The organism is Mesorhizobium sp. B2-4-14, assembly GCF_006442155.1.
GTDB lineage: Bacteria > Pseudomonadota > Alphaproteobacteria > Rhizobiales > Rhizobiaceae > Mesorhizobium.
This window is the reverse complement of the sequence record NZ_VFVA01000038.1, coordinates 1-52,847: the sequence shown is the minus strand read 5'-3', so window position 1 is coordinate 52,847 and position 52,847 is coordinate 1. Positions and strand designations below refer to the sequence as shown.

The 52,847-nt window shown below is 61.4% G+C and carries 53 protein-coding genes, 2 tRNA genes and 4 pseudogenes; 25 read left to right on the top strand and 34 right to left on the bottom strand.

The window, feature by feature from the left end; translation table 11 throughout:
• From FJ938_RS25005 to moaA, 9 genes and pseudogenes are all read right to left on the bottom strand, one after another.
• Positions 1-263: pseudogene (locus FJ938_RS25005) on the bottom strand (amino acid ABC transporter permease); the annotation flags it as partial.
• Entirely contained in the window at positions 260-976 is a 717-nt protein-coding gene (locus FJ938_RS25000; protein ID WP_140606938.1) for an ABC transporter permease, read from the bottom strand. The gene FJ938_RS25000 and the pseudogene FJ938_RS25005, both read right to left, overlap by 4 nt.
• Positions 977-1,054: 78 nt before the next feature.
• Entirely contained in the window at positions 1,055-1,840 is a 786-nt protein-coding gene (locus FJ938_RS24995; RefSeq protein ID WP_140606937.1) for an ABC transporter substrate-binding protein, read from the bottom strand.
• Positions 1,841-1,986: 146 nt separating this feature from the next.
• Complete coding sequence (mobB, locus tag FJ938_RS24990; RefSeq protein WP_140698477.1) at positions 1,987-2,508, bottom strand: molybdopterin-guanine dinucleotide biosynthesis protein B; 522 nt, start codon at positions 2,506-2,508, stop codon at positions 1,987-1,989.
• Entirely contained in the window at positions 2,505-3,137 is a 633-nt protein-coding gene (gene mobA / locus FJ938_RS24985; RefSeq protein ID WP_140698474.1) for a molybdenum cofactor guanylyltransferase MobA, read from the bottom strand. Before mobA ends, mobB begins: the two co-directional genes overlap by 4 nt.
• A gap of 50 nt (positions 3,138-3,187) precedes the next feature.
• Entirely contained in the window at positions 3,188-4,108 is a 921-nt protein-coding gene (locus tag FJ938_RS24980) for a DMT family transporter (protein WP_140698471.1), read from the bottom strand.
• 174 nt (positions 4,109-4,282) lie between these two features.
• The gene (locus tag FJ938_RS24975) at positions 4,283-4,645 is read right to left on the bottom strand and encodes a hypothetical protein (protein ID WP_140606933.1); all 363 of its coding nucleotides are present in this window, start codon (positions 4,643-4,645) and stop codon (positions 4,283-4,285) included.
• A 132-nt stretch (positions 4,646-4,777) separates the two neighbouring features.
• A complete protein-coding gene (locus FJ938_RS24970; RefSeq protein ID WP_140698469.1) occupies positions 4,778-5,251 on the bottom strand; it encodes a hypothetical protein in 474 nt (157 codons plus the stop codon).
• Between the two features lie 54 nt (positions 5,252-5,305).
• A complete protein-coding gene (gene moaA / locus FJ938_RS24965) occupies positions 5,306-6,301 on the bottom strand; it encodes a GTP 3',8-cyclase MoaA (protein WP_140606931.1) in 996 nt (331 codons plus the stop codon).
• A gap of 192 nt (positions 6,302-6,493) precedes the next feature.
• On the opposite strand from moaA, the gene FJ938_RS24960 reads away from it, so the two are divergent.
• Both FJ938_RS24960 and FJ938_RS24955 read left to right on the top strand, forming a co-directional pair.
• Positions 6,494-6,847, top strand: coding sequence for a DUF971 domain-containing protein (locus tag FJ938_RS24960; protein ID WP_140698466.1), 354 nt, complete (start codon positions 6,494-6,496; stop codon positions 6,845-6,847).
• Between the two features lie 94 nt (positions 6,848-6,941).
• Complete coding sequence (locus FJ938_RS24955) at positions 6,942-7,553, top strand: pyridoxamine 5'-phosphate oxidase family protein (RefSeq protein ID WP_140698464.1); 612 nt, start codon at positions 6,942-6,944, stop codon at positions 7,551-7,553.
• Positions 7,554-7,576: 23 nt separating this feature from the next.
• On the opposite strand, the gene FJ938_RS24950 is transcribed toward FJ938_RS24955, so the two are convergent.
• Entirely contained in the window at positions 7,577-8,029 is a 453-nt protein-coding gene (locus FJ938_RS24950; protein ID WP_140606928.1) for a MarR family transcriptional regulator, read from the bottom strand.
• 47 nt (positions 8,030-8,076) lie between these two features.
• Between FJ938_RS24950 and FJ938_RS24945 the strand changes: the two are divergent.
• Positions 8,077-8,977, top strand: a pseudogene (locus tag FJ938_RS24945) (alpha/beta hydrolase).
• Positions 8,978-8,988: 11 nt separating this feature from the next.
• On the opposite strand, the gene FJ938_RS24940 reads toward FJ938_RS24945, so the two are convergent.
• Positions 8,989-9,384, bottom strand: coding sequence for a rhodanese-like domain-containing protein (locus FJ938_RS24940; RefSeq protein ID WP_140606926.1), 396 nt, complete (start codon positions 9,382-9,384; stop codon positions 8,989-8,991).
• 351 nt (positions 9,385-9,735) lie between these two features.
• Between FJ938_RS24940 and FJ938_RS24935 the strand changes: the two genes are divergently transcribed.
• Positions 9,736-11,619, top strand: coding sequence for a murein L,D-transpeptidase (locus tag FJ938_RS24935; RefSeq protein ID WP_140698462.1), 1,884 nt, complete (start codon positions 9,736-9,738; stop codon positions 11,617-11,619).
• Positions 11,620-11,859: 240 nt separating this feature from the next.
• Here FJ938_RS24935 and FJ938_RS24930 read toward each other — a convergent pair whose 3' ends face one another.
• From FJ938_RS24930 to FJ938_RS24920, 3 genes are all read right to left on the bottom strand, one after another.
• Entirely contained in the window at positions 11,860-12,117 is a 258-nt protein-coding gene (locus FJ938_RS24930; protein ID WP_140606924.1) for a PepSY domain-containing protein, read from the bottom strand.
• A gap of 148 nt (positions 12,118-12,265) precedes the next feature.
• A tRNA-Val gene (locus FJ938_RS24925) sits at positions 12,266-12,340 on the bottom strand.
• A gap of 139 nt (positions 12,341-12,479) precedes the next feature.
• Positions 12,480-13,163 (bottom strand): phosphoglycolate phosphatase, encoded by a 684-nt coding sequence (locus FJ938_RS24920; RefSeq protein ID WP_140698460.1) that lies wholly within the window; start codon positions 13,161-13,163, stop codon positions 12,480-12,482.
• Positions 13,164-13,413: 250 nt separating this feature from the next.
• Here FJ938_RS24920 and rpiA point away from each other — a divergent pair, with 250 nt between their 5' ends.
• The 3 genes from rpiA (at position 13,414) to gor (ending at position 16,261) form a co-directional block, all read left to right on the top strand.
• Positions 13,414-14,145 carry a ribose-5-phosphate isomerase RpiA gene (gene rpiA, locus FJ938_RS24915; RefSeq protein ID WP_140606922.1) on the top strand — a complete coding sequence of 244 codons (732 nt, stop codon included), beginning with the start codon at positions 13,414-13,416 and terminating at the stop codon, positions 14,143-14,145.
• Positions 14,132-14,752, top strand: a complete 621-nt coding sequence (locus tag FJ938_RS24910) for a DUF2059 domain-containing protein (protein ID WP_140606921.1) — start codon at positions 14,132-14,134, stop codon at positions 14,750-14,752. The genes rpiA and FJ938_RS24910 overlap by 14 nt, the downstream gene beginning before the upstream one ends.
• A 120-nt stretch (positions 14,753-14,872) precedes the next feature.
• On the top strand, positions 14,873-16,261 hold the full coding sequence (gor, locus tag FJ938_RS24905; RefSeq protein WP_140698457.1) for a glutathione-disulfide reductase: 1,389 nt from the start codon (positions 14,873-14,875) through the stop codon (positions 16,259-16,261).
• Positions 16,262-16,462: 201 nt separating this feature from the next.
• Here gor and mgtE read toward each other — a convergent pair whose 3' ends face one another.
• The 4 genes from mgtE to FJ938_RS24885 all read right to left on the bottom strand — a co-directional run bounded on the left by mgtE (position 16,463) and on the right by FJ938_RS24885 (position 23,205).
• Positions 16,463-17,827 carry a magnesium transporter gene (mgtE, locus tag FJ938_RS24900; protein WP_140698454.1) on the bottom strand — a complete coding sequence of 455 codons (1,365 nt, stop codon included), beginning with the start codon at positions 17,825-17,827 and terminating at the stop codon, positions 16,463-16,465.
• 271 nt (positions 17,828-18,098) lie between these two features.
• Positions 18,099-19,991 (bottom strand): ABC transporter ATP-binding protein/permease, encoded by a 1,893-nt coding sequence (locus FJ938_RS24895; protein WP_181169177.1) that lies wholly within the window; start codon positions 19,989-19,991, stop codon positions 18,099-18,101.
• Between the two features lie 696 nt (positions 19,992-20,687).
• A complete protein-coding gene (locus tag FJ938_RS24890) occupies positions 20,688-21,368 on the bottom strand; it encodes a DsbA family protein (protein ID WP_140698450.1) in 681 nt (226 codons plus the stop codon).
• A 16-nt stretch (positions 21,369-21,384) separates the two neighbouring features.
• Entirely contained in the window at positions 21,385-23,205 is a 1,821-nt protein-coding gene (locus FJ938_RS24885; protein WP_140607080.1) for an extracellular solute-binding protein, read from the bottom strand.
• 233 nt (positions 23,206-23,438) lie between these two features.
• Here FJ938_RS24885 and FJ938_RS24880 point away from each other — a divergent pair, with 233 nt between their 5' ends.
• Positions 23,439-24,068 (top strand): invasion associated locus B family protein, encoded by a 630-nt coding sequence (locus tag FJ938_RS24880; protein WP_140606916.1) that lies wholly within the window; start codon positions 23,439-23,441, stop codon positions 24,066-24,068.
• Between the two features lie 87 nt (positions 24,069-24,155).
• Here the strand turns inward: FJ938_RS24880 and hspQ are convergent, their stop codons facing one another.
• Together hspQ and FJ938_RS24870 are read right to left on the bottom strand one after the other, a co-directional pair.
• Positions 24,156-24,479 (bottom strand): heat shock protein HspQ, encoded by a 324-nt coding sequence (gene hspQ / locus FJ938_RS24875; protein ID WP_140607079.1) that lies wholly within the window; start codon positions 24,477-24,479, stop codon positions 24,156-24,158.
• A 172-nt stretch (positions 24,480-24,651) separates the two neighbouring features.
• On the bottom strand, positions 24,652-25,863 hold the full coding sequence (locus FJ938_RS24870; RefSeq protein ID WP_140607078.1) for a UbiH/UbiF family hydroxylase: 1,212 nt from the start codon (positions 25,861-25,863) through the stop codon (positions 24,652-24,654).
• A gap of 72 nt (positions 25,864-25,935) precedes the next feature.
• On the opposite strand from FJ938_RS24870, the gene FJ938_RS24865 reads away from it, so the two are divergent.
• From FJ938_RS24865 to FJ938_RS24830, 8 genes are all read left to right on the top strand, one after another.
• Complete coding sequence (locus FJ938_RS24865) at positions 25,936-26,865, top strand: DUF2182 domain-containing protein (protein WP_140606915.1); 930 nt, start codon at positions 25,936-25,938, stop codon at positions 26,863-26,865.
• A 14-nt stretch (positions 26,866-26,879) separates the two neighbouring features.
• Positions 26,880-27,494 carry a DUF1326 domain-containing protein gene (locus FJ938_RS24860; RefSeq protein ID WP_140606914.1) on the top strand — a complete coding sequence of 205 codons (615 nt, stop codon included), beginning with the start codon at positions 26,880-26,882 and terminating at the stop codon, positions 27,492-27,494.
• Positions 27,491-28,309: a phosphatidylcholine synthase gene (gene pcsA, locus FJ938_RS24855; RefSeq protein WP_140606913.1), complete on the top strand. Its 819-nt coding sequence runs from the start codon at positions 27,491-27,493 to the stop codon at positions 28,307-28,309. Before FJ938_RS24860 ends, pcsA begins: the two co-directional genes overlap by 4 nt.
• A 28-nt stretch (positions 28,310-28,337) precedes the next feature.
• Positions 28,338-29,315 carry a quinone oxidoreductase gene (locus tag FJ938_RS24850; protein WP_140606912.1) on the top strand — a complete coding sequence of 326 codons (978 nt, stop codon included), beginning with the start codon at positions 28,338-28,340 and terminating at the stop codon, positions 29,313-29,315.
• A gap of 228 nt (positions 29,316-29,543) precedes the next feature.
• On the top strand, positions 29,544-31,109 hold the full coding sequence (locus tag FJ938_RS24845; protein WP_140606911.1) for an ABC transporter ATP-binding protein: 1,566 nt from the start codon (positions 29,544-29,546) through the stop codon (positions 31,107-31,109).
• Positions 31,106-32,236, top strand: a complete 1,131-nt coding sequence (locus FJ938_RS24840) for an ABC transporter permease (RefSeq protein ID WP_140698448.1) — start codon at positions 31,106-31,108, stop codon at positions 32,234-32,236. Before FJ938_RS24845 ends, FJ938_RS24840 begins: the two co-directional genes overlap by 4 nt.
• Positions 32,236-33,156 carry an ABC transporter permease gene (locus FJ938_RS24835; protein ID WP_140698446.1) on the top strand — a complete coding sequence of 307 codons (921 nt, stop codon included), beginning with the start codon at positions 32,236-32,238 and terminating at the stop codon, positions 33,154-33,156. The genes FJ938_RS24840 and FJ938_RS24835 overlap by 1 nt, the downstream gene beginning before the upstream one ends.
• Positions 33,157-33,208: 52 nt before the next feature.
• Complete coding sequence (locus FJ938_RS24830; protein ID WP_140698443.1) at positions 33,209-34,276, top strand: BMP family ABC transporter substrate-binding protein; 1,068 nt, start codon at positions 33,209-33,211, stop codon at positions 34,274-34,276.
• 515 nt (positions 34,277-34,791) lie between these two features.
• Here the strand turns inward: FJ938_RS24830 and FJ938_RS24825 are convergent.
• A complete protein-coding gene (locus FJ938_RS24825; RefSeq protein WP_140698441.1) occupies positions 34,792-35,745 on the bottom strand; it encodes a LysR family transcriptional regulator in 954 nt (317 codons plus the stop codon).
• A 217-nt stretch (positions 35,746-35,962) separates the two neighbouring features.
• On the opposite strand from FJ938_RS24825, the gene FJ938_RS24820 reads away from it, so the two are divergent.
• Together FJ938_RS24820 and FJ938_RS24815 are read left to right on the top strand one after the other, a co-directional pair.
• Positions 35,963-36,283 (top strand): YdhR family protein, encoded by a 321-nt coding sequence (locus tag FJ938_RS24820; protein ID WP_226890620.1) that lies wholly within the window; start codon positions 35,963-35,965, stop codon positions 36,281-36,283.
• Positions 36,284-36,414: 131 nt separating this feature from the next.
• Positions 36,415-36,534: pseudogene (locus FJ938_RS24815) on the top strand (IS5/IS1182 family transposase); the annotation flags it as partial.
• On the opposite strand, the gene rimO reads toward FJ938_RS24815, so the two are convergent.
• The 5 genes from rimO to FJ938_RS24790 form a co-directional block, all read right to left on the bottom strand.
• On the bottom strand, positions 36,531-37,844 hold the full coding sequence (gene rimO, locus FJ938_RS24810) for a 30S ribosomal protein S12 methylthiotransferase RimO (RefSeq protein ID WP_140698439.1): 1,314 nt from the start codon (positions 37,842-37,844) through the stop codon (positions 36,531-36,533). The pseudogene FJ938_RS24815 and the gene rimO overlap by 4 nt on opposite strands.
• 157 nt (positions 37,845-38,001) lie before the next feature.
• Positions 38,002-38,682, bottom strand: coding sequence for a TerC family protein (locus FJ938_RS24805; RefSeq protein WP_140606905.1), 681 nt, complete (start codon positions 38,680-38,682; stop codon positions 38,002-38,004).
• 184 nt (positions 38,683-38,866) lie between these two features.
• Entirely contained in the window at positions 38,867-39,274 is a 408-nt protein-coding gene (locus FJ938_RS24800) for a DUF930 domain-containing protein (protein ID WP_181169176.1), read from the bottom strand.
• A gap of 56 nt (positions 39,275-39,330) precedes the next feature.
• Positions 39,331-40,029 carry a DUF2161 family putative PD-(D/E)XK-type phosphodiesterase gene (locus tag FJ938_RS24795; RefSeq protein WP_140698433.1) on the bottom strand — a complete coding sequence of 233 codons (699 nt, stop codon included), beginning with the start codon at positions 40,027-40,029 and terminating at the stop codon, positions 39,331-39,333.
• Positions 40,030-40,191: 162 nt separating this feature from the next.
• Entirely contained in the window at positions 40,192-40,989 is a 798-nt protein-coding gene (locus FJ938_RS24790; protein ID WP_140698430.1) for a sterol desaturase family protein, read from the bottom strand.
• 349 nt (positions 40,990-41,338) lie between these two features.
• Here FJ938_RS24790 and FJ938_RS24785 point away from each other — a divergent pair, with 349 nt between their 5' ends.
• Positions 41,339-41,572 (top strand): hypothetical protein, encoded by a 234-nt coding sequence (locus FJ938_RS24785; RefSeq protein ID WP_140606901.1) that lies wholly within the window; start codon positions 41,339-41,341, stop codon positions 41,570-41,572.
• Between the two features lie 275 nt (positions 41,573-41,847).
• On the opposite strand, the gene FJ938_RS24780 is transcribed toward FJ938_RS24785, so the two are convergent.
• The 3 genes from FJ938_RS24780 to FJ938_RS24770 form a co-directional block, all read right to left on the bottom strand.
• On the bottom strand, positions 41,848-42,483 hold the full coding sequence (locus FJ938_RS24780) for an SDR family oxidoreductase (protein ID WP_140698427.1): 636 nt from the start codon (positions 42,481-42,483) through the stop codon (positions 41,848-41,850).
• Between the two features lie 154 nt (positions 42,484-42,637).
• Positions 42,638-43,606, bottom strand: coding sequence for an alpha/beta hydrolase (locus FJ938_RS24775; RefSeq protein WP_140698425.1), 969 nt, complete (start codon positions 43,604-43,606; stop codon positions 42,638-42,640).
• Positions 43,607-43,702: 96 nt separating this feature from the next.
• Positions 43,703-44,650 carry an alpha/beta hydrolase gene (locus tag FJ938_RS24770; protein WP_210243427.1) on the bottom strand — a complete coding sequence of 316 codons (948 nt, stop codon included), beginning with the start codon at positions 44,648-44,650 and terminating at the stop codon, positions 43,703-43,705.
• 155 nt (positions 44,651-44,805) lie between these two features.
• On the opposite strand from FJ938_RS24770, the gene FJ938_RS24765 reads away from it, so the two are divergent.
• Complete coding sequence (locus tag FJ938_RS24765) at positions 44,806-45,699, top strand: LysR family transcriptional regulator (RefSeq protein ID WP_140606897.1); 894 nt, start codon at positions 44,806-44,808, stop codon at positions 45,697-45,699.
• Positions 45,700-45,795: 96 nt separating this feature from the next.
• Here the strand turns inward: FJ938_RS24765 and FJ938_RS24760 are convergent.
• From FJ938_RS24760 to FJ938_RS24750, 3 genes are all read right to left on the bottom strand, one after another.
• Positions 45,796-45,885 (bottom strand) — tRNA-Ser (locus tag FJ938_RS24760).
• Positions 45,886-45,964: 79 nt separating this feature from the next.
• Positions 45,965-47,119: a site-specific integrase gene (locus tag FJ938_RS24755; RefSeq protein WP_140698421.1), complete on the bottom strand. Its 1,155-nt coding sequence runs from the start codon at positions 47,117-47,119 to the stop codon at positions 45,965-45,967.
• Complete coding sequence (locus FJ938_RS24750; protein ID WP_140698418.1) at positions 47,116-47,571, bottom strand: hypothetical protein; 456 nt, start codon at positions 47,569-47,571, stop codon at positions 47,116-47,118. The genes FJ938_RS24755 and FJ938_RS24750 overlap by 4 nt, the downstream gene beginning before the upstream one ends.
• Before the next feature lie 123 nt (positions 47,572-47,694).
• Between FJ938_RS24750 and FJ938_RS24745 the strand changes: the two genes are divergently transcribed.
• From FJ938_RS24745 to FJ938_RS24725, 4 genes are all read left to right on the top strand, one after another.
• Entirely contained in the window at positions 47,695-47,901 is a 207-nt protein-coding gene (locus FJ938_RS24745; protein WP_140698415.1) for a helix-turn-helix domain-containing protein, read from the top strand.
• Between the two features lie 214 nt (positions 47,902-48,115).
• Positions 48,116-48,472: a hypothetical protein gene (locus FJ938_RS24735; RefSeq protein WP_140698409.1), complete on the top strand. Its 357-nt coding sequence runs from the start codon at positions 48,116-48,118 to the stop codon at positions 48,470-48,472.
• Entirely contained in the window at positions 48,472-49,239 is a 768-nt protein-coding gene (locus tag FJ938_RS24730) for a helix-turn-helix domain-containing protein (RefSeq protein ID WP_140698406.1), read from the top strand. Before FJ938_RS24735 ends, FJ938_RS24730 begins: the two co-directional genes overlap by 1 nt.
• A complete protein-coding gene (locus tag FJ938_RS24725; RefSeq protein ID WP_140698403.1) occupies positions 49,236-49,529 on the top strand; it encodes a DUF6074 family protein in 294 nt (97 codons plus the stop codon). Before FJ938_RS24730 ends, FJ938_RS24725 begins: the two co-directional genes overlap by 4 nt.
• 184 nt (positions 49,530-49,713) lie before the next feature.
• Here FJ938_RS24725 and FJ938_RS24720 read toward each other — a convergent pair whose 3' ends face one another.
• On the bottom strand, positions 49,714-50,373 hold the full coding sequence (locus FJ938_RS24720) for a recombinase family protein (protein ID WP_140698400.1): 660 nt from the start codon (positions 50,371-50,373) through the stop codon (positions 49,714-49,716).
• A gap of 120 nt (positions 50,374-50,493) precedes the next feature.
• Positions 50,494-50,855, bottom strand: a pseudogene (locus FJ938_RS30135) (IS3 family transposase); the annotation flags it as partial.
• A gap of 535 nt (positions 50,856-51,390) precedes the next feature.
• Here FJ938_RS30135 and FJ938_RS30340 point away from each other — a divergent pair.
• Positions 51,391-52,847: VCBS domain-containing protein (locus FJ938_RS30340; protein ID WP_210243426.1), on the top strand; the 1,457-nt coding region annotated here is incomplete at its 3' end.

The window sequence follows — 52,847 nt, the reverse complement described above, 5'->3', positions numbered from 1 at the left end:
CCAAAGGTGACGGGCAATGATAGGATCGCGCCGAGCACCATCGATATCGACACGAGCGCCAGCGTGGTTCCCAGCCCTTGCAGATAGGCCGGCGCATACTTGGCGAAGAATTCGCCGTTCCAGGAATAGAAAAGATAGGCAACGATACCGAGGCCGAAGAGAATCCACAGGCCGACAAGCGCATATCCCACGATGCGGGTGCGCGGCCAGCCGCGAGCCGGCGGTGGAGGCCGTTCGACCGCGATCGCTTCCGTGATGCTCATCGCGCCTCCCTCCGCCCCAGCGAGCGCAAGATAAACCCGGTGGCGATCGACGACAGGATCGCCAGGACGAGGAAGACCAGCGCGGCGAAGCTATAGAAGAGGAACGAATGCTTGGTGACGCGCGCCGCCACGCCGGCGTTGCGCAAGGTCTCGGCGAGGTTGACCACAGAAACCAGGGCGGTGTCCTTGAGCAGGCTCAGCCAGCAATTCTCGAGACCGGGGAAGGCGATGCGTAGCAACTGGGGCAAGATCACCTTGCGCATGGTCAGCCACTTCGACAGCCCGATCGCATAGCCACCCTCATACTGGCCCTTTGGAATGGCGCGAAAGGCCGAAAGGAATACCTCGCTGGCATAGGACGAAAAGATCAACGAAAGCACGATCATGCCGGCGACGAAGCTGTCCACATCGATCGTCGCCTCGGGCTTGAAGAAGCGGATGATGTATTGCAGCAAGATGGGCATGCCGAAGAAGAACAGGAACAGCGTCACCAATTCCGGCAGGCCGCGAAACACGGTGGTGTATATGTTGGCCGCCAGCCGCAGCGACGGTTCTTCGGACTGCTTGGCCCAGGCGACGAAAAAGCCGATCGTCAGGCCGATCGGCAGTGTTGCAAGGGCGAGCGCGATGGTGACCATCGCGCCATAGGCAATATCGTCACTCCAGCCATCGGGGCCCCAACTGAGAAGTGTCCAAATGCTTTGGGCCGGCATTTACGAGTCTTGTCTCCGTGGCGATCCCGGGATGATTGAAGGGTGGCGAGGAATTCCTCACCGCCCTCCGCGCAATTATCAGGACTCGGCGCCGTAGACGTCGAACTTGAAATACTTGTCGTTGATTTCCTTGTATTTTCCATTGGCGCGGATGGCGTCGATGGCGGCATTGAGCTTGTTGACCAGGTCGGTCTCGCCCTTGCGTACCGCAATGCCGGCGCCCGGTCCAAAAATCTCGACCGGCTGCGGCTTCGGTTGACCGAGGATCTTGCAGCAGGCGCCGTCAGGCGAATCCAGCCATTGCTGCAGGACCACGATGTCGTCCTCGATGGCGTCAAGGCGTCCATTGGCGAGATCGGCCTGCTCCTCGGGGCTGCTCGGATAGCCCTTGACGGTGCTGTCGGTGTAGGTCTTCGAGGCATAGTTGAAGTGCGTGGTCGTGGTGGCGACGCCGATCGTCTTGCCGGCGAGGTCTTCCTTGGTCACGCCTTTCAACGTGCTGTCCTTCGGCACTGCGAGCGCCGATGGCGTGTTGTAGTATTTGTGCGAGAAGTCGACCTTCTGCTGGCGCTCCGGGGTGATCGACATCGAGGCGACGATGGCATCGAACTTGCCGGCCTGAAGCGCCGGGATGATACCGTCCCAATCCTGGGCGACGAAGGTGCACTTGACCTTCATTTCATCGCAAAGCGCTTTGGCGATGTCGATGTCGAAGCCGACGAGTTGGCCATCAGCGGTGAGATTGTTGAATGGAGGGTAGGCGCCTTCGGTGCCGATCCTCAGGGTCTTTTCCTGGGCCTGGGCTACGCCGAGCGTCAGCAGCGCAGCCGATGCGGCGAGCGCGATACGCAGTGCAATACGCATGATAGTCCTCTCTTTATGGTCCCGGCCGTCGTTCCGAAACGGCTCTGTGGGGCGGTGCTTTTGACCGCCCGCTGAAGCGATACTCCCATTCTTTCCAAGAAAAAAGCAACTGCAAAACCACCCAAATCGGTCATGAGGTTCTGCCGTTACGTTACATCTGAAGCAACGAGACCGGTCGTGCGTTCGATGAAGTCGACTATCGATTTTACGTCATCGAGGTCGAATACCGGCAGGCTCTTGTCCGCAACGACGAAATCCGCGGCGACCGCGATAACATTGGGATCACCCGCCGAAAGCGGGGTCCGGTCCTTCGCTTCCAGTCGCCTGGTTTCGATCTTGCAGTGGGATTCGCGCTTGTAGCCTTCGACCAGCACGATGTCGCATGGGGCAAGCCGTGCCAGAATATCGGTCAAGGAAGGTTCATTCTCGCCACGCAATTCGTGCATCAGCGCCCAGCGATTGCCGGACACGATCGCCACCTCGGAGGCGCCGGCCTGCCGATGACGGAAGCTGTCCGCGCCGGGCTTGTCGATGTCGAAATCATGATGGGCATGCTTGACCGTCGAGACCTTCCAGCCGCGCCGCACAAGCTCCGCGACCAGCTTTTCGGTCAGTGTGGTCTTGCCGGAGTTTTTCCAGCCGGTGATGCCGAAGATGCGCCTATTCATGACGTTATGCTCTGCAACAGACGCACAGCGTCGGCAAGGTCGTCCGGTACATTGATGTTGAAAAAAGGATCGAGCGGCTGGCCGGCGGATTGGAGGACCGGAAAGTCCACCTCGACATGGCCGTGCCGCTCGACAAAAGCCGAAACCCGCCTGTTGTCCTCATCGACCAGGAAATGCCGCAAGGCGTCGCGGCATCCGGTCGGCCACAGCGCGAAGGTCGGGTGTCGCCGGCCGGCCGAAGAGGCGACGGCGATCTTCCCGGGATACTTACCGGCTGCCGCGGCCAGGCGATCGACGAGATCGAGCGGCAGGAAAGGTGTATCGCCGGCAGCGGTGACGATCGCCTTGCAGGGCGTGCTGGCAACCGCCCATTCAAGGCCAGCCAGGATTCCGGCAAGCGGTCCGGCAAAGCCTTCGACCGTGTCGGCAAGCACCGGCAGTCCGAACCGGGCAAAGCGCGCCGGGTCGCCATTGGCGCTCAGCGCCAGGCTTTCCATCTGCGGACCAAAGCGCGACAGGACCTGATCAAGCACGCGGCCACTGCCAAGCGGCAACAGGCTCTTGTCGCCGCCTCCCATCCGCCTCGATTGGCCGCCAGCCAGAATGATCCCCGCGACATCTCGCTTCATGCCACCCAGCCTGTACGCCAGCCGCCGGAAATCGCAAGCAACTTCGAGGGCTAGATTCCATCCGGCGCCATGGCCGGTCCCGTGCTTTCAGCGACGATCCTTCGCCGGCCGACCACCCGCTCACGATAAAGCGCATAGAGGCCCGAGCCGACGACGATTGTAGCGCCGGCGGTCATCGGGATGTCCGGTATGTCGCCGAAGACGATCAGGCCCAGCAGGATGGACCAGAGGAGCGCCGTATAGCGGAATGGCGCGATGAAGGAGATTTCGCCCGAACGCATCGCCATGATGATGAATTGATAGCCGATGAGCACAAGAACGGCCGCCAGCGCCAGCAGCGCCGTGCTTTTGCCGGTCATCGGCGTCCACCCGCCCATCGGCGACAGCAGCACCGCGCCGACGACGGTCATTGCGAGTGCGGTGGCGGTCGAGACCAGCATCGTCGGCACGGTTTGAGGAATGCGCTTGGTGGCGAGATCGCGCACGGTGCAGCATGCGACGCTGGCCAGCGCCACAAGGGAATAGACGCTGAAGCCATCGAAACCCGGCCGCACGATGACCAGCACGCCGGCAAACCCCGTGGCGATCGCCAGCCAGCGTCGCCAGCCGACCGCTTCGCCGAAGAATAGCGCGGCACCCATCGTCACCGCCAGCGGCAGCGCCTGAAGAACGGCCGAAACGCTGCCGATCGGCAGATGGGCGAGCGCCACGAGAAACGACACGGTGGCGCCCGCTTCGCCAAGCACGCGGATTGCCACCAGCGGCTGCAGCATCAGACGCGGCTGCGAAAGCGCGCCCCGTTGCCAGGCCAGCAGGCCGACGAAAAGCGAGGCGAATGCGCCTCTGATCAGCATGACCTGCGCCATGTTCATCGATTGCGAAGAATATTTGGTGATGGCGTCGTTGAGCGTGAAGCCAACCATCGCCACCATCATGAACAACGCGCCGCGAAGATTTGGAGAAAGAGTCAAGACATCTACCGGTTGCTTTGGCAGCAAGCCTGTAACAGTTCGCCAGGAAAGAGCAACGGCAAAGGACTGTACCAGGACAGGGGCATCCACGATCGCCGGCATGGAATCATATTCTGGATTGGCCGTGGTCGGGAGGCGGCTTCGCCTCCCGCAAGCTGTCCGGCCACGACGATGCTATTTCTTCGGCGTCAGCACCTCGGTGCCGTTACCTTCCTTACCGGCGATCGTCCACAGGCCATGCAGCGAGCCATCCTCCTCGACCTTGTAGACGACGAGGCCGATATCCTTGTCCATGACATAGCCGGCGGAGAATGCATTGTCGTTGCGCATGCAGATGCCGTCGGAAGAAGAACCGCCGGTCTCCCAATGGATGGTGCAGGTGGTCCCGCTGGTGAGCGTGATGGTGGCTTCGCCGCCATAGGACGAGCCGTCGAAATTGGTGCCGGCGACGGTGTAGGTCCCACCGATCGACTGGGCAGCCGCCGGCAGGGCGGCGAGGCCGAGCATTGCGAACGAAACAAGAATTTGGCGTCTCATGTAATCCCCCAAGAGCGATAACCGCTACAAGAGCGACGCTAGGCGGGAAAACACCGCCGGTAAATCAGACGGACATTCGCGAACAAAAATTTGTTTGCGGTGTGGCTAAAATGCTCTTGGTCTCGGCAGCGTTCATGGCCCCTTGAGACTGCCGGCAATGGCACCGACTATCGGGTCATATTTCGACTTCAGGGCCGGTGGATAGTCGATCCAGACTGTGCGGATGACGCCATCGCGGCCGAACAGCCGCCGCTCATAAAAGATCTTACCATCCTTCCGGCCCGACAGCACCGCCCAGTCCTTGCCGGTCTTGCTGTAGGCGATTGTGTAGCTTTGCTCCTCGCTGGCTTTCTCGGCCGCAACGAAACCCTTCGGCGTGTCATTGTCGATGTTGAGAATGCCGGAGCACGTCAAGCTGGCGCCGTCCGCGCTCAGCCATACCTGCCCGTCGCCATTTTCCGGCTCGGGCTGACGATCGGTGAATATGTCGTCGGGAAAGGTGCAGACCGTGCCGAAGCGCTCGTTCACATAGGTGAAGGGGGCGGCAGTTGCGCTGCCTACTGTAATTGCCGCGAAACCCGCCATAATTGAGGAAAGCCGCCGCATGCATTGCCCCAAAGCCGATGACCGAAAGGCGATCCTTGCAAAAAACGGCGCTGGTCAGCCGCCCGTTACGCTCATATGCCGTGACACCGATGGGCGGCTGGTGCGGCGGTCGATGATGAAATCATGGCCTTTCGGCTTGCGGCCGATGGCTTCGTCTATTGCGTCGGCGACAAGTTCATTGCCCTCGGACGCGCGCAACGGCGCGCGCAAGTCGGCCGCGTCTTCCTGGCCGAGGCACATATAGAGCGTGCCCGTGCAGGTCAGCCTGACGCGGTTGCAGCTTTCGCAGAAATTATGCGTCATCGGCGTGATGAAGCCGAGTTTCCCGCCGGTCTCGGCGACTTGGACGTAGCGGGCGGGGCCGCCGGTCTTGAAGGGAATATCGGTCAGCGTGAACTGTCGCTCGAGCGAAGCGCGCAGCAGCGACAGCGGCAGGTACTGGTCGGTGCGGTCGGCGTCGATCTCGCCCATCGGCATGGTCTCGATGACAGTCAGGTCCATGCCACGGCCATGCGCCCAGCGCATCATGTCAGGCAGTTCGGCGTCGTTGAAATCCTTTAGCGCCACCGCGTTGAGCTTGACCTTCAGCCCGGCCGCCTGAGCGGCGTCGATGCCCGCCATGACCTTGCCGAGGTGCCCCCACCGGGTGATCTGGTGGAACTTGTCGGCGTCAAGGGTATCGAGCGAGACGTTGATGCGCTTGACGCCGCAATCGGCAAGCTCAGCGGCGAAGCGCGACAGTTGCGAGCCGTTGGTGGTCAGCGTCAGTTCTTCCAACGCGCCGCTGTCAAGATGGCGCGACAACTGGCGCACCAGATGCATGATGTTCTTGCGCACCAGCGGCTCGCCGCCAGTGAGGCGCAGCCTTTTGACGCCCTTTTGGATGAACACAGTGCAGAGCCGGTCCAGCTCTTCCAGCGACAGCAGGTCCTTCTTTGGCAGGAATGCCATGTCCTCGGCCATACAATAGGTGCAACGAAAATCGCAGCGGTCGGTGACCGACACTCTGAGATAACTGATCGTGCGACCGAAGGGGTCGATCATGTCCATGTTCGAACGTTCCGTGGCCATTACCGGCGTCGTTATATATGGCTATGTGATACGATCCAACCCGCCATTCAAGATAGCCGGCCTTGATCTTTGGTAACATTCCCCGACCGACATCGCGCGTCGGCACCCTCCAAGCCTTTTCGCACGGCACGAAGCAGCGTAGGGAAGGGGCGATTTCAAGCGGGACCGATCATGACGGCGCCAAAAGAACTGAGGGTCTCCAAGGACCGCAAGCTGCTCACCGTGACGTTTCCCGACCATCAGCCGTTCGAGCTGCCGGCGGAATTCCTGCGTGTGGTATCGCCGTCGGCGGAGGTGCAGGGCCATTCACCGGATCAACGGGTGACGGTTCCCGGCAAGCGCAATGTGGCCATCCTGAAGATCGAGCCGGTCGGCAATTATGCGGTGCGCATCACTTTCGACGATTTCCATGATACAGGCATCTTCACCTGGAACTACCTGCACACGCTCGGGCACGAGAAGGACGAGCGCTGGAGTGCTTACCTTGCCGAACTTGCGGAAAAGGGCTTGAGCCGGGACCGCTGATCTGCGCGCCGGAGATTCAACTTCGGCGACCGGCTGTCGTCAAATCGTCATGGACGTGGCGTAGCGCCGGCAAAGGTTCGCGGGAGGGAAGAAGATGTCGGTCATCACGTCGGTCGAGCAGTTGGAGGCGCTCTACGGACTGCCCGGCGAAGCCTCGCTGGTCAAGGAACTCGACCATGTCATCCCGGAATATGCCGCCTTCATCAACGCCTCACCGTTCGTTGCCCTCTCGACCAGTGGGCCGGAGGGGCTGGATTGCTCGCCGCGCGGCGATCTCGCCGGCTTCGTGCGTATCGTTGATACGAAAACGCTGATGATGCCGGACCGGCGCGGCAACAATCGCGCCGATTCGTTGAAGAACATCATCAGGGATCCGCGTGTCGGGCTGCTGTTCCTGGTGCCGGGCTCAGGCACGACGCTGCGTATCAACGGCCGGGCGTATATCACCACCGACGCAGCACTTTGCGCGTCATTCATCGTGGACGGCAAGCCGGCGCGCTCGGTGACCGTCATCGATGTCGATGCGGTCTACTTCCAGTGCGCCCGCGCCATCGTGCGGTCGGAATTGTGGAACCCGGCCAGGCATGTCGACCCGAAGTCGCTGCCGACGCCCGGACAGATCCTGGAAATCACCAGCCGCAGGAATATCGACGGCGAAACCTATGACAAGGAATGGCCGGAGCGGGCGAAAAAATCGATGTGGTAAGTGGATGCGTGGCCAAGAGACGGTCAGGCTTCCTTCAGCACCTCGGTGATCTTGCGCATCTGCTCGCCGATCATGTCGCATTGTTCCGGCGTCGACTGGCTCATCGCCTTTTCGATCAGCGCCATATGCACTTTCAGCGCCTGCATCAGCAGCGCTTCGCCGGCTTCGGTCAGGGCGAGGCGCAGGATGCGCTTGTCCTTCTCATCGCCCTCGCGGCGCAGCAAGCCACGTGTCTCCAGTTGCGGCAACAGCATTGTGATGTTGGAGCGGCCGACGAGCAGCTTGCGGGCAAGGTCGTGCTGCGACATGCCGGGGTGGCGGTAAAGGTTCATCAGCACGTCGAGCTGCGCCGGCTTCAGGTCGAGCGGCGCGAGTTTCACCGCCAGCGTGCGCTCCAGCACATGACAGGCGCGCGCCACCGCGACCCAGTTGCGAAAACGCGGGTTGTCCCAGGGTAGCTCTTGTCTATTGTTCATCTTTGAACTATTATGTTCATGCTTGAACGTATGGATGGATTCTCACTATGGCATCATTCGGGCTGAAGGTCATCCGAGGTGTGTTTGGTGCGGCCGAACATATCGCGCCGCGTATCACCGGGCGCGCGGCTTTCGAACTGTTCTGCCGTACGCCAAGCACCAGGGCGCTCACCGACGGCGAGCGCCGCGCCATCGACCGGGCTGCCGGGTTCATGGCCGAAGCGCGCCATCACCGGCTGAAGACCGCGACCGGTTGCGTGATGGTGCATGAATTCCGGCCGGAGCCGGGCAGGGCTGCCGCTGGCACGGTGCTTGTCGTCCACGGCTGGCGATCGCGCACCGAATATATGCGTGCATTGATCGTGGGCTATCGCGCGGCCGGCTACAGGGTGGTTTCGCTTGACCTGCCTGGCCATGGCCAGTCGCAGGGCCGCAGACTGAACATGGTCAACGCGGTGGACGCGGTGCGGCTCGCCGGCGAGTGGTTTGGCCCCTTTACCGCGGCGGTCGGTCATTCCTTCGGCGGTGCCGTCGCCGCCAATGCCGTTGCCGGGTCCATTAAGAACGTCCCGCCGCTGGCGGCTGGACGTCTTGTGCTGATCGCGGCACCAAGCTCCTTGCCGGCGATCTTCGCCGACTTCAGCCGCATGCTCAAGCCCCCGCTCGCAGGTTGCCATGGCGGACCGTGTCGAAAACCTTTCCGGCCGGCCCCTGCATGAATTCACCGGTGACCGCCAGCTCGCCCAGGCGCCCGTGCCGACCCTGGTCATCCACGCGCCTGACGACCGCGAGGTGCCTGCCGAGCATGCAAGACGTTATGCCGGTGCCGGCGGCCATGTGCGGCTCCAGTGGGCCGAAGGGCTCGGCCATCGCCGCATTCTTGCGGATAAGGGCGTGGTTGAACACGCCGTCGCCTTCGTGGCCCGGGAGCCGTCGCGGCTCCACTGAGCAGACTCGGATTATTTCTTCTTTTCGCCAGGCTCCACAGGCAGTCCAGCCGCCTTCCAGGCGGTGTAACCGCCTAGAATATGCTTGACCGGCGTGAGCCCCATGTCCTGCGCGGTCTTGGTGGCCAGTGCGGAGCGCCAGCCGCCGGCGCAGAAGAAGACGAAGCTTTTCCCCGACGCGAAGAACGGCTTGTGGTAGGGACTTTCCGGATCGATCCAGAATTCCAACATGCCACGGGTGACATGCTTGGCGCCAGGGATCCTGCCGTCGCGTTCGATCTCGCGATGGTCGCGCAGATCGACGAAGATGGTGCCTTCGTCCTCGAGCAATCCTGCCGCCTCCTCCGGCGAAACCACTTCGATCTCGGCGTTCGCCTCGTCGAGCAGTTCGCGATACCCTTTTTTCACGGTCGTCCCTCTCTTGCTGGCAGGTTCGAATTTCGAGCACAACAGCCAGCGTTTGTCACGCGGCGTTGGTTGCCAGCCATCGCCTTCCACGCGGCCACCGCCCCGGCCTCGGCCGCCAGCAGGGCGGTGCACGAAGCGTGAAGGCGCCTGGATCCCGCGGCTGGAGCGGAAACATCTCCGCTCCGGCCGTCACGACGTTGTGAAACCGTTCTGCAACAACCCCGCCGAAATTTATGAAAGCTTAACGAAATCGGTATGAATCGGTATAGTCGCGCCTTACATCCGCCATGCGGTGAGCGAGACGGTTTAGCGTGCGGAACGGGAACCGGTTGCGGCCGGAGCGGGTGATTCATGAAAGTCCTTGGTAACAAAGCAACCGTGTTGTCGCTGATGGCGATGACGGCGACGCTTGCTTTCGGCGCGCCTCAGGCAGGCGCGCAAGGGCTCTTCGAGATGCTGTTCGGCGGCGGCATAAAGCACCAGCCGCAGGGCGAGTTTCCGCCGCCGCCGAAGCACAAGCCGAAAGCGCCGGGGGGCGGCGGCGATGGCGGGGTAAAAATCAGCAGCCCGTCCTACTACACATACAAGGCCGACAAGCTGGTGCGCGTCGACTTCTCGAAACTGTCCTCAGCGCCGCAGCCCGCGATGCCGCAGGATGCCGCGTTCGTTTCATCCACCACGGAGGCCGCTTTTCACGATGCCGTTGCCGGTCTCGGCGACTACGAACTCTATGCCGAACCCGACGTCGCCAAGGCGCTGATCGCGTACTATTCGGCCAACCCGGACTTCATCTGGGTGAGTGGAACCGGCCCCAACAACCGCGCCCAGGATGCGGTGCGGGTGCTCGGCGAGGCTGCAAGCTACGGCCTCACGCCCGCCGACTATACTGTTGACGTGCCTGCCGCGAGTTCGTCCTCGGCGGATGACGCGGCCAAGTTGAAGGAACTCGTCCGCTTCGAGATGGCGCTGTCGGCGCGCGTATTGCGCTACGCGCATGACGCCCAGAGCGGCCGTGTCGAACCCAACCGGATGACCGGCTACTATGATTTCCCGGCCAAGCCGCTCGACATGGTCGGCGTGCTGAAGACGCTGGCGCATACGCAGGAAGTTCGCACGTACCTGGAATCGCGGCATCCGCAGAATGCCGAATATCAGGCGCTGCGTGTCGAACTGGAGTCCCTGCAGGCAAGTGAGGAAAACGAGATCGTCGTCGATCCAAAGCTGCTGCTGAAGCCGGGCGAAACCAGCCCCGAGCTGCCGAAGCTCCTGTCGCTGATCGCGCGCAATCTCGATGACGAGATGGGCGGCACCTATGGAGAGCTGCTGTCGCGACTGGCGACCAGCGAGGTCTACGTTCCCGAACTGGTGCCGCTGATCAAGGCGGTGCAGCAGAAGAAGGGCATGAAGGGCGACGGCGTTATCGGTCCGCGTACCGTCGCGTTGCTGGCGGGCACGTCGAAGGCCGACAGATTGCTCAAGGTGCAGGTGGCGCTGGAAGAACTGCGCTGGCTGCCGTCCGATCTCGGCAGCCCGCGCGTCTTCATCAACCAGCCAGCGTTCACCGCCAGCTACATCGACAATGGCGAAGAGAAGCTGAAGACACGTGCCGTCGTCGGCCGGGTCACCAACCAGACGGCATTCTTCTACGACCAGATCAAGCAGGTCGACTTCCATCCCTATTGGGGTGTGCCGCAGTCGATCATCGTCAACGAAATGCTGCCCAGGTTGCGCAGCGATCCCGGCTACCTCGACCGCGCCGGCTATGAGGTGACCGATGCGCGCGGCAAGAACATTCCGTCCTCGGCGGTCGACTGGGGCGCTTACGGCGCGAACATTCCCTACAATGTGCGCCAGCAGCCAAGCGAGGCCAATGCGCTGGGTGAACTGAAGATCCTGTTCCCCAACAAGCATGCGATCTACATGCACGACACGCCGCAGAAATCGTTCTTCAAGCAGGATATGCGCGCCCTCAGCCATGGCTGCGTGCGCCTGCAGGATCCGCGCGGCATGGCGGCGGCGGTGCTTGGCACCTCGGTCGACTATATCGCCGAGAAGCTGAAGCACGGGCACTCGACCGAGGATGTGACGCGCAAGATTCCGGTCTATGTCGCCTACTTCACCGCCTGGCCCGACATGTCCGGCAAGGTCGAGTATTTCAACGATGTCTACGACCGCGATTCCCGGCTGAAGCAGGCCCTGGACGCGACCGAGGCGGTGCGCTCGCCCTCGAGCTGATCAAAGCGTATTGCGCTTTGAGTCCCTGTTTTGTGCATGTCGTCCCAAAACCGCTGCGCACTTTTGAGCGGCATGCACTATCGCTCCGACCGCAGGCCCCGGAAGCCGGCGTCTGGGCCGGCGGAAAGGCCGGCATCATATTCCAAGGATGGACATTTCGCGGCGCGTCCGGGCACACCTACCATGGGCTCCCCGAAAACCGGGCATATTCATCCAATCCGAGGATATCTGCAGGCGGCCCTATTTGGGCTCGGCCGTCACCGGATCGTAGGTGATTTCGACCTTGGCCTTGTCCGAGGTGTAATAGGTGACGGTGTAGGCGCCACTGTCCCAGTCGACTTCCTTCACGTAGCGAAACCCATCGCGCTGCTCGACCTTGGCGATGATCTCCGACAGTTTCTTGGCATTGGCTGGCGGCAGCGGCTTTTCATCCGCGGCCAGAGCCGGAGCGGCAGCGAGAAGAACGGCGACGCTGGTCGCCAGAAGAAATCTGGACATGGTTTTCCCTCAAGTTTCGACGGAAGGAAACTCGCTGGGGTTGTGGTTGGTTCCAGACGGATGCGGTACGCGCCTGGCTATGGCCGCGCAGGCTGCAATTTGTCCCGCTTCGGCGCGAAGATAGAGCCGGATAACCATTTGGGAAAAATGGTGGGCGATGCAGGGATTGAACCTGCGACCCCACCCGTGTGAAGGGTGTGCTCTCCCGCTGAGCTAATCGCCCGCTCGTTGCCCGAAGGCCAAAGCGAGCCGCGATATAAGGGAGGGCAGCCGGTTAAGTCAAGGCGGTGTCTGGCGTTCTCACAGGGATCGGTTTTTTCGCCCTTTCGGGTCTGTCCTGGTGGGTGCCGACACCTATCCGCTCAGTGCCCTGCGGCGGCGATAAGCCTTTGCGCCAGATCGAGCGTCAGCGCGTCGAAATGCGAGATCACCGCCGAGGGTTCGAATTCGCGCACATGGCGGTCGGTATAGCCGAAATCGACAGCGACGACGGGAATGCCGGCGGCCTTGGCGGTGTCGATATCGGTTTGCGAATCGCCGACCATCAGGGCGCGGTGTGGATCGCCGCCCGCCAGCCGAATGGTTTCGGTCAGATGGCGCGGGTCGGGTTTGCGGAACGCGAACGTATCCTGTCCGGCGATTGCCGCGAAATGTCTGGTCAAGCCGAGCGCCTCGATCAATGCACGCGAATTGGCTTCGTATTTGTTGGTGCAGATGGCCAGCAGATAGCCTGCGTTCTCGAAGAGTGCGATCGCATCGATGACACCGGGGTAGGGACGGGATTTGCCGGGAATGTTGTCGGTGTAGTGATCAAGGAACAGTTTCAGGAGCCGGTCATGCTCCGCGACATCAAGCGATCGCCGCTGCGCGGCGTGTGCCCGCTCTATCATGACGCGGCCGCCATGGCCGACAAAGCGCCTGAAGCCGGCCTCATCGACGGCCGCGAGTTCACTGGCAGCCAGGCTGTGGTTGAGGCTGTCGAGCAGGTCCGGCGCCGTGTCAATCAGCGTTCCGTCGAGATCGAACACGATGATCGGGCGACTCATGATCCATCCTGCGCAGGGTTGTACATCGGCAGGCGATAGCGGCTGCGACGCGTCAAGGCAAGCAGACCGGTGGACAGCCGCCAAGGGCTTTGACCGCGCCTGCAAAAATGCTAGGAGCCCAAAACACCAAAGCGCGTGGCGTCCAATGGGCCATGCGGCGCGCTTTGGTTCTTTGTTTTATGCATGTCGCTTTCCCAAAACCGAGATCACTTTTGGACGGCATGCATCAGGTTCCGGGGCAGCAAAGCGCATGGATGCGAGGCAATTGAAGGTCGAGGCCGCGCGGGCGGCCCTTGCCCATGTCACGGACGGCATGCGGCTCGGCATTGGCACCGGCACCACAGCCGAGGAGTTCGTACGGCTGCTTGCCGACAAGGTCGCCACCGGAATGGCGATAACAGGTGTACCGACTTCGGAGCGCACCGCTTTGCTATGCCGCGAGCTTGGCGTGCCATTGTCGACGCTCGAGGAAACGCCCGAGCTCGATCTCACCGTCGACGGCGCCGACGAGGTCGACCCGGAACTGACCCTGATCAAGGGCGGTGGCGGCGCGCTGTTGCGTGAGAAAATCGTGGCCGCGGCCTCGCGGCGCATGATCGTGATTGCCGACCGATCGAAAATGGTCGAGACGCTCGGCCGGTTTCCCCTGCCTATCGAAGTCAACCAGTTCGGCCTGCGCGCCACCGAGATCGCGGTGGCCGCCACGGCTGGAAATCTGGGCCTTTCCGGTCCGGTTACATTGAGGATGACGGGAGGCCAGCCTTTTGTTACAGACGGCGGCCATTTTATCCTCGATGCATCTTTTGGCCGCATTCCGGATACAAGAGCGCTTTCGAATGCTCTCCACGCCATTCCGGGCGTGGTCGAGCATGGTCTTTTCATCGGGCTGGCGTCAGCGGCCATCATCGCCGGCGGCGACGGCATCCAAACCGTCCATGCCGCCCGAAAACCAGGGAGTTCTACCGACCATGATGTTGCATAACCGGGTTCGCGGCCTTTGCGCCGTTCTGGCGGCTTCGGCCGTCTTGGCCTTCTCCTCGCCGGCGTTTTCGCAGGATGTCACGGAATCGCACCTGAAGGCTGCCCGGGCAGCAGTCGCGGCGATCCATGCGACCGACTCCTTCGACAACATCCTGCCGCAAGCGGCGGCCGCCCTCGAATCGCAGCTCATCCAGAAGAATCCGGATATGCAGGAACTGATCGGCAAGACGGTCAACGAGAAGGCGATGGCACTCGCCTCGCGCCGCGCCGACCTCGAGAAGGAAGCGGCTCTTGCCTATGCGAAGGTGTTTTCCGAAAAGGAACTCAATGATATCGCGGCCTTCTACAGTTCCGAGTCCGGCAAGAAGCTGCTCGACAGCGGCCCAACCGTGACGCGTGATTTGGTCAAGGCTGCCGACATCTGGCAAAACGGCCTCGCCCGCGATCTCGCCCAGCAGGTCGGCGAGACCCTGGCAGCGGCTGCCAAGGCCAAGGCACCAGCCGCGCCCGCGCCTGCAGATGGAGCCGCACCTGCCGACAATGCAGCCCCGACAGATGGCGCGGCACCCGCCGACGGTTCGGCTCCTGCCGACGACACGCAGAATTGACCCTGCGTTTTCAAATGCGGCCTCCGCCGCCGTCTGTGAAGCCCGGCTTGTCCGGGCTTTTCTTTTGGCCGTTTGCGGCCTACCTGTCACTTACGTTTTCCGACGTTCAAGGAGCCGTCTATGGCCGGTTATGACTACGATCTTTTCGTTATCGGCGGCGGCTCGGGCGGGGTGCGGGCGGCGCGCGTCGCCGCGGCACTTGGCAAGCGCGTCGGCATCGCCGAGGAATACCGTTTCGGCGGCACCTGTGTCATTCGCGGCTGTGTGCCGAAGAAACTCTATGTCTATGCTTCGCAATTCCCGGAACATTTTGCCGACGCGGCCGGCTATGGCTGGACAGTGCCGGAAGCCAGTTTCGACTGGCAGACGCTGGTCGCCAACAAGGATCGCGAGATCGGCCGGCTGGAAGCGATCTACAAGAAGAATGTGCAAGGCGCCGGCGGCGAGCCCTTCCATTCACGGGCCATGATCGTCGATCCGCACGTGGTGCATCTTCTGGGCGAGGACCGCACCGTCACCGCCGACCAGATTCTGATCGCTACGGGCGGCCGCCCGGCGGCGCATCCGGCGCTGCCCGGCCACGAGCACTGCATCTTCTCCAACGAAGCTTTCGACCTCACGGCGTTGCCAAAGGCGATCATGATCGAAGGCGGCGGCTATATCGCGGTCGAGTTCGCCAACATCTTCCACGGCCTCGGCGTCGACACCACGCTGGTCTATCGCGGCAAGGAGATTCTCAGCCGCTTCGACATGGACCTGCGGCGCATGCTGCACGAGACGATGGAAAAAAAGGGGATAAGGATACTGTGCCATTCGGTGACAGAGTGGGTGCGCAAGCGGCCGGACGGCCGGCTCGACGCCCTTCTCACCAGCGGCAAGGTGCTAACGGTCGACCAGGTCATGCTGGCCATCGGGCGCGTCCCCAACACCGAGAATATGGGCCTGGAAGGCATTGGCCTCGAGATGACCGCGGTCGGCGCGATCAAGGTTGATGACTATTCCCGCACCAATATCGACAACATCTGGGCGATCGGCGATGTCACCAACCGCGTGCAACTGACCCCGGTGGCGATCCACGAGGCGATGTGCTTCGTCGAGACGGCATTCAAGGACAACCCGACCGCGCCCGACCACGACACGATCGCCACGGCCGTCTTCTCGCAACCCGAAATCGGTACTGTGGGCCTGTCGGAAGACGAAGCCGTCAAGCGTTTCGCTGAGATCGAGATCTATCGCGCCAGCTTCCGGCCGATGCGCCATACGCTGTCGGGCCGTGACGAGAAGATGCTGATCAAGCTGGTGGTCGATGGCGCCTCGCGCAAAGTGCTCGGCGCCCACATATTGGGGCCGGATGCGGGAGAGATGGCGCAACTGCTCGGCATTCCGCTGAAGGCAGGACTGACCAAGGATGATTTCGACCGGACCATGGCGGTACACCCGACCGCCGCGGAAGAACTCGTCACCATGTACAAGCCGACATACCGCGTGAAAGACGGCCAGCGCGTCTGATCTTTCTTCTGCCACCAGCGCTTGCCGTCAGAGGGGAGCAACCAGCACCGCTTGCTCGTGACTTTGGCGGCGGCATCGATCTGGTCGTCGACCAGGCGTCGAGGAGGAGCGCATTGCCGGCGCGCCTCCCTTTCGCTCGACGGAGCGAAGCTCTCTTCAGCCGCGCCGCCAGCCTTGCCGGCGGCGGAAACAGTTGTCGTGCTACAGCAGCGTGCCGCGCAAGATGACCAGCGCCACCGAGAAATAGATCACCAGCCCGGTGACATCGACCAGCGTGGCGACGAACGGGGCCGATGCGCTGGCGGGGTCGAAGCCGATCCTCTTCAGGGCGAACGGCAGCATCGACCCGGACAGGGAGCCAAAGGTGACGATACCGACCAGTGCCGCCCCGACCGTCGCTGCAATCAGCGGCCAATGCGGGCCGTAATCGTAAAAACCCATATACTGCCAGAGTGCGATACGGCAGATGCCGACCACACCTAGTATCGAGCCGAGCACCAGTCCGGTCGGCAGTTCGCGCAAGGCGACGCGCCACCAGTCGCGCAGCCCGATCTCACGCAGCGCCAGCGCGCGGATGACCAGCGAGGTCGCCTGCGAGCCGGAATTGCCGCCGGAGCTCATGATCAGCGGAATGAACAGCGTCAGCACGATCGCCTTTTCCAGCTCTCCCTCATAGCTTTGCATGGCGTTGGCCGTCAGCATCTCGCTGATGAACAAGGCGCAGAGCCAGCCGCCGCGCTTCTGGATCATGGCGAGGAAGCTCATCTTCATATAGGGCTCGTCAAGTGCTTCCATGCCGCCGAAGCGATGCACGTCCTCCGTCGTCTCTTCGATCATCGTGTCGATGATGTCGTCGATCGTGACGATGCCGAGGATCTTGCCATGATCGACGACGGGGACCGCGAGCAAATCGTATTTCGAGATCGTCTGCGCCAGATTTTCACGATCGGTCAGCGGGGTGACCGTCACCGGCACGCGGTCCGGCGCCACGGACATGATGGAGTCGTCCGGCTCACCGGTGATGAGCCGGCGCAAACCGGTCGACCGCACCAGGAGATGCGTTTCCGGATCGACGATGTAGATCGCGTAGACGGTCTCGCGCGTCCGCTCGACCTTGCGGATGTAATCGAGCGTGCGCCCAACGGTCCAATCCGAGGGAACGCTGACGAATTCGGTCGTCATGATCGATGCGGCGCTGCCTTCGGGATAGCCCAGAATGGAAAGAAGGGTCGCGCGCAGGGGCGGCGCCAGCGCACCGAGCAGCTCGGATCGAGCCGGTTCGTCGAGCTCGCGCAGGATGTCGGCAGCCCGGTCGACCGACATGGCGGTGAGCAGCTTGCTTGCCTTGGGGCGGGGCAAGGCCTCCACGAGTTCGGGCGCGCCTTCGAGCTCAGGCTGATCGAATATTTCGACCAGCCGCTCGAAAGGCACGGCGCAAAGCAGATCCGTCGCCGTTTCGCGCGGTTCATGGTTGAGCGCCTCGACGACGTCGGCGACGTGGTCGTTTGCTAGGATGCGGGCGATGGCGACGGCCTCGTCGTCCGCTACGGGAGAAAAATCGTTCATGGCTCACTCCTTGCCGTCCGGCAGGACATGAACCATTCAGGTCACGTCTGGGCGGACGGCGGTTGCGTTCGACTAATACTGTCGCCAGGCATGGCGCGGTGACCTTTCCGCTTGCGGGTTCGGATTTGACTATCAGCAAGCCGGCGCAACATAGGAGCGCGCCTTGCCGAGTCAATCGCGGTGAGGAGGAAAACGGTGCCTGATGGCCCCCGATCGCGAGACTGTGATCGCCGACTGCCGTATTGTCCGGCAAGTCGCTGTGAACTCATCGTTATTTCTGTTTGAGCCGGCGCGAGAAGCGCAGCCATTTGTCCTCGACCGGCTGTGGCTGAACCAGAATTGTGGTGAGTTCGACCGGCAGCGCCGGAGTCAGAGGCTTCTTGGTGGCGACGCCGTCTGCGATCAAGACCATGCTGTGGTAGAACTCGGTGCCGGCGACAGATCTCGGCGCCACGGCTTCGTGCATGACGCTGATCACGGTCACGTCGGGGCAATTGTCCTTGATGGCCTGGTGGAAGGCAATCTTGCCATCCGGGTCGAGCGCACCGGTCGCTTCATCGAGGAACAGCAGTCCTGGCTGTTGCAGTATGATGCGGGCCACCACCAGTTTCTGCTTCTGGCCGCCCGATAGCACCTGATCCCAGCTTTTGCCCTCACGGCTTTCATTGGCCATATGCTCGATGAAGTCGCCAAGGCCAGCCTTGTGCAGCGCCGCGGCCACTTGCGCATCGACATGATCGTGTTCGGAGCCAGGTAGGCAAACGAGCTGTTTCAGCGAGACCTGCTGCAGCTTGACCTCCTGGGCGGCATAGAAGCTCTTCACCCCTTCGGGGAAGACGATGGTGCCGCGACCATAGGGCCACAGACCATTGATCGCCTTGATCAGCGAGGTCTTGCCGCAACCGGATTCGCCTTTCAGGAACGTCCACTCGCCGCGACGGAAGCGCAGGTTGGCAGCACTGAGGAACGGGGTCGCGTCCTCACCCTGATGCGCCAGTTCGAGTTTCTGGATGGTCAGGCCGAAGACCGGATTCTGGGAGGCATAGTGGAAGTCGCAACGGCCGCTCTGGCTGTAGAACTCCTGCGGGTACTGAACATTCTCGATCGCATTGGCGAGTTCCGTCACACGTTGGCTGTTGGCGCGCAGCGTGGCTATGGCCGGCATGACATGGATGAACCACGAGCATTGGCCGATCAGCGAATTGACCAGTTCGGAGCCGGTTATGTAGCCCTTGAGATCAAGACCATTGTGGATGAATGGTACGAGGCCGGGCCCATAGGCAACGATGCGGGCGCCGATGAAATTGTAGATCAGCTCGAACGACATATAGACGGTGTTGACGACGTTCAGCCGCGACCAGGTCCCGTCGATATCGACATAAAGCCGGCGATGCATGGTCTTCTGCACGCCTTCGCCATGGGAAGCCGCGACGTGGAAACTGCGGCGCAGGAAGGTGGTCAGTTCGCCGCGGTAGCTGCCCTCGGCCTGCTGCATCCGGACATTGAGGCGCTCGAGCAGGCCGCCGAGCTTGACCGCGATCCATGTGTTCAGCGGCACATAGGTGGCGACCGCCAGGAAGGCCAGGACGGCGCTGCCATAACTGCCTAGGAACCCCAGCCCCTTCACCTCGACGGAAGTTTCGAGCAGCTTCTGGCCGACGAAATAGAGTGAGGTCGCGACACCGAGCACGCCCATGGCGAGGCCGATGGCGCCGCCTGTCATGTCCTTGATCGATTCCTGGATGCGCTGGTCAATGTTGTCGGGAGCGGGCGTGCTGCCGCCTGGCGAAGCATGCTGGGCATGGAAATGGGTGTGGTTGCCATCCAGCAGGGCCTCGTTGAAGCGGCTGTCGAGCCAACCGCGCCATTTGCGGTGCAGCGTCACCGAGACAAGATTGCGGATCCCGGTAAAGCCGGCATCCTTGAGCACAACCAGCAAGGCAAGAATGCCGGCATTGATCAAGAGCGTCCGCAGCGGCGTGGTGTTTGCGGCATCGTGGAAGAAGGCGATCGAGTTGACCAGTTCACCGGAGGCTTCGGCGAACCATACCCCCGCCTTGCTGGAGAGAGCCGTGAGCAGCGCTATCACCAGCGTCAGCGTCCAGGCTTCCTTCCACCGGTCCGAAATCCAGTAGGCTCGCATGAGCCCCCAGAAACTGCGCATCGAGGATACCGGCGTCAAATGCGACTGCCCCGTGGCGTCGCTGCGTAGTCCATCCGGTACTGACTCTTGCGATCGTCTTCCGATCCGAATCACGATCCCGCCCAAACCTTTTTTGTTTTGTTACGGATGGTAACACCAATTGATCATTTTCTATTAATTTTTGTAGAGGGGCAGCGGGATTGAAGTTCCGGGCGTGTCGGCAATGCAACAGCGCCGCCCTTCCAAATGTCGCGCCGAAGCTGACAAAAAGGCTGTTTAATATAATGATATCAGCTAGTTGTGAAATTACACGGCAGCGCGCGCCTACTTTCCCTTGGGGAAGGCATTCACACAAATTCGTGACTCATTTGCTTGCCCGACCAGCCGATTTTTCATTGCGGGCCCACCAGAATTTCCGAAACAGCCGTCCTTAATGGCTGGTTCCTTGCCGGCATCATCCTTGCCGGCAGCCGAGAAATGGCGCGCGACCGTGTTGGCGGAGCGCCATGCTTGTGGATCACCTCACCGCGCCTTGAACCACATGCCTGACCATGGCGCCGGAATCGAGGATGTTGAAGTTACCGCCATTGGGCCGGAAATCCGTCGCCGAACGGGTAGATGCCGACGACTCGCCAAGTCGCCGTGCGAGGCATTGCCTGCTGTCCGATCCCTATGGGCCGTCCTTTGCTTGAGGGTGAAAACCTGGCCCGGAGGGCGTCAGCCGACTGCGTCCAACTCGCCGCGCGCCTTGGCCGCCGCGACCTGGCGAATGGCATCAGCCAGGGTGTCGACGTCCTGTGCGCCCATAACGGCATATTTGCCTTCGAGCAGAAAACAGGGCACGCCCGTTATGCCCATGCGCGAGGCTGTGGCGATCTCGGTGCGCACAGCTTCGACATCTGCGTCGGTCGGCAAGAGTGTAGCCACCACGGACGCGTCCATGCCGGCTTCGCGGGCGGCTTCGATCAACACGGCATGGTCGCCGATGTTGACGCCTTCCTCGAAATTCAACTGGAAGAGGCGACGCACCAGCCTGTTCTGTACCGCTTCGCCGGCAGCGCCAGCCCAGCGGATCAGGCGGTGCGCATCCAGTGTGTTTGGCGCCACCTTGATGGCATCGAAAGCAAAGGAAATGCCTTCTGCTTCGCCGAGCGGTTCGATACGGCCATGAATCTCGCGAATGCGCTCGTCGCTGCCGAATTTGGCCAACATATACTCCCAGCGGTCCTTGCCTTGCGGCGGAATGGTCGGATCGAGCTGGAATGGCCGCCAGCGTATATGCACGTCCACATCGCCAGCCGCGGCGACCGCCCTGTCCAGCCGCTTCTGGCCGATGAAGCACCAGGGGCAGACGACGTCGGAGACCACATCGACGGTTATGGCGTTCGCTTGGCTCATCTCGATCTCCGGATTTTCAGTTCGGTTTGCGCCACCAGCTTGGCAGCTGATAACCGAATATGGGCGTCTTCCGCGGATGTTCCAGATAATTCCAGTAAGCAAGCCACTGCTGTGTGTTGTACTGCATTGGCACGATGTAGTTGCCGGAGATCAGCAGCCGGTCGAGAACCCGGACGGCCGCGACATAATCCTCCTTCGAGCGGGCGCGCAGCATGGCGTCGATCGCCATATCGACGGCAGGATCAGCAACACCGGCGAGATTGAAGGAGCCCTCACGTTTAGCCTCCGTAGATGCCCAGCGTCCGATTTGCTCGCTACCGGGCGAGAGCGAGTTGGACGAACCACTTGCCCCCACCAGCACCTCGAAATCGAAACGTTGCTTGCGCGATTGGATCTGATCGCCATCGAGGCTGCGAATGCTGACGTTGATGCCGATCTTCTCCAGCGTGCGCTGATAGATGGCGGCAAGGCGCTCGTCGTCTTGTGAGGCGGTCAGGATTTCGAAACCGAAGGGTTTTCCCTCTGGATCGAGCATCACTCCGTCCTGCACTTTGTAGCCGGCATCTTTCAACATTTCGAAGGCGACTTTCAGCACCTTGCGATCATTGCCCGTACCGTCGGTAACCGGGGGCCGCCAGGTACCGTCCATCACATCGGCCGGCACACGGCCGGGGTAGGGTGCCAGCAGTGCTTTCTCCCGATCGTCAGCCGGATGGCCAAGTGCGGAAAGTTCGGAGTTCTGCCAAAAACTCATGGTGCGGCTATACCTGCCTCCATAAAGGTTCTTGTTGGCCCATTCGAAATCGTAAAGCATCCCAAGCGCGCGCCGCACCACGGGGTTCGAGAATTTCTGCAACCGCGTGTTGAACAGGAAACCTGTCACGACAGGCGGAATTCCGATGTCGAAGGTTTCGGCGATCACCTCGCCCTTATGGAATGCCGGAAAATCGATGTCGCGCTCGCGTTTGACCGGATCACCTTCGTCATCGATGGCGCACAGGCCCTTTTTGAAAGCTTCAATTTTGGCATTGGCGTTGAGAAAATATTCGATGGTGATCTGATCGTAATTGTCGAAGCCGCGCTTGGATGGAAGGTCCTTGCCCCAATAGTCCGGGTTGCGCTTGAAGACGATGCGCTGGCCGGGCTGTACCTTGTCGACCGTGTAGGGTCCGCTGCCGATCAACGGCTTTAGCGTCGTCTTGTCGAAAGTCTCCTTGTCGAAGGCATGTTTCGGGATGATCGGCGTCAGCGCGATGATTAGCGGAAATTCCCGGTTAGCCTTGTCGTTGAAGGTGAAGCGCACACTGTGGTCGCCAGTCTTCTCGAGCCTAGCGATCATGCTCATGCGATCACTATAGGGTGGACGCCCCTTCTCGGCGAAGACATCGTAAGTGAACAACACATCCTCCGGCGTCACCGGCTCGCCGTCCGACCACTTGGCTTTCGGATTTAGATGGAATTCGATGCTCTTGCGCTCGGGGTCTATGTCCGCGCTGTCGGCAAGCAGGCCATAAAGGCTGAACGCCTCATCGTAATTGCGCTGCATCAATGGCTCGAAGACGAGGTTGCCGTAGTCCTGGTCAATCATGCCCCGGGCAGTTGTGCGCAGGCTCTTGAGGATAAAAGGATTGAGGTTGTCGAAGCTTCCGACCCTGCAATAGGTGATGCTGCCGCCCTTTGGCGCGTCCGGATTGACGTAGCTAAAATGCGTGTAGTCCGGCGGCAGAGCCGGCTCCCCCTGCATCGCAATAGCGTATTTCGGCTCCGACTGCGCCGGCACCAGTAATAGGGCGAGAAATGATGTCGCGGTGATCAGCCAAACGAGAACGCGGCTCATGACCGTCTCCTTAACAGATCGGCTCGATGATTCGGTGCGCACCCTAGCATGGGGCAACTGTGTGCCGGCCAATGGTGTCATCAAGAATTACAAGTGGGCGGGCTGGATTCAGCACCGCTTGCAGTGTAACACGCCGTCCGAAGTCATTCTGTTGCCTCATTTCGGCAACAGGTAGCTGGACCACACGGCACGAAGAAGCCGGTCCCAGGATCATTTGAGAGGAAGTGCACGACATGACGAGCCTGAACAGCAATGCGTACCGCCTTTCGGTCATGGCCGCAGGCGTGGCCGGCTTTCTGGGCGCAGGACTTCCCTCTGCTTCCGCACAGCAGCAGCCGCAAATCCCGCAGGGCTGGTTCAAGGCCTGCACCAAGCAGGAGGACGTCGACATCTGCAACGTCCAGAACATCGTCACCGCCGGCAATGGCCAGCTCGTCACTGGTGTGAGCTTGATCGAGCTGAAGGGAAAAGTGAACCGTAAGGTGTTTCAGGTGACGGTCCCGACCGGCCGTCTGGTGCCTCCCGGCATCGGCCTGCAGATCGACACCGGCAAGGCGCAGAAGCTCGACTATGTCATCTGCTTCCCGGATCGTTGCGTTGCGGAAGTACCGCTGACCGACCAGCTCGTCGGAGCCTTCAAGAAGGGCCAGGCGATTACGCTGACCTCCGTCAATTTCCAGAACCAGCCGAACCCGATCAAGATCGCGCTGCAGGGTTTCAGCGGCGCTTATGACGGCCCGCCGCTGCAGCAGTCTGATATCGAAGACCGGCAGAAGAAACTTCAGGACTTCGTGGCCAAGAACAACCAGGACTTCGCCAAGAAGCTCAAGGACGAGCAGGACAAGGCGAAGACCGCCAACTGATCACCGGCATCGGGTCATTCCCGGGTCAAAAAGCGGGGTCATGCCCCGCTTTTTTCGTTCCCGGCCTTCCCTGGATTTGCCGGCGGATCAGTGCCGCGACTGGCGTTTCGGCTCGTATCGCCCGTCGGGCTTCTTGTCGAACATCTCCTTGATCTGCGGGTGGCGGACCGGCTCCCCGGACTGATCCTCGAGCAGGTTCTGCTCGGATACATAGGCGACATATTCGGTTTCCGAATTCTCGGCGAGCAGGTGATAGAATGGCTGGTCCTTGCGCGGCCGCACATCGGCGGGGATCGCCTCGTACCATTCCTCGGTGTTGGCGAATTGCGGGTCGACGTCGAAAATGATGCCTCGAAACGGAAACAGGCGGTGGCGAACCACCTGTCCGATTGCGAATTTGGCCGTTTTCATCGTACTCACCGCTGAATTCCTTGACTTTATTTGGCGTAGACTCCGACTCAATTCAATCCCGGAGCGTTTGAGCGTCCTCAATCTACGCGGATCGCGGCGCAAAGGTTTTGATCGACGTGATCAATCTCGACGCGCTCCGGCGTCGTGGGTCGCAGGGATGTCCGCAAAATTGCTACCGGCGCATTGGCTTTCGCAGGCCGCCCGCAAGCGCCGCGAAGCCGCTGCCGGGACGAAGCCCTTCGCGCATGAAAAACGCGCGGAGCGGCGCAAACCCGCCAAGCACGCCGAGACCGGCGCCACGTGCCATCTGCGCGGGCAGCATGTCGGAAAGCAGCGACATGTTGAGCAGATTGACGGCGCTGCTGCGTGCCAGAATATCGGGGCGGCGTTTGAAATCGTAGGCGGCAAGGGCCCGGGCCGCACCTGGATCTCGGCGATTTTCGTTCGCAATTCCAACCAGATCGTCGATATCCCTGATGCCAAGGTTGAGACCTTGCGCACCGATCGGCGGGAATACGTGGGCGGCCTCGCCGACAAGCGCCACACGCTGTCGCGCGAAGCGCAGAGGGGTCACGGTTGAAAGCGGATAAATCTGCCGGCCCGGCTCCACCGTCACCCGACCCAGCATCGACTGCATCCGCTGCTCGACCCGCAAGGAGAGCGCTGCATCATCCAATGCGGCAAGGTCCTTGGCGGTCTCGGGCTTCACCACCCAGACGAGGCTTGAGCGGTTGCCGGGCAACGGAACCTGCGTGAACGGACCGGTCTCGGTATGGAACTCCGTCGAAGCGAAGGCATGGTCGCGGCTGTGGCCGAAATTGAGCACCAGCGCTGCTTGCGGGTAGGAGCGCGCGGCGGTCGAAATGCCTGCCGCTTCGCGAGCCGGCGACTGGCGTCCATCGGCCGCGACTGCCAGCGATGCGTCAACCTCGCTGCCATCCGCCAGTTCGGCATGGGCCTTGCCGGTACCAAGATGCCAGGTCTTGACCATGGACCTCAGCCATTCGATCCCGGAATGATTGGCCACCTTGCTAGCAAGCGCCGGAGCAAAGACGCTGTTGGGCAGGTTCAGGCCGAACTGCTCCTCGTTGATCTCGCTGGCGCGGAAGGTGACGACGGGGCTGCGGATCAGCCGGCTGGTCGCATCGACGATGCGCATCACTTTCAAGGGTGCGGCTTTGGACTTGATCGCTTCGAGGACATCAAGTCGCTCCAGTACCTTCAGGGCAGGGCTCATCAGCGCCGTGGTGCGGCCATCGGGGGCTGAAGCCTCTGGCCCGACAAGCGTCACCGGGAAGCCGGCACCGGCGAAAGCGAGCGCCGCGATCAGCCCCGCCGGCCCGGTGCCGGCAATCAGTATGCGCGCTGTTTCCTGATGCTCCAAGATCGGCTTTCCGGCTTGCTGTGCGAGGCGGCCCAACCAGACCTGCCAGTGGAGGAGCATATAGGTCAGATCATGCGGCTTGATCAACGCGGCGATTCGGCCCATTCGGTTGTCATGACCGGCCACCAGCACGATTTCAGCCATCTCGACCGCGCCGGCCGCGCCATGGCGAATGTCGCGCGCAAGCCGCGCCTGACGGTCAACATCGTTGTCGGTGCCAGCATTCTGCTCGCTTGGCTGTCGCTGGCCGCGATGGCGATCCGCGGCGCCGAGGCTCGGGGCGGCGCGCCGGGCGATGCTCTCCTGCGTGGCCTGCCGCAACTGCCGCTGCCCGATTTTCTGGAACGGTTCTTCGCGCTCTGCCTTTCTCCGGCGCCGCTGAATGGAAGCGTCGGCCTGAGTGCCATGGCACTCATCCTCATGTGGTTCCTGATGGCGATCGCCGCGATGCTGCCGTCCGCTGCGCCGATGGTCCGCACCTATTGCGAGATCGCCGATACAGCCCGGATCAAGGGCGAGCCGGTCGTTCATCCGCTGGTGCTGGTCGCCGGTTATCTTGGCGTCTGGTTCGCCGCCTCGATGCTGTTCGCGGCACTCACGCTCGCGGTGCATACATTCGCCGCATCCGACGAACTGTTCGAGCCGCTGCTTGGCGTTGCCGGCGCAATCGCATTGCTGATTGCCGGTCTTTACCAGTTCAGCGGCCTCAAGGAGGCCTGTCTGAAGAAGTGCCGCAATCCGTTCTCGATCCTGTTTTCGAACTGGAGTGCCAAAGCGGGCCGCGTCTTCAGGCTGGGTATCGCCCAAGGCTTCTGGTGCCTCGGCTGCTGCTGGGCGCTGATGCTGGTGATGTTCGCCGTGGGCGTGATGAACGTCTTCTGGATGGCGCTAATCGGCCTGTTCACCCTGATTGAAAAACAAACGACGGGCAGTCTTCCAACCCGGCTGGGCGGTGCGATACTGCTTGTCTGGGCAGCCGCGCTGCTAGTAATCTCGCTGTGACTGGGGGAAATTCGATGACAGATCAGGGCTGGGCGATGAAAGGAGAGCTCGTACTCTCCTGCAATTGCACGGTTTTCTGCCCTTGCGTGCTGTCGCTTGGGAGTCACCCTCCGACCGAGGGCTATTGCCAGACCTGGGCTGGTTTCCGTATCGATTCCGGACATTTCGGCGAGGTCGATCTTTCCGGCCTCAACCTTGGACTGATCATGGAAATCCCCGGTTACATGAGCCGCGGCAACTGGACCGCGGGCCTGTTCATCGACAAACGCGCCTCGATCTATGCGGTCAAGGCATTGACGAAGATCTTCACCGGCGCGGCGGGCGGGACCACATCGCTGCTGTCGATCCTCGTCGGAAAATTCCTGGGTGTCGAACAGGTGCCGATCACCTATGAGACGCGGGACAAGACGCGTATCTTCCAGATACCGAAGATCATAGACGGGGCGGTCACGCCAATTCCGGGCAAGGATCGCGAGAAGGATACGGTGATCAGCAATTCGGAATACTGGATCGCGCCGGAGATCATCGTGGCCAGGTCCGACAAGAGCAAGATGCGGGCCTTCGGCCGCAACTGGAATTTTGCAGGCCGCTCGGCCGAAATCTGCAAGCTGGATTGGCGGGGCCCGTGAGCAAGAACACAACGGCCAGGAAAGCCGCTAAGAAGATCGCCGACCGGATTCCGCGACCCAAAAAGAAAGTCACCTGGCCGCAGGCGAGGGCGTTCTCCGTCCATCTGCTCACGGCATCAGGCTCGTTCCTTGCGTTCCTGTCGCTGGTGGCGGCGAGCGAGGAGCGCTGGACGGCAATGTTCTGGTGGCTTGGTCTGGCGCTGTTCGTCGACGGTATCGACGGGCCGATCGCCCGAAGACTCGAGGTCAAGGAAATCCTGCCGACATGGTCGGGCGAACTCCTCGACAACATCATCGACTACGTGACCTACGTGCTGATCCCGGCCTTCGCGCTCTACCAGCGCGGCTTCATGGGCGAGGGCCTGTCGTTTCTGTCGGCGGCGATCATCGTCGTCTCCAGCGCGATCTACTATGCCGACACCGGCATGAAGACGAAGGAGAATTTCTTCAAGGGATTCCCCGTCGTCTGGAACATGGTGGTGTTCACGCTGTTCGTCATCGAGCCGGGACAATGGGTTTCGTTCGCCGTGGTGGTGGTGGCCGGCATCCTGACGTTCATCCCGATCAACTTCATTCATCCGGTGCGGGTGGTGCGGCTGCGCCGCATCAATCTCACGATCACCCTTTTGTGGTGCGCCTTCGGCGCGCTTGCCCTTGCACAGGCGGCTCTCGCAGCCTTCTACGACCAGATCGGCGTGCTCGGCGAACAGGTCAGCACTTTCACCAAGATCGGCATCACCGTTACCGGGCTTTATCTGGCCTGCATCGGTGGCATCATGCAGTTCTTTCCAAATCTCGGTGCCAAGAAGACCTGATCGGCAGCTCCCAGAGGAAGCTCAATCCATGTCCAAAGCAATCCGCATCCACGCCCATGGCGGCCCGGAGGTTCTGACCTATGAGGACGCCGATCCCGGCCGGCCGGGAGCGGGGCAGATCCTGGTCAGGCATACGGCAATCGGCCTTAACTTCATCGATGTCTATCATCGCTCGGGCCTTTACCCGCCGCCCGGCGGGTTCCCGCTCATTCCGGGCAGCGAGGCCGCCGGCCTGGTGCTGGAGGTCGGGCAGGACGTCGACTGGCTGAAGCCGGGGGACCGGATCGCCTATGCCGTAACAACGGGCGCCTACGCGCAAGAACGCGTCATCGACGCCAGCCGGGTCGTCAAGGTTCCGGACGGCATCAGCGACGAGCAGGCCGCCGCCATGATGCTGAAAGGCATGACCGCCGAGTATTTGCTGCGCCGGACCTTCAAGGTCAAGACGGGCGACACGATCCTGTTTCATGCCGCCGCTGGCGGCGTCGGGTTGATTCTCGGCCAATGGGCGAAACATCTGGGCGCGACCGTCATCGGCACGGCAAGCTCGAGCGACAAGATCGAACTCGCCAAGGCGCACGGCTTCGACCATGTCATCAACTACAAGGAGCAGGATTTCGTTGCCGGCGTCGCCGCCATCACCGACGGCAGGAAATGCGACGTCGTCTACGATTCTGTCGGCAACGATACTTTTCCGGCCTCGCTCGACTGCCTGAAGCCGCTCGGCATGTTCGTCAGCTTCGGCCAGTCCTCGGGGCCGATCCCGCCGTTCTCCATGTCCCTGCTGGCCCAGAAAGGTTCGTTGTTCGCGACCAGGCCAACGCTCTTCGTCTACAACGCAAGACGCGAGGACCTCGACGCCTCGGCGGCCGCGCTGTTCGAGGTGGTGCTCAGCGGCGCCGTCGAGATCAAGATCAACCAGCGCTATGCACTGAAAGACGCCGGCAAGGCACATCAGGATCTTGAAGGCCGACGGACGACGGGGACGACCATCCTGGTTCCCTGAGGGGGGCTGCCTTGGTTTTCACCGTATTGCCGCGGTCGCGGGCACCGTTTGCACGAAAAGCCGGCCTGCTGCATGTTGAGGCAAGGAAGGCTGATCTTTACCCTTGAGTTTCCGCTGAAATTCTTGAAGCTCTTTCAAGTCGGGTGCTGCTTTCGCACAAGAGCTGGCCACGCATACGATGCTTGCGGGAACACAGAACATATCCGGCAATCCGGATGGGAGGCACTTGTGAGTGCAAATCATGATGGGGCGAACCTGCTTGAGGTTCGTGGCCTGACCAAGATATTCGGCACGCTGACCGCGTGCGATCATGTCGACCTCAACATTGCCAAAGGTGAGATCCACGCGCTGCTCGGTGAGAACGGCGCCGGCAAATCGACGCTGGTCAAGATGCTGTTCGGCTCGCTGGAGCCGAATTCCGGCGAGATTTTCTGGAACGGCCAGGCGGTGCGGATCACCAGCCCCGGCGCCGCGAAAAAACTCGGCATCGGTATGGTGTTCCAGCATTTTTCGTTGTTCGAGGCGCTGACCGCGGCCGAGAACATCGCGCTGTCGCTGGATGACGGCTCGCCGATCAGCAGCATCGCGGCGAAGGCAAGGGCGCTTTCCTACAGCTATGGCCTGCCGCTCGATCCGGAATCGCTGGTCGGCGACCTGTCGGTCGGCGAGCGCCAGCGCATCGAGATCATTCGCTGCCTGCTGCAGACGCCTCAGCTCATCATCCTCGACGAGCCGACCTCGGTGCTGACGCCGCAGGAAGCGGACAAGCTGTTCGAGACGCTGGAGCGGCTGCGCGCGGAAGGCAAATCGATCCTCTACATTTCGCACCGGCTGGAGGAGGTCAAACGCATCTGCGACCGCGCCACCGTCTTGCGGCATGGCAAGGTGGTCGGTCACTGCAACCCGCGCCAAGAGACTGCCGCTTCGCTCGCCCGCATGATGGTCGGCAACGAGGTGCAGGCCGTGGTGAGGGCGCCGGTAGAGGGGATCGAAACCGCGCAGCCACTGCTCGAAATCCGCAGCCTCAGCCGCAAGCCCGCGACGCCGTTCTCCATTCCGCTCAAGACCATCAGCCTCAACGTCCGTGCCGGCGAGGTGATCGGTATCGCCGGTGTCGCCGGCAATGGCCAGGGCGAATTCTTCGAATCCGTCTCCGGCGAAGTCTTGCAGCAGGATGCCGCCTCGGTGCGCATCCGCGGCAAGGATGCCGGTGGCCTCACCATCACCGGACGGCGTCTGCTAGGGGCAGCCTTCGTGCCTGAGGAGCGTCTCGGTCATGGCGCGGCACCACGCATGAAGCTCTCCGAAAACCTGCTGCTGTCGCGCCATGCCACCGACGGCAAGGCCTTTGTCGGCACTGGCGGGATGGTCAAGAGCGGGGCCGTCTACGCCGCCTCCCAACGCATCATCGAGGCAATGGATGTGCGCAAGAGCGCGCCGGATCCCGAAGCTGCAGCGCTTTCGGGCGGCAATCTGCAGAAATTCATCGTCGGCCGCGAACTCGATCGCCGGCCAAGCGTGATGGTGGTGAACCAGCCGACTTGGGGCGTCGACGCCGGTGCCGCCGCCCATATCCGGCAGGCGCTGATCGAGCTTTCGCGCGGCGGATCGGCGGTGCTGGTTATCAGCCAGGATCTCGACGAACTGTTCGAAATATCCGACGCGATCGCGGTCATGCACAATGGCGAGCTTTCCAAGCCGATGCCGATCGCCGAAGCAACCTTTGAGAAGGTCGGTCTGCTGATGGGTGGCGCCGAGCCCGGCCACGCCGAACACACGCTGGAGACGGCATGATGCGCCTCGAACTCGTCAAACGCCCGCAGCGCTCCGCGCTGTTTTCGATGCTGTCACCGTTCATCGCCTTCGCGCTGACGATCATCGCCGGCGCCATTATGTTCGCGCTGCTCGGGGTCAATCCGCTGACGGCGTTCCGGATCTACTTCATCGAGCCGATCAGCCAAGTCTGGCAACTGCACGAACTGGCGATCAAGGCGTCGCCACTGATCCTGATCGCGGTCGGCCTGTCTGTCTGCTACAAGGCCAACATCTGGAATATCGGCGCCGAAGGCCAGTTCATTTTCGGCGCCATCTTCGGCTCCATCATTCCGGTGCTGTTTCCACAATTCGAAGGCCCACTGGTGCTGCCGCTGATGCTTCTGCTCGGCATGGTCGGTGGCGCGGCCTATGCGGCGATCCCGGCCTTGCTGAAGACCCGGTTCAATACCAACGAGATCCTGACCAGCCTGATGCTGGTCTACGTCGCCCAGCTCTTCCTCGACTGGCTGGTGCGCGGTCCATGGCGCGATCCGCAAGGCCACGGCTTCCCGCAGACAATCCAATTCGGCGATGCGGCCACCTTGCCGCAGCTGATGCCGGATGCCGGGCGCGCCAATTGGGGCTTCGTCTTCGCACTCGTTGCCGCGGTGCTGATCTGGATCCTGATGGGTCGCATGCTCAAGGGCTTCGAGGTCCGCGTGCTGGGTTCCAGCCCAAGGGCAGGGCGCTTCGCCGGTTTCGGCCTCAACCGCATGGTGTTCTTCGCCTTCCTGCTGTCTGGCGCGCTGGCCGGTCTTGCCGGCATCTCGGAAGTCTCCGGCGCCATCGGGCAATTACAGCCGGTGATCTCGCCCGGCTATGGCTTCACGGCCATCATCGTGGCATTCCTCGGCCGCCTCAATCCGCTCGGCATCATCGCAGCCGGCCTGGTGCTCGCGCTAACCTATCTCGGCGGCGAGGCGGTGCAAAGCGCGCTTGGCATTTCCGACAAGGTGGCGAGAGTGTTCCAGGGCATGCTTTTGTTCTTCGTGCTCGGCTGCGACACGCTCATTCACTACCGCATCCGGCTGATCGGCCTGGCGCTGACGAAACCGGATGGCGCGGCGAAGCTGGAAGCCGCGCCGAAGCTGAAGGAAGCCCGCTGATGGACATCACCGTCAACATCCTCCTGACCATCGCCACGGCGGCGACGCCGCTTCTCATCGCGGCGATCGGCGAACTGGTGGTCGAACGCTCCGGCGTGCTCAATCTCGGCGTCGAAGGCATGATGATCATGGGCGCGGTCGCCGGCTTCGGGGCCGGTTATCTGACCGGCTCGCCCTGGATCGGCCTTCTGGCGGCCATCGCCATGGGAGCCGTGTTCTCGCTGCTGTTCGCCGTCATGACGCTGTCGCTCGCCACCAACCAGGTCGCGACCGGGCTGTCGCTGACCCTGCTCGGCCTCGGCCTCTCCGGCATGATCGGAACGAGTTTCGTCGGCCAGCCCGGTGTCAGGCTGCCCAATCTCGACATTCCCGGGCTGAGCTCAGTCCCGGTCGTGGGCAAGCTGCTGTTCGGCCAGGACCCGGTATTCTACATTTCAATCGCACTGACGGCGGCGGTGATGTGGTTCCTGTTCAAGACGCGCACCGGGCTCACGCTGCGCTCGATCGGCGACAGTCATGCCTCGGCGCACGCGCTCGGCATCAAGGTCATCCGCTACCGCTATCTCTCGGTCATCTTTGGCGGCGCCTGCGCCGGCCTTGCCGGCGGCCATCTGTCACTGGTCTATACGCCGCAGTGGGTCGAGAACATGTCCGCGGGCCGTGGCTGGATCGCGCTGGCGCTGGTGGTGTTCGCGTCATGGCGGCCATGGCGGGTGCTGGCCGGCGCCTACATCTTCGGCGCGGTGTGGATCGGCCAGCTTCATGCACAGGCTTTTGGCATTCCTGTGCCCTCGCAGATGCTTTCTTCTCTGCCCTATCTGGCAACCGTCGTGGTTCTCGTTCTAATCTCGCGCAACAAGCGTCTGACGATGATGAACACGCCGGCATCCCTGGGGCAGCCATTCGTTCCGGATCGTTGACAACAATAAGAAGACGGGAAGCTCCAAGGCTTAAACTCAGAGAGGTAACACGATGAAAAAACTGCTTATTGCCCTGATGACCACGACAGCGGCACTTTCGCTGGCTGCGTCCGCAGAGGCTGCCGACAAGTTCAAGGCTTGCTGGGTCTACACTGGCCCGATCGGCGATTTCGGCTATTCCTACCAGCACGACCAGGGCCGGCTCGAGGTCGAGAAGGCGCTCGGCGACAAGGTCGAAACCGCCTATCTGGAGAACGTCTCCGAAGGCCCCGATGCCGACCGTGCTTTCGAGCGCCTGGCGCGCGAAGGCTGCAAGATCATCTTCGGCACGTCGTTCGGCTTCATGGACGCCGAAGTGAAGGTCGCCAAGAAGTTTCCGAAGGTGATGTTCGAGCACGCCACCGGTTACAAGACCGGTGACAATCTCGGCATCTACAATGCGCGTTTCTATGAAGGCCGCTACGTGCTCGGCCAGATCGCGGCCAAGGAATCGAAGTCCGGCGTGGCCGGCTACATCGTGTCCTTCCCGATCCCGGAAGTGGTCATGGGCATCAACTCCTTCATGCTCGGCGCGCAGTCGATCAACCCGAACTTCAAGGCCAAGATCGTCTGGGTCAATTCGTGGTTCGATCCCGGCAAGGAAGCCGACGCGGCCAAGGCGTTGTTCGACCAGGGCGCCGATATCATCGTCCAGCACACCGATTCGACCGCGGCGCTGCAGGTGGCCGAGGAGCGCAAGCTGCACGGCTTTGGCCAGTCATCCGACATGATCAAGTTCGCGCCGCACGCGCAGCTGACCTCGCTGACCGACGAATGGGGTCCGTACTACATCAGCCGGGTGAAGGAGGCCATGGACGGCACCTGGAAGCCCGACAATGTCTGGCTCGGCATCAAGGACGGCGCTGTCAAGCTCGCGCCCTACACCAACATGCCCGACGACGTGAAGGCCATGGCCGAGGCGACCGAGAAGAAGATTGCCGGCGGCTGGAACCCCTTTACCGGGCCGATCGCCAAGCAGGACGGCTCGCCATGGCTGAAGGACGGCGAGGTCGCCGACGACGGCACGCTGCTCGGCATGAACTTCTATGTGAAGGGCGTCGACGACAAGCTGCCGCAGTAAGCGACGGCGACCTCAAATTGGGCAAGGGCGCCGCAGGGCGCCCTTTTCATTCGGCGGGATACGTTGCGGCGGGCCCCGGCCGCTGGGCCACGAAAGCAGTAGTGATACAGCACGACGGTGACTGCAGCAGCCAACCTCAGCAGGTCCAGCGTTGCAAAGTAGTTCTGCCTGGCAGGTCTGGCGTCCGTGCCAAGCCTCTGCGTTTACGATCCGCAAACCATAAAGCAGGCGGCAACCAAACAGGGTGAATGGCCGCAACTATCGCCAAATGGGGTAAAATCTAGCAATTCCAGGAAAAGTGCGTAGCGGTTTTCCGTCCGGAATTGCGCAAAAACGACGACCTGGAGCGGCTCAACGAACCACTCTGGGTCATGTACTCATAACGGGACGTTCGGAACGATCACGCTTCGATATCCGCTTGTACACCGGAAGCAGCGTGAACGCGGACATGCTTGGAGGCCCGAGAAGGGCCAGAAGGCGACACGTTGCGCCACAACGGCAACGGAGGCCAAACTCTATTTCACGCTGGGTGCAGCCTGTCGTTCGTGGCGTTTCGGTTGCGGCGACGGCATGGTGCCGAAATTGTTCCGGTCGTCACGTCGCGGCTTCGAACCGTCGAACAGCTCCCGCTGGCCCACGATTTCCGCCAGCATGTGTTCGCGAAACAGCCGCACACGCTTGGTGCGTCGGAGATTGGGATGGTAGAGCAGCCAGAGGCCGACATCATGATGCGGCTCCGGGGCGAGATAACGGACCAGTCGGGCGTCATTGTCGCCCATGAAGCAGGGCAGATAGGCGAGGCCCATTCCCTCGCGCAACGCCGCGAGGGTCAACAAAGTATCGTCGACAAAAAAGCTGTGGTCGCGGTTGGGGCACGCGGCATTTGTCCACGACTGGTGGGAGGCGCAGCATTCCACGCCCAGCCATTTCGGCGTCGCACCGGAGCGCAATGAGGCCACATAGTTGCGCTCGCCATAGACGGCAGAGGCGACCTTACTGAGCAACGTGCCGACCAGTGTCTCGTGCGGCGTGTTGGTCTGGCGGATCGCAACATCGGCTTGGCGCTTGGCCAGGCTGACATACTTGTTCGAGACCTGTATGTGCAGCTCGATCTCTGGATATTTTGCGCTGAAGCGCGCGAATATCGGCATCAGCACCGACGAGGCCATGTTGTTGATCGCAGCGACGCGCAGTACGCCGGTTGGACGATCTTCTTCGCCGCCGAGCGCGCCTTCGATCTCCAGCACCTCGACTTCCATCTTGCTGGCAGCGAGCTTGAGTTCCTCGCCGGCGCTGGTGAGTTCGTAGCCCGACGCCTTGCGCTCGATCAGGCGCGTGCCGAGCTTTTGTTCTAGCACCTTGATACGGCGCGAGACCGTCGAATGCTGCACGTTGATCCGTTTTGCCGCGCCGCTGATCGATCCATCACGCGCGACAGCAAGGAATATCCTCAAATCATCCCACTGCATGGCGAGCCCCTGTCCTGTGCAAATTTGCACAAGGCGCGTCGAGATTTCGCGAATTCAGCCCAGGCTTTGCTGCCGCTAACGTAACGTCCTCCGGAAGGCGATGATGGGACAAAAATAGGCAGATGCCAAGTCTCTCGCGTTGGCTGTGCCGTGTCCGGGCGCCTTACGGTCAGGATGAATGCTGGGTCGCATGACCCGATCAGAGAGGAGAAACGTCGTGCGCAATACAATCACCACAGTGGTGCAATTCCGGCTGCCACAGCCGATCAGCCTCGAGGAGGCGACGCGTCATTTCGAGTCGAGCGCCCCGAAGTACCGCAGTTTGCCGGGATTGATCCGGAAATATTACCTGCGGGCGGAGGATGGGCGCACGGCCGGTGGCGTCTATCTCTGGGAATCGCGTGCCGCGGCCGAGGCCGCCTACAGCACAGAGTGGCGCGAGCACGTTACGAAGGTCTTTGGCGGCGCGCCTGAGATCACCTGGTTCGACACGCCGGTGATCGTCGACAACGCGGCGCCGGCCAGCAAGGCGGCGTAGCCGGCGAAAGAAGTCGTCAGGATTGGCGCGGGCCGTGCCGTACTGGCGGCCCCACCGCCCCTGCTGCGGTTACAGCGCGGCAGGGCGTCTGCGGTTTCGAACCAGGCAAGCCGCTCGGCCACGTGCACGTGATCAAACACCGTCGGCGTGTAGCGGCCCGCTACGACCAGCTCGCGGCCAATTACCTCGCATTCGTCCAACTCGCGTCAATACGGCTGTGGCTGCGCGTTAATGATGAGGCCACGGCCTAGACCGCTGAACCGTAGAGATCGTAAGCGTCGGCGCGATCGATCTTGACGGTGACGATGTCGCCGGCGCGCAGCGGGCGGCGCGACTGGATACGGACCGAGCCGTCGATCTCGGGCGCGTCGTATTTGGTGCGGCCCTTGGCCGAGGTGCCGTGCGCCTCGTCGATCAGCACCGGCAGGCGCTTGCCGACCTTCTTGGCGAGTTGCGTCGCCGAAATCTTCTGCTGGCGCTGCATGAAGCGGTGCCAGCGCGCTTCCTTGATCTCCTGCGGCACCTGTTCGAGGCCGAGATCGTTGGAGCGGGCGCCGCGCACCGGCTCGTATTTGAAGCAGCCGGCGCGATCGATCCTGGCTTCGTCCAGCCAATCGAGCAGCATCTCGAAATCATCGTCCGTCTCGCCGGGGAATCCGACGATGAAGGTCGAGCGGATGGCGAGATCCGGGCACACGTCGCGCCAGCCGCGAATACGCTCGAGCGTCTTTTCGCCATGTGCAGGCCGGCGCATGTTCTTCAGCACCCGCGGCGAGGCGTGCTGGAACGGAATGTCCAGATAGGGAAGGATTTTTCCTTCAGCCATCAGCGGGATGACATCGGCGACGTGCGGATAGGGGTAGACATAGTGCATGCGCACCCAGATGCCGAGCTTGCCCAATTCCTGCGATAGATCGAGGAATTTCGCCCGCACCTCGCGGTCGCCGAACATGGACGTCTGGTACTTGATGTCGATGCCGTAGGCGCTGGTGTCCTGCGAGATGACGAGGAGTTCCTTGACGCCGGCCTTGGCCAGTTTCTCGGCTTCGCGCAGAACGTCGGCGGCCGGCCGCGAGACGAGATCGCCGCGCAGCGCCGGGATGATGCAGAAGGTGCAGCGGTTGTTGCAACCTTCCGAGATCTTGAGATAGGCATAGTGGCGCGGCGTCAGCTTGACGCCCTGCGGCGGCAGCAGGTCGATATAGGGATCATGCGAAGGAGGGGCCGCCTCATGCACGGCGGCCATCACACTTTCATAGGCCTGCGGCCCGGTGATCGCCAGCACGTTGGGGTGCTTTTCGCGGATCACGTCGGGCTCGGCGCCAAGGCAGCCGGTGACGATGACCCGGCCGTTCTCCGACAGGGCGGAGCCGATGGCATTGAGCGATTCATCCCGGGCGGAATCGAGGAAGCCGCAGGTGTTGACGACAACGAGATCGGCGCCGTCATGCTTGCGCGCGATCTCATAGCCCTCGGCGCGCAGGCGCGTGATGATGCGCTCGGAATCCACAAGGGCTTTGGGACATCCAAGACTGACGAAGCTGACGCGCGGGGCGGACATGGGCAAGGTTCCAATGGATGCGGACCGGAAACGCTGATCCGGCCCGACATCTCGACATATGACGGTTTGCATGGCTCCGGCAGGAGCTCAATTTGGGCGGCGCAATAGCACGGGTTCGGCGATCAGGCAAACCGCCGGCCGGCGCGGTGCTTGCCGCTCAGTGTCCGCCCGACCCGAACCAAGGCTCCAGGAAGGCAAAATGCTCGGGGAATTGCTGCACCGCGCCGTCCAGCAGCATCTTGACCGCGACGTACAGAATGATCGCCAGACCGATATAGGCAATCCAGCGGTATTTGTGCAGCAGGCGCGCGACGAAGGATGCGGCAAAGCCCATCAAGGCGATCGACAGGACCAGTCCGACAATCAGCACCGTCGGATGGTTCATTGCCGCTCCCGCGACGGCAAGGACGTTGTCGAGCGACATCGAAACGTCGGCGATCACGATCTGCCAGGCGGCCTGCGAGAAGGTCTTGCTCGGTCCCTTGCCGGCCCCATCGCTGTCGAAGCCGCCATTGGACAGCGATTCGGTAGCGTCACGCTCCTGCTCGTGGCTGACACGCAATTCGCGCCACATCTTCCAGCAGACCCACAGTAGCAACAGGCCGCCTCCGATCAGCAGCATGGGGCCAATGGTAAGCAGCCATTGCGTGATCAGAGCGAAGAAAATGCGAAGAATGGTGGCGGCCACAATGCCGACGAGGATCGCCCGCTTGCGCTGGCTGGCCGGCAAGCCGGCCGCGGCGAGGCCGATGACAATGGCGTTATCGCCCGCGAGCGCAAGGTCGATGGCGATGACCTGAAGAAGAGCCGACAGGCCCGCGGCGGTAAATATTTCCATCGACCTGGAAGCCCTTCGCCGAGTGTTCGTCGTCGATTGTCGAAACGGGCCTAAAGGGATGGTCCGCTGCCGTCAAGACACAGCACTGGACAACACTGGAAAACCAATTCGTGGCCGTGGCATTACAGGGAATGTTCAGCAACCGCCGGCTCGCGAGCCAACGCGGACCCGAACTCGCGAAAAACTAATTGTAGAGATTGTACTTTGCCCAGTCGCCTTCCGGGATCTCATCGCCGATTCGGTAGCGGAGCTGGAGAACTTGCATATGATCCGGTCCCGTCTGGCACTTGAATTTCAGCCGGTACCACTGTCCTTTGCTGCGGAACGCCGCACCCGGGCTCCTGATCGCATCGGCGCTCATCTCGGGCGTCGCGAAGGCGTAGGCGACGACGCGATCGGCTTTGAACTTGCGGTCATCGTGGGTGATCCGATCCAGAACTTCGGCATCGCACCGCTGCTCGAGGCGGGTTTGCGGATCAAGTTTCATCAGCCCGGCACGCAAAGCATTGTCCATTGCGCTGGCCGGGAAGGCCAATATCAGCGACGCCACGGCCACCATGCAGAGTGTCTTCATGGGCGGGACAAGCACCATATTTTGTCTGAAAAATCAACAGAGAGGGGCACTTCATGCCGGGCAAGTCCCGGCATTCAGAGGGTCGGCGCAATCAAAATCTCGTGTCGGACTTCGTCATGCGAGACCGGGGGCCAACGGACCAGCGAGGCGCGGCCGGCATCCGTGAGATCGTAGAGGCCACGGTCGACGCGCGCGAACCAGCCATAGACATTATGCTGCAGGATTTTCGGCGCGATCGGCGTCAGGACCTTCAGATCGCGCGGCCGTTTGGGACCATCGGCCATTGCGGCCGCGCAGGCGAGGGCGCTTTGGCGGTAAGCGGTCATGATCGGATTGCGCGACCCTCCGCCCGCGACAGGATCGCCGCGGCGGCGCTGATGCTCGTCGACAAGACGGGAGCGGCGTCGCGCGTTCTTGCGCGGCGCAGGCGCGACCGGACTGAGAAGCACCTCGATACGGTCAGTCGCGGTCACGCCAAGCAAACCGAAGCCGAGCCGGCGGCAGAGATTGCGGAACCTGGCGTCGCTTTCGCGGCCCTTGCCCCGCGCCGACATGCGCGCCGCCAGCCATACTTCGTCGCAAGCCGCCGCGCGGTCGACGCCTTGCAGCACCAGTTCGAGATTGAATTGCAGTTTCAATTCGCAGATGACGACGACCGCCGGCTCACCCTCACGCAGCGCGACGATGTCGCAGCCGCCAATTTCCCCCTTCACGACGAAGTCGAGACTTTCGAGGAACCGCTTCACCGGCGCATAGACTGAGGTCTCGTTCATGTCTCAAGGCTTAGCCGATTCGACGCCAAAAGCCTTCCGGATGTGGAGGCTGGAATTTTGCCGGCAGCGGCCAAAACCGGCTCTCGACGCAGCGTCTGCTGCCACAAGGCGACACGGCAAATGTCGATTGGCCATGGGTCCTGCGTTCTCGATGCTAGCTCGTCAGGCCTCGGTGCTCGGCTGGGCTCGGTTCGAAACTTTCCTGCGGGGCCGGAGCGGATAGCCGATCTGTCCGAAATAGCTGGCAGGGATCGGATCATCGACGCCATACTTTTCCGGCGCCTTGTTGCCGGTGGCATTGTAGGTGCCGAACAGCACGTCGAGGAGGGGCAGTTGCCCAGCGAAGTTTTTGTCATAGGCTTCGCGCTGGTTGGCATGGTGCCAGCGATGGAACTGCGGGCTGGCGATCAGCCACTTCAAGGGGCCGAACGGAACCCGCAGGTTTGAATGAACGAGCATCGTGTGCCCAAAGTAGATCATCGAAAAGACGGCGATCGAGGCCTTGGAGAAGCCAAGGAGAAAGATCGGCATCAGCGATATCGCCTTTGTGGCAATCGCGTCGACCGGGTGGGAGTGGAAAGCGCCGAGCCAGTCCAGTTCCTCGATGCCGTGGTGAACCGCATGGAACTTCCAAAGCGCGGGGATTTTGTGGAAGGCGCGATGCGCCCAGTAGACACCGATGTCGGTGATCAGGATGATTTCCGCAACCTGCAGCCAGACGGGCTGACCGCTGACGGCTCGCGTCACCGATTGAGGGACAAGGACTGCGGCGACGTGGAGGACAACGGCCGCCATCATGACCATGGCCACCTTTACGATGAAGGCGTTGAACATCAGATAGATCAGATCGACATCGAAGCCCTTGCGAAAGATCTTCTGCGGCCGCTCGGCGAACAGATGTTCGAACGGAATGAAGATCAATGCGCAGATCAGCAGCGCCTTGATGCCAAAGATATCCATTCACCCGCCTCTATCGCCTTGTCTGTCGCGGCGCGGCCTGCGCCTGGGCTTCTGAACAGAAGCACATCTCTCCTTTCCAAAGGCTTGATATGGGCTTTGGGGTCGTGTTTGCGACGGGCAGTGCGACAGCGGCGCCCGCCCATTGTCACATAGGTGTCGCAACAGGGCGATATCTGGCGAGCGCGCGGTTTGCGAACGCAGCGCGACCCGCGTCCTCCCAGGACTAACCCCTCCGGTTCCCTGCCGGTGGGGTTTTCTATTTCAGGTGCTATCTTGTGCAGGTTCCATCTTGGCAGCCGCGAATGATCCTTGCTATTGTGGCCTCACGGTCAGCACAGGACACCCCGTCATGGACGCAAGTGAAATGAGTGCGATCGGCGACACCCTCATGAGGATCGTCACGCCCGACATGTCTCCCAAGCAGCTTGTCAAGGCAGCTCAGAAAGCGCATCCCAACGCCTCGAAGAAGGACATTGCGAGAGCGGCCTTCTTTTCGATCATCGCAAACGCGGATCAGGATATAGGCAAGGCCAAGAACCTGCAGGCATTCGCGATCGCCGAGCGCACCCAGCAATCCGACTGAGCAATTGCCTGGCGTCGCGCGGGCTGCCATCGCCGCGCCCTTATCGCCGCGGATTGCTTGCGGGCAGTGCAGGATGGCGATGAGAACTCGTCTACGCCTTAGCCTTCTAAGATGCCAACTGAAGATCAGCCGGAACTCATTGAAATCGCGTCTGGTTTTCGGCCGACTTGTCCTGCTCTGTCACGCTCTTCTGACTGTTTCGAGCGTGGTAGCTCACGACGCCGGGCCGCGCTGGTTGAGGAGCGTTCTGCCTCCTCTAAGCAATAGCGGCAACCTTACATGAAATAGGGCTTCTCGCCGTCGGTCCCGGGCTTGTCGACACCGATATTGCCGCGCAGGTGCAGGCCCGGCGAGCGGATAATCCTCACGATCAGATCGGCCACGCTCTTGCGCGAGACGACGGTGCCCTTGAACGGCTCATTGCGCCGCGTCAGCTCATAGTCCACTTCATGCTCGTCCATCAGCCAGGCGGGGCGGATGAGGGTGTATTCCAGCCCCGATGCCTCGATGGCATCGGCGGCGCGGCGGAAGGGTTTCAGGTCCTCGCCGATCATTGCGTTGTTCCATTCGCCGAACTTGCCGGGAACCTCATCGTAAATTCCCAGTGGCAGGATGAAGATCAACCGATTGACGCCCGCCGCCCGCATCGTGGCGATGACGCTTTTTGCCTGTGCATCGAGGTCTTCGCCGGTCAGGTTGGCATAGACGATGTCTTGTCCTTTCACCGCCGCACCGAGTTGTGTGGCATCGAGCACGTCGCCCTGGATGACGGAAGCATTGGCGGGCACTTCCACCAGCTTGGCGGCGTTACGGGCGAACAGCGTCAGCCGCACATCATCCTCGCCGGCCAACATCGCGATAGCATGGCGGGCGATTTGTCCGCCTGCGCCGAGAATGAGCACCTTCGTCATTTTTCTTCTCCTCATGAAACTGTCTTGAGCAAGCTCGAAGGCCGATCGCGCCTGTCCTATGCGACGTGCTCATTGGCACCCAGAGTTCATCTCCGGCCCCATCCATTCGCCAGGCGGACGAGCAGGGCCGGCAAATATCCTCGATCAGAGATGCTTATTCGGCTGCGTCGCGCTGGCGTGCGGCGACCGGCTCGTTCAGATGCTTCCTGAAGAACGGAATGAGCTTTTCGAGCGCCATGCCCACCGGCTCGGGCTTGTCGTAGAGGTCGTAATGCGACCAGTCTTCCAGCGAGACCAGTTGGCGGTCCTTCGAGCCGGTCGCGCGGCCATATATCTCCATGCCGTCGCGATAGGCTCCGAAGGCACCCACCTTCTGGCCGACCACCACCATGACGGGCTGCGTGAGGAGCGTCTCGGCAAAGGCGAACGCGTCCCAGGCGAGCGTCTTCTGCGCATGTGAGAACAGCATCCTGGCCGCACCACCCGGCTTGTGGCCGCGCGGCGTCTTGTAGTAGTCCGTCGCCTCGAAAACGTCCCGCTCGGTCAAGCCGTTCTTGGTGGCTTGCTCCGGACTGGCGGGCAGCAACTCATTGACTTGAAGCTCGCCGCCGCGAACCTCCTTGGTGCGTTGCGCCGCCATCGCTTCGAGCGCGCCGAGCGGATCGTATTGGCTGAAGCCCTCGCGGAACAGCCGGCCGATGTTCACGCCGGTGATGCTGACCACGGCCTTGATGCGCTTTTCGGTCAGGGTGGCATTCACCGCATAGCCCCCACCGCCGCAGACGCCGAGCACGCCGATGCGGTTTTCATCGACATAGGGAAGCGTCGCCGCATAGTCGATGACACGGCTGACATCCTCGACCCGCTGCGTCGGGTCCTCGATCCAACGCGGCGATCCGCCGGATTCGCCCTGGAAGCTGGCGTCATAGGCGATGACGACGAAGCCCTGCTCGGCGAGCGCCTTGCCGTAGACATTGCCCGAGGTCTGCTCCTTGCAACTGCCGAATGGATGAACGCTGATGGTTGTCGGGTATTTCTTCGACTCGTCGAAGCCCGGCGGAAACAAGATGTTCGCCGCGATGTGCCAGGCCATGTCGGGGTTTTGGACTTGGACGGATTTCATGGAGTGCTCTCCTGACTGACCGGGCTGTCCGCTCACCCGCTGGGAGCCGCTTCGGCGCTGGCGCAGCCCGGCGATTGGGGTTCGGATTTTGCGGTGTTACTCCGCTGCGGCCTTTGCAGCATCCGCGGCGGAAAGTTTCGTCTGGAAGAACGGCGCGAGCACCGAAACAGCCTCGTCGATGTATTTCTGGCCGTCATAGAGCTCCATGTGATTGGCGCCCTCCACCACATGGAAGGATTTGTCCGTGCTGGCGGCACGGTCAAACAGGTCGTCGCTCATCCACTTAGAGCCCGCCATGCTTCCGGCCACGATCTGTATGGGCTGGGTCAGGTAGACATCCGCCATATGGTAAGCATCGTAAGTGATGATCTGGTTCAGGCTGCGCAGCGCCGCGAAACCGGGTGCGGTCGGGCATTCGGCTCGCGGCGTGTGGTAGTACTCCCAGGCCTGACGCAGTTCCTCGTTTGGCGCGTCCTTTTCCGTCAATGGCGCGAGCGGCATGGTCGCAACCGCAGCGGCACTGGCATCCGAGGTGCGGGCGTTCGAGCCGGCCTCGACCAGCGGCAAGGCGTCGATCGACCGGACGGTATTCTGCCAGCCGTTCCGGAACATCGAGCCGATGTTGACGGCGCTGACGGTGCCGATGGCCTTGATGCGGCGATCCTGGATCGCGGCGTTCGCCGTGTAACCCGCACCAGCGCAGATGCCCATCGCACCGATGCGGTCCTTGTCGATGTAAGGCAGCGTGGTCACGTGGTCGATGACGGCGCTGACGTCCTCGGTGCTGATGTAGGGATTTTCGAGCTGGCGCGGCTCGCCGCCGCTTTCGCCCTGGTAGGAGCGGTCGAAAGCAATGGTGACGAACCCTCGTTCCGCCAGCTTCCTGGCATAGGTGCCAGCCGTCTGCTCCTTTACGCCGCCGCCGGGATGCGAGACGACGATAGCAGGATAGCTGCGCTTCTCGTCGAAGCCTGCGGGGAAATTGATGACGGCCGACATGGTGATCGTCTTGTTGTTCGAATTGGCGAAGCTGATCTTGTCCATTTCCAGTCTCCTTCCGTTGAAGCACGCGGCCCGCCGCGTTGAACGCGAACGGTACGTTTGGTTTTGAACGCCCTTGTGAATGAACAGAATCTAGCGCAGAAAGATTGCACGAATTAGGCGGTTAATTCTTATTAGGTCTATCATTGAGATGATGAATGCGGCGGGATGAAATTGCCGATCTGGCGGCCTTTGTAGTCGTTGCCGAGGAACGCAGTTTCACCAAGGCGGCTCAACGCCTCGGCATGGCGCAATCCGCGCTCAGTCAGATCGTGAAGCGGATCGAGGAACGGCTGGGAATGCGGCTCCTGTCGCGTACGACGCGCAGCGTGGCGCCCACTGAGGCGGGCGAGCGGCTGATCGCGACGCTTGGTCCCATGCTGCACGACCTGGACGCCGCCATCGCCTCGCTCGGCGAATTGCGCGACCGCCCGACCGGAACAATCCGTATCACCACCGTCGAGCACGCGGCTAAGACCATCATTGTCCCGGCCATGAAGCGGCTGCTGCCGGGTAACCCGGACATCGCGGTGGATCTCACCGTCGACTACGGCCTTGCCGATGTCGTGGCTGATCGCTTCGACGCTGGTGTCCGGCTCGGCGGGGAGATGGCGAAAGACATGATAGCGGTGCGTATCGGGCCTGACATCCCGATGGCGATCGTCGGCTCGCCGGATTATTTCCGCACGCACACTGTTCCGAGTTCGCCGGCGCAACTGATCGATCATCGTGCGATCAATTTGCGGCTACCGACTTCCGGCACGCTGAATAAATGGCGATTGATGCGCGGCGGCCGCGAGACGCGGGTGAGGGTCGACGGGCCGCTCGTCTTCAATACGATCGACCTGATCCTTGATGCCGCGCTCGACGGCCACGGCCTCGCCTATTTACCACTCGACCAGGTGCAGCATCATTTGGATGGAGGCCGGCTGGTGCGTGTGCTGAGCCGGTTCACGCCCGATCTGCCGGGCTATCACCTCTATTATCCACACCGACGGCACGCTTCGTCTGCCTTCACCCATTTTGTGGAGACACTGCGCTTCCGGGCGTGAACGCCTTGAACGGACGATCTCCGTTAAACAAAGACGTCGGCGCGGCAACGGGCGGTGATTGGCGCGCCCGGAGGTGTGCTGGCGTGGCCGCAGATCTGGCGGAGGGAGTGGGATTCGAACCCACGGTGAACTTGCGCCCACGCCGGTTTTCAAGACCGGTGCCTTAAACCGCTCGGCCATCCCTCCGAACCTTGATTTCGTTAGCTTTTTTGGACTTTCCAGCGGGATTGTTGTGCCGCTGCTACCATTTTGCTACCGAACGTGCTCAGGGCTTGGGCTTTACCGCGCTCCGGATCGCCGCGTCAACCTGCTCGGCAGCATCAGCCTGCATTCCAGGCATCACATGCGAATAAAGGTCCAGCGTGATCCCGATCGTGGAATGCCCAAGGCGCTCGCTGGCAACCTTCGGATGAACGCCGGCCGCAAGCATCTGTGACGCGTGACTATGGCGAAGATCATGGAAGCGGATGCGTGGAAGGGTTGTCTTGCCGATGATGCGCACCCATTCATGCGTCAAGGAACGAGGCTGGATCGGACTTCCGTCAAACTGTGCAACCACAAAGCTTTCGGCCTCGGGCCGGATGCCGAGCCGGAGTTGTTCCTCCGCCTGGCGCGTCTTATGCGCCTTCAGCTCGTCCAGAACGGTCAACGACAATGCTACGGTCCGGGCGCGGCCAGATTTCGGCTCTTTGTAGCGAACGCCTTCCTTGGTCTGCTCTGCACTTTCCACGATGGAGAGTTGCCGGAGATTGTCGCCAAGCTCGACGTTTCGCCAGCGAAGCGCAAGGATTTCGCCACGTCGCAACCCGCACATGACCGCCAGGAGGGTAGGGATGAACATGCGGGTCGGCCGGATCGCCTCAATCAACTCCGCCGTCTGCGCAGCATCATAGGCTAGCATCTTCTTGCGTTCGACCTTCGGCGGCGTGGTCGCCGTGGCTGGGTTCCGGGAGAGGCGTTCCCACGTCAATGCCTGCGACAGGGCTTTGATGAGCACGCGGCGCATGTGATGAACTGTCCGGGGTGAAAGCCCACCCTTGCCGTCCCGGCGGCCTTCTGTGAGGGCCTTAGCAAGTGCGCCGTCGATCCTGTCGGTTTTCAACTTCGCGAGCGTCACGTTGCCTAAGAGCGGAGCAACGCCCTTCTGCAATATCTCGGCATAACGCTCATGTGTTTTCGGAGCGACCGACGGCTTGATGAAGTCGAGCCATTCGTCAAGGAACTCTGCAATGGTCTGCTTGGTCGGTTCGACGTAGCGCCCGTTTTTGATTTCAGCGACTAGCCGGGCGCATTCCTCCTGCGCCTGCCGCTTCGTCCCGGAGAAGCTGTGCCACTTGCGCCGGCGCTTGCCGGCTTCGTCATAGAGGTCAAGGACGATCGCCCATTTGCCCGGACTGCGCTCTGTGATGTGGCCCTTCATTTCGTAGTGACCTTTTGCGGCTGATGAGTGGAAACATCCGCGAGTAGGGCCTCTGTATATTTGCCGGCCTCATCAATAGGGCCTAAGCGCCACATTCGCCCGGCTTCGTCGATTGCACCAAGCAGCGCGGCTAACGTGTGCTGTGCACCCGCCGCTTCTCGAAGTTGTTCGCCAATTTTCACCCGGCTAGCCGTCGGTTGCTGTTCAATGCCGGACTTTGAAATTTCGTTGGCGATGCAATCTATTTTGTCGACCGCCGCGTATGCCTCTCGCGCCAACGTCTGCGACACTGCATCGAAATTGCGGCCGATTTGAACAAGCCGTCTGACAGCTTCCGCACGGGTTCCGACCCTGTTGTTGAGACGCCAATCGTCTATTGCAGCAATTTCCTCCGGCGAGATGAGCATGTGTAAGCGCTCAGTCTTTTCTCGCCCCTTGTATCCCTTCGGCATCTTTTTGTCCCGATCTGTGATGAGATGTGGAATATGCACATATTTCTATTGCCTGCAATCCCGCCGCGTCCTATGTCGAATATGCGCATATTCGTTCAACCGCCTATTCAAGGACATAACCAAATGAAACTAGATGAAGCACTCTCCCGCCCGACGCTCTCGGTTCCCGACGCCGGGGCGGTGTTCTATGGCTTAAGCCGAAACGGCTCCTACGAGGCCGCCAAACGGGGGGACATTCAGACGATCCGCATAGGCCGCAAGATCGTAGTGCCGGTGGCTCCGATCGCAGAAAAGCTTGGCCTTCGGCCCAACCTGGGGAAGGCGGCGTGAGCGAACTTCCCCCCGACATTCCTCGCGGCGCTTCGACGGGCCTTTCACACGATCACAGTCGCGCAATTGATGAGTGCGCGCTCTTCCTAGCGACGATGCCTCCACATAGCCGGCCAAAGCCATTGGTGCCCGCTCTTAAGGCCATGTTCGGCCTCTCAGCCGCAGAAGCTTGTGAGGCGATCAGGCACAGCCATCTGATCAAGGCGAGGGCGGCATGAATACGGCCAATCTCAGCATGGGCTCTGACTTTGTCGACATCGACGCGATAGACGCGGTCGACACAATTTGCGGGTTGATCGAGGATTTCCGCAACCAGGCGTTCCTGCGTCTGTCGACCTCGGCCAAGTTGGCTCGCGTGGCCGTTGAACTAGCCTACCGGGAAGGCTCGCCCAACCCGATGCCAATTTCGCACCGCTGGCTCGTCAATCATGTCGGTTGCGCCCGGATGACTGCCGCCAAGGCTCTCGCTGAGTTGGTCGATAGCGGCTTCCTAACGGTGGAGGCTAAACGCACTGGTCGGGGTGCTGCCTTGCACCGGTTGACATGGCTGTCGAGCCGGAAAGCTGACTGATGTCAAAGCCAAAGACCATCAACAAACTGTTCGCTCTCCAGAGCGCATTGCGAAATCGCAGGCTCTCGCCCGGCACGGATGCCTTGGTGCTGTCGATCCTCATCGAATACCAAAATCCCGCCCAAGGCTACAGCTGGCCGTCGATCGAAACAGTTGCGGCCGTCGCCGGGCTCAAGGAACGGGCGACCCGGATGTCCATCCGGCGGCTCGAAGACGCGGACTACATCCAAACGCGTCTTGGAGGAGGTCGCAACAAAACGAGCAGATACCGTGTGTGCCTTGAACGCTTCGACGAGGCCCCGCTAAAGGAACCCATTCAGATCGCCGCAAAAAGGCGGCATGACAATGCCGGGTTTGAAACCGCATCCGTTCCTAAATCGAATTCTGAAAACCGGCACCGTGACGCAGAAACCCGGCACGATGACGACGCCAAACCCGGCACGACGATGCCCCCGAAACCTTCTTATGGAGCCCAACCTACCAAGAAACCTTCAGCTGGCGCTGCATCGAACAGCAGTTCGACGCGCCATAGAAACACCCCTGCCGCCGACCTCAGAAAGGTTGAAGCCGCGCTGAAGTCGGCTCGTCAAGAGGGTCGATCCTTCCCCGCCGACAACATGGTCAATGTCTACCGCTGGCTTCGTACAGTTGCCGGGGAAGACGACGACTATACCTGCGGTGATCCGATCGCCGGTTGGGCGCATCGCCTCTCCGAAGAGCTTATTGCATTCATGGACAGAGAAACGTTTGCGAGGGCCGCAGCATGAAAATGACCGACGATACGATCGTTACAATGGCAACTGTCTTTGCCTTCCCGGCCAAAAGGCAGACTGGGTTGATCCGTAGAACTGTCGATGTTCTAGACGGCAAAAGTGGTGAGCGCTCTCTCGGTGAGCCCTATCTTCAAAGAACTGCCGATAGGATGGCGCGCCGAATGGCGGTGGCAGGGATCGACTGCCTCACAATAGCAAGGGAGGTCGCTGCGTTTCGAAGAGCCGTCGAGGATGAGAGTTTCCGGCGGCTGCTCGACAAAATCGGGCAGAGGGTGGCCAAGTAGCAGCTCGGATGAAGAAGGCTGAATTTCGCTGCCGTCAAATGTTTTTTATTCCGATTTTCCAACACGCGCCTCGTAGCCAAAGAGGTAGCAATGTCAGCCGCTTATGCCGCGCGGACTGGTTGGAATTAACGGGTGTTTTTACAGTGTTTTGCGCACCCGCGAGGAAAATACCCTTTTAAAGCGCTCACAGCCGACCCAAAACCTTCTTCACAGCGGCGTGCGAAAGGCGAAAGCCGTCGCCCGTCACAGTCTGGGCAATCGAGCGTAACGAGACACCCTGGCTGCGCAGAAGCCGCATCTTTTCGATCGCTGCCTGTTCTGCCGGTACCTCGACCAGGGCGCCACCGTCGGCGTCGACGCTGAAGCCGAATGGGCGGTTCCCGCCGAGATAGCGACCGCGCTCTCGCTGATCGGCCTTTACCTGGGCGACGCGCTCGCGAATTCGGTCGCGTTCGGCTTCGGCGAAGGCTGCGGCGATCGTCAGGAACAGCTTGGACAAGCCGTTGCCGGCGATGTCGCCGCCAAGGTCAAGAAGATGCAGCTTGATGCCCCGCTTCTTCAATTCCTCCACTACCCGCAGAGCGTCGAGGGCCGACCGGAAGAGGCGATCGAGCTTGGCCGCGACCACGATGTCGCCCGCGACCAGTTTCCCGAAGAGTGGGCCGCCGGCCGGACGATCGGTAACAGGGATCGAACCGGAGACGCCTTCCTCGATAGCGATCTCCACAAGCGTCATGCCGTGCATATGCGCGTAGCCCTCAATCTGGCGTCGCTGCACTTCAAGGCTCTCACCTTCATTCGCCTGTTTCGCGGTCGAGACGCGAGCGTATCCGTAAACAGCCATTCCATCATCCTTGTAAACGCGTAAACGTGCGGCGAGGAATAGCAGATGTCGAAATGGGATGTAAAGGTGCTAAAGCAGGTTGACAAAATGATCGGCAAGACGTGCTGACAAGCCGCCTGGAAGGAGGTTGTCCGATACTCCCGAGCGCTGGACAGTATATTTCGGAAACCCACGGCGGCGCTTCCAAGCAAAGTAGCCCATTCTCCCGCATGAGCCGCTCGATACGATGCTGGCCGCAGGCCGCAGGAGAGGCCCTCCGCCAGAACATCGTGCCAGACGCGACGTGCACCATAGATTCGGTTGCGGCTCTTGAAGCTTCGGTCGATCTTTGACAACGAGAATGTCGTCATGCAAGAGCGCTGGGACGCGATTAGGCTAGGCATGGCAGCCTAAAGAGGGGATGCATCCAGAGCGTCGCACAGCCATGCCACCGGCCAGATGTTCCGGTGCTTCCCGATGAGCGCGAACATCATGTCACTTCCCGTTCTCGGAGGGCAATGACGGCCGGGTCATTCGTGAAATCCGTTTCTTGCCGGCCTTACGACCACGCTTCACATAGCCATTGCCCTGGCTGCCATCGGGCATGCCGAACGGTTCGTTTGCCCGGTACGAGTCTTATTGTTTTATCTATTACTAATAAAGAGAGTTGACACCTTGTATCCGCAAGAGCAATTTGGAATTGAGGGAAAGAATGGGTGGGAATGTTGCCGGTAGCATTGCGCCGCGCAGTGGTTGGCGTAGATCAACCGACTGACTTTCTTGCTTTGAAGCGAGACAACCTGGTGGGGCGGTAGCTTTGCCGAGTCTGGCGGAGCTATTGCCTTGGCAAGGGTCACGTGCGCACATGCTTTGTTTGTGGTGCTCTCAGCCTCTCCGGTTGGCGGCCCGATAGACAACTCGCCCACTGCTGGCTCTTCAGCCTTGTTAGTAGGCGAGCACGCCCGTGGCGGTCTCCACGAACTGCACAAGCAATCATGACCTGAGATCGGTCCCACGCGGAACCGAAGGGGGAGAACTATGGCCACTATCAACGGGACGAACGGCAAGAACACCATCACCGGGACTGCTCTGGACGACGTCATCAATGCCTTGGGCGGCGACGATATCGTGTCGGCAGCAGGCGGCAACGATCAGGTCTACGGCGGCGACGGCAACGACAAGCTCAGCGGCGGCATTGGTAATGACCTCTTACACGGTGACGCTGGCGACGACCTCCTGAACGGTGATGACGGGAATGACACGCTCTATGGGGATGCTGGAGCGGACGATCTCAGAGGGGGGCTGGGCAACGACTTCCTGTATGGTGGGATTGGCAACGACAGTCTCCGTGGAGATGAGGGCGACGATACGCTGAACGGTGGCGATGGAGCGGACATCCTCGATGGTGGTGTTGGGAATGATAGCCTCGATGGCGGTTCGGGTTCGGATCAGGTCAAAGGCGGCGGCGGCAATGACCTCCTAATCTACAACGCCACAGAGAACGTTGGAGCCAGCGATGTCTACGACGGCGCCGGCGATACTGACACGCTCCGCCTCGATCTGACGCTCGCCCAGTGGCAATCGGCAGCACTCCAAAGTGATATTGCTCGCTATCTCCAGGTGCTCGCCAAAGGCGGCGCGGAAGACTTCGTGTTCACTGCCTTCGGCCTGGACGTAAAGAATGTCGAAATCCTGAAGGTCTTCGTTGATGGCGTAGAGCAGAACCCTGTCGATGAGGCAGTCGTGGCCCGGGACGACGCGTTCGGGGTTACGGAGGACACAATCAGCCTTACCGGCAATGTCTTAGGCAACGACTCCGTCCCTGACCTTGTCCTCAGTGTTGCAAAGACGTCGAACCCGTCCTACGGCTCCGTTGTGCTCACGACCCCGAGCGGCAATTTCACGTATACGCCGAACACAGCGATCCTCCAGACTCTGGCCGCCGGCGAGTCCCTGACTGACTCTTTCACCTACAAGGTGACGGACTCTGATGGCGATGCTTCAACGGCAACCGTGACGATCACCGTCACCGGCACCAACGACGCGCCGGTGATCACGGTAGCCGGCGGCGACAGCGCCGCCAAGACGCTGGCCGAGACCAATGCGGGTCTCGGCACCTCGGGCACGCTGACGGTCACCGATGCCGATCTGAGCAATACCGTGACGCCGAGCGTCGTCTCGGTGGTGGCCTCCGACACGACCCTCGGCCTCGGCTCCGACAACGCCGCGCTGCTGGCGATGCTGCAGGTGACGCCGGGCTCGATTGCGGCCGACACGGGCGCTGCCAACAACCTGAACTGGGCCTTCAACTCGGCCACCGAGGCGTTCGACTACCTCGCCGCCGGCGAGCATCTGACGCTGACTTACACCGTTAGGGCGACCGACAATTCCGGCGTGCCTCTGTCCGACGACCAGACCGTGACGATCACCGTCACCGGCACCAACGACGCGCCGGTGATCACGGTAGCCGGCGGCGACAGCGCCGCCAAGACGCT

Excerpts from the sequence above, each read along its gene's own strand:
- FJ938_RS25000 (WP_140606938.1), bottom strand. The coding sequence starts at position 976 with ATGCCGGCCCAAAGCATTTGGACACTTCTCAGTTGGGGCCCCGATGGC.
- FJ938_RS24995 (WP_140606937.1), bottom strand. The coding sequence starts at position 1,840 with ATGCGTATTGCACTGCGTATCGCGCTCGCCGCATCGGCTGCGCTGCTG.
- mobB (WP_140698477.1), bottom strand. The coding sequence starts at position 2,508 with ATGAATAGGCGCATCTTCGGCATCACCGGCTGGAAAAACTCCGGCAAG.
- mobA (WP_140698474.1), bottom strand. The coding sequence starts at position 3,137 with ATGAAGCGAGATGTCGCGGGGATCATTCTGGCTGGCGGCCAATCGAGG.
- FJ938_RS24975 (WP_140606933.1), bottom strand. The coding sequence starts at position 4,645 with ATGAGACGCCAAATTCTTGTTTCGTTCGCAATGCTCGGCCTCGCCGCC.
- FJ938_RS24970 (WP_140698469.1), bottom strand. The coding sequence starts at position 5,251 with ATGCGGCGGCTTTCCTCAATTATGGCGGGTTTCGCGGCAATTACAGTA.
- moaA (WP_140606931.1), bottom strand. The coding sequence starts at position 6,301 with ATGGACATGATCGACCCCTTCGGTCGCACGATCAGTTATCTCAGAGTG.
- FJ938_RS24960 (WP_140698466.1), top strand. The coding sequence starts at position 6,494 with ATGACGGCGCCAAAAGAACTGAGGGTCTCCAAGGACCGCAAGCTGCTC.
- FJ938_RS24955 (WP_140698464.1), top strand. The coding sequence starts at position 6,942 with ATGTCGGTCATCACGTCGGTCGAGCAGTTGGAGGCGCTCTACGGACTG.
- FJ938_RS24950 (WP_140606928.1), bottom strand. The coding sequence starts at position 8,029 with ATGAACAATAGACAAGAGCTACCCTGGGACAACCCGCGTTTTCGCAAC.
- FJ938_RS24935 (WP_140698462.1), top strand. The coding sequence starts at position 9,736 with ATGAAAGTCCTTGGTAACAAAGCAACCGTGTTGTCGCTGATGGCGATG.
- FJ938_RS24930 (WP_140606924.1), bottom strand. The coding sequence starts at position 12,117 with ATGTCCAGATTTCTTCTGGCGACCAGCGTCGCCGTTCTTCTCGCTGCC.
- FJ938_RS24920 (WP_140698460.1), bottom strand. The coding sequence starts at position 13,163 with ATGAGTCGCCCGATCATCGTGTTCGATCTCGACGGAACGCTGATTGAC.
- rpiA (WP_140606922.1), top strand. The coding sequence starts at position 13,414 with ATGGATGCGAGGCAATTGAAGGTCGAGGCCGCGCGGGCGGCCCTTGCC.
- FJ938_RS24910 (WP_140606921.1), top strand. The coding sequence starts at position 14,132 with ATGATGTTGCATAACCGGGTTCGCGGCCTTTGCGCCGTTCTGGCGGCT.
- gor (WP_140698457.1), top strand. The coding sequence starts at position 14,873 with ATGGCCGGTTATGACTACGATCTTTTCGTTATCGGCGGCGGCTCGGGC.
- mgtE (WP_140698454.1), bottom strand. The coding sequence starts at position 17,827 with ATGAACGATTTTTCTCCCGTAGCGGACGACGAGGCCGTCGCCATCGCC.
- FJ938_RS24895 (WP_181169177.1), bottom strand. The coding sequence starts at position 19,991 with ATGCGCAGTTTCTGGGGGCTCATGCGAGCCTACTGGATTTCGGACCGG.
- FJ938_RS24890 (WP_140698450.1), bottom strand. The coding sequence starts at position 21,368 with ATGAGCCAAGCGAACGCCATAACCGTCGATGTGGTCTCCGACGTCGTC.
- FJ938_RS24885 (WP_140607080.1), bottom strand. The coding sequence starts at position 23,205 with ATGAGCCGCGTTCTCGTTTGGCTGATCACCGCGACATCATTTCTCGCC.
- FJ938_RS24880 (WP_140606916.1), top strand. The coding sequence starts at position 23,439 with ATGACGAGCCTGAACAGCAATGCGTACCGCCTTTCGGTCATGGCCGCA.
- hspQ (WP_140607079.1), bottom strand. The coding sequence starts at position 24,479 with ATGAAAACGGCCAAATTCGCAATCGGACAGGTGGTTCGCCACCGCCTG.
- FJ938_RS24865 (WP_140606915.1), top strand. The coding sequence starts at position 25,936 with ATGCGGCTTGATCAACGCGGCGATTCGGCCCATTCGGTTGTCATGACC.
- FJ938_RS24860 (WP_140606914.1), top strand. The coding sequence starts at position 26,880 with ATGACAGATCAGGGCTGGGCGATGAAAGGAGAGCTCGTACTCTCCTGC.
- FJ938_RS24850 (WP_140606912.1), top strand. The coding sequence starts at position 28,338 with ATGTCCAAAGCAATCCGCATCCACGCCCATGGCGGCCCGGAGGTTCTG.
- FJ938_RS24840 (WP_140698448.1), top strand. The coding sequence starts at position 31,106 with ATGATGCGCCTCGAACTCGTCAAACGCCCGCAGCGCTCCGCGCTGTTT.
- FJ938_RS24835 (WP_140698446.1), top strand. The coding sequence starts at position 32,236 with ATGGACATCACCGTCAACATCCTCCTGACCATCGCCACGGCGGCGACG.
- FJ938_RS24830 (WP_140698443.1), top strand. The coding sequence starts at position 33,209 with ATGAAAAAACTGCTTATTGCCCTGATGACCACGACAGCGGCACTTTCG.
- FJ938_RS24825 (WP_140698441.1), bottom strand. The coding sequence starts at position 35,745 with ATGCAGTGGGATGATTTGAGGATATTCCTTGCTGTCGCGCGTGATGGA.
- rimO (WP_140698439.1), bottom strand. The coding sequence starts at position 37,844 with ATGTCCGCCCCGCGCGTCAGCTTCGTCAGTCTTGGATGTCCCAAAGCC.
- FJ938_RS24805 (WP_140606905.1), bottom strand. The coding sequence starts at position 38,682 with ATGGAAATATTTACCGCCGCGGGCCTGTCGGCTCTTCTTCAGGTCATC.
- FJ938_RS24800 (WP_181169176.1), bottom strand. The coding sequence starts at position 39,274 with ATGGTGCTTGTCCCGCCCATGAAGACACTCTGCATGGTGGCCGTGGCG.
- FJ938_RS24795 (WP_140698433.1), bottom strand. The coding sequence starts at position 40,029 with ATGAACGAGACCTCAGTCTATGCGCCGGTGAAGCGGTTCCTCGAAAGT.
- FJ938_RS24790 (WP_140698430.1), bottom strand. The coding sequence starts at position 40,989 with ATGGATATCTTTGGCATCAAGGCGCTGCTGATCTGCGCATTGATCTTC.
- FJ938_RS24785 (WP_140606901.1), top strand. The coding sequence starts at position 41,339 with ATGGACGCAAGTGAAATGAGTGCGATCGGCGACACCCTCATGAGGATC.
- FJ938_RS24780 (WP_140698427.1), bottom strand. The coding sequence starts at position 42,483 with ATGACGAAGGTGCTCATTCTCGGCGCAGGCGGACAAATCGCCCGCCAT.
- FJ938_RS24775 (WP_140698425.1), bottom strand. The coding sequence starts at position 43,606 with ATGAAATCCGTCCAAGTCCAAAACCCCGACATGGCCTGGCACATCGCG.
- FJ938_RS24770 (WP_210243427.1), bottom strand. The coding sequence starts at position 44,650 with ATGGACAAGATCAGCTTCGCCAATTCGAACAACAAGACGATCACCATG.
- FJ938_RS24765 (WP_140606897.1), top strand. The coding sequence starts at position 44,806 with ATGCGGCGGGATGAAATTGCCGATCTGGCGGCCTTTGTAGTCGTTGCC.
- FJ938_RS24755 (WP_140698421.1), bottom strand. The coding sequence starts at position 47,119 with ATGAAGGGCCACATCACAGAGCGCAGTCCGGGCAAATGGGCGATCGTC.
- FJ938_RS24750 (WP_140698418.1), bottom strand. The coding sequence starts at position 47,571 with ATGCCGAAGGGATACAAGGGGCGAGAAAAGACTGAGCGCTTACACATG.
- FJ938_RS24745 (WP_140698415.1), top strand. The coding sequence starts at position 47,695 with ATGAAACTAGATGAAGCACTCTCCCGCCCGACGCTCTCGGTTCCCGAC.
- FJ938_RS24735 (WP_140698409.1), top strand. The coding sequence starts at position 48,116 with ATGAATACGGCCAATCTCAGCATGGGCTCTGACTTTGTCGACATCGAC.
- FJ938_RS24730 (WP_140698406.1), top strand. The coding sequence starts at position 48,472 with ATGTCAAAGCCAAAGACCATCAACAAACTGTTCGCTCTCCAGAGCGCA.
- FJ938_RS24725 (WP_140698403.1), top strand. The coding sequence starts at position 49,236 with ATGAAAATGACCGACGATACGATCGTTACAATGGCAACTGTCTTTGCC.
- FJ938_RS24720 (WP_140698400.1), bottom strand. The coding sequence starts at position 50,373 with ATGGCTGTTTACGGATACGCTCGCGTCTCGACCGCGAAACAGGCGAAT.